At 62.5% G+C, this 54,730-nt stretch carries 59 protein-coding genes (1 of these 59 only partly in view); 12 read left to right on the forward strand and 47 right to left on the reverse strand.

Annotated elements, in window-relative coordinates:
* From ACSBPU_RS16350 to pilL2, 10 genes are all read right to left on the reverse strand, one after another.
* Nucleotides 1–127: the beginning of a TIGR03745 family integrating conjugative element membrane protein gene (locus ACSBPU_RS16350; RefSeq protein WP_012112333.1), read on the reverse strand. It extends 233 nt beyond the left edge of the window; only the first 127 of its 360 coding nucleotides appear in the window; its start codon is at nt 125–127; its stop codon lies beyond the left edge, outside the window.
* A gap of 16 nt (nt 128–143) precedes the next feature.
* Nucleotides 144–377, reverse strand: a complete 234-nt coding sequence (locus ACSBPU_RS16355) for a TIGR03758 family integrating conjugative element protein (protein WP_012112332.1) — start codon at nt 375–377, stop codon at nt 144–146.
* Nucleotides 374–754 (reverse strand): integrative conjugative element protein, RAQPRD family, encoded by a 381-nt coding sequence (locus tag ACSBPU_RS16360; protein WP_442592996.1) that lies wholly within the window; start codon nt 752–754, stop codon nt 374–376. Before ACSBPU_RS16360 ends, ACSBPU_RS16355 begins: the two co-directional genes overlap by 4 nt.
* Nucleotides 755–855: 101 nt before the next feature.
* On the reverse strand, nt 856–1,605 hold the full coding sequence (locus tag ACSBPU_RS16365; protein WP_012112330.1) for a TIGR03747 family integrating conjugative element membrane protein: 750 nt from the start codon (nt 1,603–1,605) through the stop codon (nt 856–858).
* On the reverse strand, nt 1,602–3,803 hold the full coding sequence (traD, locus tag ACSBPU_RS16370) for a type IV conjugative transfer system coupling protein TraD (RefSeq protein WP_012112329.1): 2,202 nt from the start codon (nt 3,801–3,803) through the stop codon (nt 1,602–1,604). Before traD ends, ACSBPU_RS16365 begins: the two co-directional genes overlap by 4 nt.
* Before the next feature lie 4 nt (nt 3,804–3,807).
* A complete protein-coding gene (locus ACSBPU_RS16375) occupies nt 3,808–4,356 on the reverse strand; it encodes an integrating conjugative element protein (protein WP_012112328.1) in 549 nt (182 codons plus the stop codon).
* Nucleotides 4,353–4,943 carry a transglycosylase SLT domain-containing protein gene (locus ACSBPU_RS16380; protein ID WP_012112327.1) on the reverse strand — a complete coding sequence of 197 codons (591 nt, stop codon included), beginning with the start codon at nt 4,941–4,943 and terminating at the stop codon, nt 4,353–4,355. The genes ACSBPU_RS16375 and ACSBPU_RS16380 overlap by 4 nt, the downstream gene beginning before the upstream one ends.
* Entirely contained in the window at nt 4,925–5,650 is a 726-nt protein-coding gene (locus ACSBPU_RS16385) for a TIGR03759 family integrating conjugative element protein (protein WP_012112326.1), read from the reverse strand. Before ACSBPU_RS16385 ends, ACSBPU_RS16380 begins: the two co-directional genes overlap by 19 nt.
* Nucleotides 5,651–5,664: 14 nt before the next feature.
* A complete protein-coding gene (locus tag ACSBPU_RS16390) occupies nt 5,665–6,315 on the reverse strand; it encodes a hypothetical protein (RefSeq protein WP_012112325.1) in 651 nt (216 codons plus the stop codon).
* Nucleotides 6,312–6,911 (reverse strand): PFGI-1 class ICE element type IV pilus protein PilL2, encoded by a 600-nt coding sequence (gene pilL2, locus ACSBPU_RS16395; protein ID WP_041536874.1) that lies wholly within the window; start codon nt 6,909–6,911, stop codon nt 6,312–6,314. The genes ACSBPU_RS16390 and pilL2 overlap by 4 nt, the downstream gene beginning before the upstream one ends.
* A 224-nt stretch (nt 6,912–7,135) precedes the next feature.
* On the opposite strand from pilL2, the gene ACSBPU_RS16400 reads away from it, so the two are divergent.
* A complete protein-coding gene (locus ACSBPU_RS16400; protein ID WP_012112323.1) occupies nt 7,136–8,920 on the forward strand; it encodes an ATP-dependent nuclease in 1,785 nt (594 codons plus the stop codon).
* Nucleotides 8,907–10,721 carry an ATP-dependent helicase gene (locus tag ACSBPU_RS16405; protein WP_012112322.1) on the forward strand — a complete coding sequence of 605 codons (1,815 nt, stop codon included), beginning with the start codon at nt 8,907–8,909 and terminating at the stop codon, nt 10,719–10,721. Before ACSBPU_RS16400 ends, ACSBPU_RS16405 begins: the two co-directional genes overlap by 14 nt.
* Before the next feature lie 68 nt (nt 10,722–10,789).
* Here ACSBPU_RS16405 and ACSBPU_RS16410 read toward each other — a convergent pair whose 3' ends face one another.
* The 17 genes from ACSBPU_RS16410 to ACSBPU_RS16490 form a co-directional block, all read right to left on the reverse strand.
* The gene (locus ACSBPU_RS16410; RefSeq protein WP_012112321.1) at nt 10,790–11,569 is read right to left on the reverse strand and encodes a competence protein CoiA; all 780 of its coding nucleotides are present in this window, start codon (nt 11,567–11,569) and stop codon (nt 10,790–10,792) included.
* Nucleotides 11,570–11,709: 140 nt separating this feature from the next.
* Nucleotides 11,710–13,989, reverse strand: coding sequence for a helicase-related protein (locus tag ACSBPU_RS16415; RefSeq protein ID WP_012112320.1), 2,280 nt, complete (start codon nt 13,987–13,989; stop codon nt 11,710–11,712).
* A 103-nt stretch (nt 13,990–14,092) separates the two neighbouring features.
* Nucleotides 14,093–15,202 (reverse strand): DUF6094 domain-containing protein, encoded by a 1,110-nt coding sequence (locus tag ACSBPU_RS16420; RefSeq protein WP_012112319.1) that lies wholly within the window; start codon nt 15,200–15,202, stop codon nt 14,093–14,095.
* Between the two features lie 64 nt (nt 15,203–15,266).
* On the reverse strand, nt 15,267–15,917 hold the full coding sequence (locus ACSBPU_RS16425; protein WP_012112318.1) for a hypothetical protein: 651 nt from the start codon (nt 15,915–15,917) through the stop codon (nt 15,267–15,269).
* Between the two features lie 104 nt (nt 15,918–16,021).
* On the reverse strand, nt 16,022–16,363 hold the full coding sequence (locus ACSBPU_RS16430; protein WP_006226014.1) for a hypothetical protein: 342 nt from the start codon (nt 16,361–16,363) through the stop codon (nt 16,022–16,024).
* A gap of 102 nt (nt 16,364–16,465) precedes the next feature.
* On the reverse strand, nt 16,466–16,792 hold the full coding sequence (locus tag ACSBPU_RS16435; RefSeq protein ID WP_006226013.1) for a hypothetical protein: 327 nt from the start codon (nt 16,790–16,792) through the stop codon (nt 16,466–16,468).
* A gap of 94 nt (nt 16,793–16,886) precedes the next feature.
* Complete coding sequence (locus ACSBPU_RS16440; protein ID WP_006226012.1) at nt 16,887–17,576, reverse strand: DUF3275 family protein; 690 nt, start codon at nt 17,574–17,576, stop codon at nt 16,887–16,889.
* 58 nt (nt 17,577–17,634) lie between these two features.
* Nucleotides 17,635–18,564, reverse strand: coding sequence for a DUF3577 domain-containing protein (locus tag ACSBPU_RS16445; protein WP_006226011.1), 930 nt, complete (start codon nt 18,562–18,564; stop codon nt 17,635–17,637).
* A gap of 366 nt (nt 18,565–18,930) precedes the next feature.
* Nucleotides 18,931–19,284, reverse strand: a complete 354-nt coding sequence (locus ACSBPU_RS16450) for a DUF3085 domain-containing protein (RefSeq protein WP_006226010.1) — start codon at nt 19,282–19,284, stop codon at nt 18,931–18,933.
* Nucleotides 19,285–19,425: 141 nt separating this feature from the next.
* Nucleotides 19,426–20,238: a hypothetical protein gene (locus ACSBPU_RS16455; protein WP_006226009.1), complete on the reverse strand. Its 813-nt coding sequence runs from the start codon at nt 20,236–20,238 to the stop codon at nt 19,426–19,428.
* Between the two features lie 287 nt (nt 20,239–20,525).
* Nucleotides 20,526–20,804 (reverse strand): hypothetical protein, encoded by a 279-nt coding sequence (locus tag ACSBPU_RS16460; RefSeq protein WP_003108989.1) that lies wholly within the window; start codon nt 20,802–20,804, stop codon nt 20,526–20,528.
* A gap of 96 nt (nt 20,805–20,900) precedes the next feature.
* On the reverse strand, nt 20,901–21,638 hold the full coding sequence (locus ACSBPU_RS16465) for a DUF5983 family protein (RefSeq protein ID WP_003098947.1): 738 nt from the start codon (nt 21,636–21,638) through the stop codon (nt 20,901–20,903).
* Nucleotides 21,639–21,851: 213 nt separating this feature from the next.
* A complete protein-coding gene (locus ACSBPU_RS16470; protein WP_003098949.1) occupies nt 21,852–22,244 on the reverse strand; it encodes a hypothetical protein in 393 nt (130 codons plus the stop codon).
* 21 nt (nt 22,245–22,265) lie between these two features.
* On the reverse strand, nt 22,266–22,478 hold the full coding sequence (locus ACSBPU_RS16475) for a hypothetical protein (protein WP_003116833.1): 213 nt from the start codon (nt 22,476–22,478) through the stop codon (nt 22,266–22,268).
* Nucleotides 22,479–22,815: 337 nt separating this feature from the next.
* Complete coding sequence (locus tag ACSBPU_RS16480) at nt 22,816–23,127, reverse strand: hypothetical protein (RefSeq protein WP_003108988.1); 312 nt, start codon at nt 23,125–23,127, stop codon at nt 22,816–22,818.
* Nucleotides 23,128–23,463: 336 nt separating this feature from the next.
* Nucleotides 23,464–23,964, reverse strand: coding sequence for a signal peptidase II (gene lspA / locus ACSBPU_RS16485; protein WP_003098955.1), 501 nt, complete (start codon nt 23,962–23,964; stop codon nt 23,464–23,466).
* Nucleotides 23,965–23,967: 3 nt separating this feature from the next.
* On the reverse strand, nt 23,968–26,880 hold the full coding sequence (locus tag ACSBPU_RS16490) for a heavy metal translocating P-type ATPase (protein WP_003098961.1): 2,913 nt from the start codon (nt 26,878–26,880) through the stop codon (nt 23,968–23,970).
* A gap of 91 nt (nt 26,881–26,971) precedes the next feature.
* On the opposite strand from ACSBPU_RS16490, the gene cadR reads away from it, so the two are divergent.
* Nucleotides 26,972–27,370: a Cd(II)/Pb(II)-responsive transcriptional regulator gene (gene cadR, locus ACSBPU_RS16495; protein ID WP_003098965.1), complete on the forward strand. Its 399-nt coding sequence runs from the start codon at nt 26,972–26,974 to the stop codon at nt 27,368–27,370.
* 67 nt (nt 27,371–27,437) lie between these two features.
* Here the strand turns inward: cadR and ACSBPU_RS16500 are convergent, their stop codons facing one another.
* Together ACSBPU_RS16500 and ACSBPU_RS16505 are read right to left on the reverse strand one after the other, a co-directional pair.
* Nucleotides 27,438–27,818 carry a DUF3703 domain-containing protein gene (locus tag ACSBPU_RS16500; RefSeq protein ID WP_080761415.1) on the reverse strand — a complete coding sequence of 127 codons (381 nt, stop codon included), beginning with the start codon at nt 27,816–27,818 and terminating at the stop codon, nt 27,438–27,440.
* A gap of 12 nt (nt 27,819–27,830) precedes the next feature.
* On the reverse strand, nt 27,831–28,067 hold the full coding sequence (locus ACSBPU_RS16505; RefSeq protein ID WP_003098970.1) for a hypothetical protein: 237 nt from the start codon (nt 28,065–28,067) through the stop codon (nt 27,831–27,833).
* Between the two features lie 384 nt (nt 28,068–28,451).
* Between ACSBPU_RS16505 and ACSBPU_RS16510 the strand changes: the two genes are divergently transcribed.
* A complete protein-coding gene (locus tag ACSBPU_RS16510; protein WP_003098972.1) occupies nt 28,452–29,087 on the forward strand; it encodes a cation transporter in 636 nt (211 codons plus the stop codon).
* A 723-nt stretch (nt 29,088–29,810) separates the two neighbouring features.
* Here ACSBPU_RS16510 and ACSBPU_RS16515 read toward each other — a convergent pair.
* From ACSBPU_RS16515 to ACSBPU_RS16565, 11 genes are all read right to left on the reverse strand, one after another.
* A complete protein-coding gene (locus ACSBPU_RS16515) occupies nt 29,811–31,841 on the reverse strand; it encodes a DNA topoisomerase III (protein ID WP_003116834.1) in 2,031 nt (676 codons plus the stop codon).
* A 283-nt stretch (nt 31,842–32,124) separates the two neighbouring features.
* Nucleotides 32,125–32,565, reverse strand: coding sequence for a single-stranded DNA-binding protein (locus tag ACSBPU_RS16520; RefSeq protein ID WP_003098976.1), 441 nt, complete (start codon nt 32,563–32,565; stop codon nt 32,125–32,127).
* Nucleotides 32,566–32,638: 73 nt separating this feature from the next.
* Nucleotides 32,639–33,166 (reverse strand): DUF3158 family protein, encoded by a 528-nt coding sequence (locus ACSBPU_RS16525; protein ID WP_003098978.1) that lies wholly within the window; start codon nt 33,164–33,166, stop codon nt 32,639–32,641.
* Complete coding sequence (locus ACSBPU_RS16530) at nt 33,163–33,951, reverse strand: PFL_4669 family integrating conjugative element protein (protein ID WP_012112316.1); 789 nt, start codon at nt 33,949–33,951, stop codon at nt 33,163–33,165. Before ACSBPU_RS16530 ends, ACSBPU_RS16525 begins: the two co-directional genes overlap by 4 nt.
* A gap of 331 nt (nt 33,952–34,282) precedes the next feature.
* A complete protein-coding gene (locus ACSBPU_RS16535; protein ID WP_012112315.1) occupies nt 34,283–35,533 on the reverse strand; it encodes an STY4528 family pathogenicity island replication protein in 1,251 nt (416 codons plus the stop codon).
* A 3-nt stretch (nt 35,534–35,536) separates the two neighbouring features.
* Nucleotides 35,537–36,097, reverse strand: coding sequence for a DUF2857 domain-containing protein (locus tag ACSBPU_RS16540; protein WP_012112314.1), 561 nt, complete (start codon nt 36,095–36,097; stop codon nt 35,537–35,539).
* Nucleotides 36,098–36,112: 15 nt separating this feature from the next.
* A complete protein-coding gene (locus ACSBPU_RS16545; RefSeq protein ID WP_442592997.1) occupies nt 36,113–37,777 on the reverse strand; it encodes a ParB family protein in 1,665 nt (554 codons plus the stop codon).
* Complete coding sequence (locus ACSBPU_RS16550) at nt 37,770–38,030, reverse strand: hypothetical protein (protein WP_012112312.1); 261 nt, start codon at nt 38,028–38,030, stop codon at nt 37,770–37,772. Before ACSBPU_RS16550 ends, ACSBPU_RS16545 begins: the two co-directional genes overlap by 8 nt.
* Entirely contained in the window at nt 38,014–38,889 is an 876-nt protein-coding gene (locus tag ACSBPU_RS16555; protein WP_012112311.1) for a ParA family protein, read from the reverse strand. Before ACSBPU_RS16555 ends, ACSBPU_RS16550 begins: the two co-directional genes overlap by 17 nt.
* A 42-nt stretch (nt 38,890–38,931) precedes the next feature.
* Nucleotides 38,932–39,144: an AlpA family transcriptional regulator gene (locus ACSBPU_RS16560; RefSeq protein ID WP_012112310.1), complete on the reverse strand. Its 213-nt coding sequence runs from the start codon at nt 39,142–39,144 to the stop codon at nt 38,932–38,934.
* A gap of 118 nt (nt 39,145–39,262) precedes the next feature.
* On the reverse strand, nt 39,263–40,009 hold the full coding sequence (locus tag ACSBPU_RS16565; RefSeq protein ID WP_012112309.1) for a hypothetical protein: 747 nt from the start codon (nt 40,007–40,009) through the stop codon (nt 39,263–39,265).
* Between the two features lie 1,007 nt (nt 40,010–41,016).
* On the opposite strand from ACSBPU_RS16565, the gene ACSBPU_RS16570 reads away from it, so the two are divergent.
* Nucleotides 41,017–41,505 carry a GlcG/HbpS family heme-binding protein gene (locus ACSBPU_RS16570; protein WP_442592998.1) on the forward strand — a complete coding sequence of 163 codons (489 nt, stop codon included), beginning with the start codon at nt 41,017–41,019 and terminating at the stop codon, nt 41,503–41,505.
* Between the two features lie 44 nt (nt 41,506–41,549).
* Nucleotides 41,550–42,179 carry an ankyrin repeat domain-containing protein gene (locus ACSBPU_RS16575; protein ID WP_442592999.1) on the forward strand — a complete coding sequence of 210 codons (630 nt, stop codon included), beginning with the start codon at nt 41,550–41,552 and terminating at the stop codon, nt 42,177–42,179.
* Between the two features lie 48 nt (nt 42,180–42,227).
* Here ACSBPU_RS16575 and ACSBPU_RS16580 read toward each other — a convergent pair whose 3' ends face one another.
* The 4 genes from ACSBPU_RS16580 to ACSBPU_RS16595 all read right to left on the reverse strand — a co-directional run bounded on the left by ACSBPU_RS16580 (nt 42,228) and on the right by ACSBPU_RS16595 (nt 45,789).
* Nucleotides 42,228–43,034 carry an AadA family aminoglycoside 3''-O-nucleotidyltransferase gene (locus ACSBPU_RS16580; protein ID WP_442593000.1) on the reverse strand — a complete coding sequence of 269 codons (807 nt, stop codon included), beginning with the start codon at nt 43,032–43,034 and terminating at the stop codon, nt 42,228–42,230.
* Nucleotides 43,035–43,036: 2 nt separating this feature from the next.
* Complete coding sequence (locus tag ACSBPU_RS16585; protein ID WP_442593001.1) at nt 43,037–43,624, reverse strand: DUF3313 domain-containing protein; 588 nt, start codon at nt 43,622–43,624, stop codon at nt 43,037–43,039.
* 268 nt (nt 43,625–43,892) lie between these two features.
* On the reverse strand, nt 43,893–44,858 hold the full coding sequence (locus ACSBPU_RS16590) for a Bug family tripartite tricarboxylate transporter substrate binding protein (protein WP_442593002.1): 966 nt from the start codon (nt 44,856–44,858) through the stop codon (nt 43,893–43,895).
* 58 nt (nt 44,859–44,916) lie between these two features.
* Nucleotides 44,917–45,789: an HpcH/HpaI aldolase/citrate lyase family protein gene (locus ACSBPU_RS16595; RefSeq protein ID WP_442593003.1), complete on the reverse strand. Its 873-nt coding sequence runs from the start codon at nt 45,787–45,789 to the stop codon at nt 44,917–44,919.
* Between the two features lie 268 nt (nt 45,790–46,057).
* Between ACSBPU_RS16595 and ACSBPU_RS16600 the strand changes: the two genes are divergently transcribed.
* The 3 genes from ACSBPU_RS16600 (at nt 46,058) to ACSBPU_RS16610 (ending at nt 48,134) form a co-directional block, all read left to right on the forward strand.
* Complete coding sequence (locus tag ACSBPU_RS16600; protein ID WP_442593004.1) at nt 46,058–47,068, forward strand: LacI family DNA-binding transcriptional regulator; 1,011 nt, start codon at nt 46,058–46,060, stop codon at nt 47,066–47,068.
* 30 nt (nt 47,069–47,098) lie between these two features.
* Nucleotides 47,099–47,767: a hypothetical protein gene (locus ACSBPU_RS16605; protein WP_442593005.1), complete on the forward strand. Its 669-nt coding sequence runs from the start codon at nt 47,099–47,101 to the stop codon at nt 47,765–47,767.
* A gap of 106 nt (nt 47,768–47,873) precedes the next feature.
* Entirely contained in the window at nt 47,874–48,134 is a 261-nt protein-coding gene (locus ACSBPU_RS16610) for a DUF2789 family protein (protein ID WP_180066323.1), read from the forward strand.
* Nucleotides 48,135–48,178: 44 nt separating this feature from the next.
* Here ACSBPU_RS16610 and ACSBPU_RS16615 read toward each other — a convergent pair whose 3' ends face one another.
* The 3 genes from ACSBPU_RS16615 to ACSBPU_RS16625 all read right to left on the reverse strand — a co-directional run bounded on the left by ACSBPU_RS16615 (nt 48,179) and on the right by ACSBPU_RS16625 (nt 52,289).
* A complete protein-coding gene (locus ACSBPU_RS16615; protein WP_442593006.1) occupies nt 48,179–50,170 on the reverse strand; it encodes a TonB-dependent receptor domain-containing protein in 1,992 nt (663 codons plus the stop codon).
* A gap of 107 nt (nt 50,171–50,277) precedes the next feature.
* Nucleotides 50,278–51,618: a sensor histidine kinase gene (locus tag ACSBPU_RS16620; RefSeq protein ID WP_442593007.1), complete on the reverse strand. Its 1,341-nt coding sequence runs from the start codon at nt 51,616–51,618 to the stop codon at nt 50,278–50,280.
* Nucleotides 51,615–52,289 (reverse strand): response regulator transcription factor, encoded by a 675-nt coding sequence (locus ACSBPU_RS16625; protein WP_442593008.1) that lies wholly within the window; start codon nt 52,287–52,289, stop codon nt 51,615–51,617. Before ACSBPU_RS16625 ends, ACSBPU_RS16620 begins: the two co-directional genes overlap by 4 nt.
* 149 nt (nt 52,290–52,438) lie before the next feature.
* Here ACSBPU_RS16625 and ACSBPU_RS16630 point away from each other — a divergent pair, with 149 nt between their 5' ends.
* From ACSBPU_RS16630 to ACSBPU_RS16640, 3 genes are read left to right on the forward strand one after another with little or no spacing between them, the layout of a single operon-like run.
* Nucleotides 52,439–52,738 carry an iron transporter gene (locus tag ACSBPU_RS16630; protein ID WP_442593009.1) on the forward strand — a complete coding sequence of 100 codons (300 nt, stop codon included), beginning with the start codon at nt 52,439–52,441 and terminating at the stop codon, nt 52,736–52,738.
* Nucleotides 52,735–54,354 carry a PepSY-associated TM helix domain-containing protein gene (locus ACSBPU_RS16635; RefSeq protein ID WP_442593010.1) on the forward strand — a complete coding sequence of 540 codons (1,620 nt, stop codon included), beginning with the start codon at nt 52,735–52,737 and terminating at the stop codon, nt 54,352–54,354. The genes ACSBPU_RS16630 and ACSBPU_RS16635 overlap by 4 nt, the downstream gene beginning before the upstream one ends.
* Nucleotides 54,351–54,674 (forward strand): DUF3325 domain-containing protein, encoded by a 324-nt coding sequence (locus tag ACSBPU_RS16640; RefSeq protein ID WP_442593011.1) that lies wholly within the window; start codon nt 54,351–54,353, stop codon nt 54,672–54,674. Before ACSBPU_RS16635 ends, ACSBPU_RS16640 begins: the two co-directional genes overlap by 4 nt.
* Nucleotides 54,675–54,730: the final 56 nt, after the last annotated feature.

Consider the following 54,730-nt stretch of genomic DNA (forward strand, 5'->3'; position numbering starts at 1 on the left):
CCGTGCCGCGAGTCGGGTTCTCCAACTGCGGCAGACCCTGCGCGTACGACAGCGCAGGCAGCGCGGCTGCACCCAGGGCCACGGCGGCGCGCTGGGCAAAACGGGAAGTGAGGATGCGGTTATGCATGGTCAGGCCTTTCAGGTCAGGAGAGGAGGAAGAAAGTCAGGACGAGGTACATCGCGACGAAGCGGATGCAGACGCCGAGGAACTGGCGTTGGTTGAGGCGGCTCTCGGACCACCCCACGTAGGCCGTTCGGATGGCCCAGACGCCCCAGACGAGCAGGACCGCGAGCACGACACCGACCAGGACGGTCGCCATCGCGGAAGGCGCGATGCCGCTATTGGCTTGAAAAGCCGAGACCTGGGCGCCGTTCATGGCTTGCCCTCCGCAGTCGTAGCCGGCAGCGGCTCAGCCGGCCGCTCGGTGCGATAGTCGCCGGCCAGTTCGGAGGGGTCGCGCGGCTGGGCGCGCGACGGTGTGAGATGGGCCTGGATGCCAGCGCGCACGCGGGCCAGGTCGGCCAGCAGCCGCGGGTAGTCGAAGTGGTAGCGCTCGCCCGGAATGACGGCGGTGTGCGCGGCGCTGTCGGTCACGGTGCGCTCCAGCGCGTCGAGCTGGCGCAGCGCGCCGGCCAGTTCCTGGCGCTGTGCCGGGGACTCGGCCACCGCCATCGGGGACTGACCCATCAGGAGGGCCGTCACGAGAAAAGTGGGCACGCCGCGATGCGCGGCGCGCAGCCAGGTTGAAGCCACCTTCGCGCCATTCCTGTGTGATCAGCAATGGCTCGATCGTGGAGATCAGGGCGACTTCAGGCCGCAAACAATAGGAACTCGCGGGCGACCGGATTGATGGTCTAGAGATACTTTTTGAAGCTGCCGGCGGTCAGGCTCACGGCCAAGCCCAGCAAGGCGGCACTCGGCAGGAGGATCAGCAGCGGATGCACCGAGATCGGCAGTGCCAGGTAGGTGATCCACGGCAGCACGGCCAGCGGCATCAGGCTGGCTTTCGCACGATGGTAGATGAAGCCCGATTCACGCCCGGCGCCAAATCGACGCACGTCACGCCGAACCAAGCCGTCGATCAGCCCGACGAATGCCGCCGTGAAGATCAAGGGCAGCGTGAGCGCCAGAACCAACAGCCGCACAAGAAAGGTCAACGTCGTGAACGCGGCGGCAATCAGGTAGCTCTCGGCCCAGACATAGACCTGGCTGATGAAGTACCGAAAGTTCCGCGTCTGTCCCTGGCTGGGCGTGCGGGCGCGCTCAGCGGTCTGACTCATGCGTTCCAGCAGCCCCGAGCGCACGAACACCCATTCGTAGCCGGTATCCACCAGCTCGTGCGCCGTGCGCCCCGGCTCCTGCACGACCACGCTGCGCGTGAAGTGATTGGACAGGTGCCCCAGTTCGTACTGCAACATCTGCTGAGAATGGCGCCAGCCCTGTTCCTTCCAGAACAGGTGCATGCCGACGCACTCCACCACGATGGAGAACAGCAGCGAGCCGATCAGCACCCCGAGCAGCCGGAACGGCAAGGTGATGGTGCCGACGATCAGACCTTGGCGCTGGTTCTGCTCCCGCTGCGCGGTCGAGGCGGCATCTTTCATGGCGAGGCCTCGTTTTCGGCGCTGTCGTCGGCGCCGGTGGCCGCCGCGGCAGACTCGACCGGCTTGGCCAGCTCGGCGTCATCGAGCAGATCGTCGGGCAAGGCCGCATCCTGTAAGGCTGGGGAACTGGTGAACTCCCACCATTGGGTGGCATCGGTGTAGCTCTGGCGCATGTAGCCCGCCAGTTGTTGCAGATCCTGCGGCATGGCCTCATCGGGGTCCGGCGCCGGCAGTGGCATCCTGATTTTCCAGAGTTGGCCGCCCTGCAGCAGCGCGAAGCACTGCCCCTTGGGCAGGCCGACGATGTGGGAGGGCTCGATCATTGGCACGCTGGACATGCTGATACGGTCCTGCGTGTTGCTGGTGAAATCCGTCGCGCCGCGGATGTCCGAACTGTCGGTCGCACCGGAGACGATGGTGGTCGTATAGACCTCGACCTTCGGCAATTGCCGGGTCAGCAGTTCGGCGGTGGCCGTCTCCCGGACCCTGAGCATGAACAGGTTGTTGAAGTTGCCGATCACCTGGCCGGCTTTCGCGCGGTTGCCAATGCGGGCTTCAATGTCCGAGAGCGTCTGCGTGTACGCAGTAACTTGCAGGCCGGCGCCGCCACCCTTGTTGATGAGCGGTATGAACTCGTCGCCCATCAACTCATTGAATTCGTCCGCGTGCACGTTGATCGGCACGCGTGTGCCTGCCGATGCACCGGGTAAGCCATCATCGATCCCGTGCTTGTAGATGTGCCCTGCGACGGATACTAGATCCGAGAACATGGAATTGCCGACCGCTGCGGCGACTTCAGCGTCCGAGAGCGCATCCAGGCCCACATAGACCACGGCGCGCTTTCTGATGACTTGCATCCAATCGAAGATCGGGCGCGGATCGGCCAGGTCGGAGTAGTTCGGGGCCAGGAGCTGGGCGATCTTGCCGCTGGTGAGCTTCTCCAGCAGCGGCAGCAACGATGCGACGATCTTGTCGAAGTACGTCTTGTCGTAGCGGACTGCAGAGCGCAGGCCGTCGAGTACCGGGTCGTAGTTGCGCGCCTGGGAAAGGTACTGCTCCAGCGCCACCACGCGCTTCTCGCGCCCGATCATGTTGCGCGGGATGTTCTTCTCATTGAGCTTGGCCTCGATCTGGACGATCACCTCCCAGGCCTTGGGCTCGGTCTTGGCGAAGAAGTGCTGGGCGTACTCGATGAACAGCGCGTCGATGTTGATGACGTGCCGCTGGATCAGCATGTAGTCCGGGCGCTGCCCCAGTTCCACCAAGGCGCGGGCGATGATGTTGACGAAGCGCCATGCGAACTCGCGGAATGCCGCGCTGTTGCCTTCGCCGGAGAGCTGTCCCGCGATGCGTGTCGCCACTTCCGAGATCCGACCGAAGCGACCCACCGCGTTGTAGCGGGCGCTGATTTCCGGCCAGCCCAAATGGAAGATGTAGAACTCACCCTCGCGGCCCACGCGCTTGGCCTCGACGTACATGCGCTTCAGGAGGTCGGCATCGCCCTTGGGGTCGATGACGATGACGACCTCATGCTCGCCGGATGCGTTCTTGCGCCGGATGTCCTGCGTCACGAACAACTCGGCCAGCCGGGTCTTGCCCACGCGGGTGGTGCCCAAGACCAGCGAATGCCCGACGCGCTCGCCCAGCGGCAGGCTGACGTCCACCTCCTCCGGCTCGATGCCGTGCAATCGCGGCAGGCCCCCCACGGGCGGCAACGGCCGAACGGGGTTGAAAGGCACATCCCAGCCTGTGAGCCTCGGCAGGCGTGAAAGCGGAAACGGCGCGAACTCCAACCGTTCTTCCAGACGCCGCGCCAGCCGATAAGCGGGTGTCGGCTCAACGTAGCGGCGAAACTCCGGCCGGTACGTCTGCATCAGCCGATGGGTGTGCTTCTGCTCCCAGAGAAAGCCCCGACCGATGAAGAGCCGCTGCTGGCTGACCGGCACGTCGCGGCTGGTCATCACGTACCGCGGCAGGCGGCGGATGTTGCGCCGATAGCACAGGATCACGCGGGCATCGCGGTAGCGGATGGCACCGTAGGCGCCGAACGCCAGCGCGCTGCCGACGCCCATGCCGGGGCTCAGTGCGAGCGACCACGGGGCCACCAGGGACAGAAACGCGGCACCTGCACACGCTGCGACGGTATATAGCTCCACCGCAGGGCGAAGCAGAACCTCAACCGGCTGTTTGCCCGACATGGCTTCATTGCTCGATGCCGGTGGCCGTGATCAGCGCCGGGTAGTGCCTCAAGCCCAGACGCTCAGCCAGGTCATCGCCCGCCACGGGTGCCAGTGGCACGCCGGGCGCCAGTGCGCGCAGCCGCGCCAAGGTTTGTGCGGTCTCGACATTGACCACCAGGCCGACCGCGCCGCGCTCGTGCAAGGAGCCCGCATGGCGCTGCAGCCAGTCCCGGGAAGCCTTGTCGTCGCCAATGACCACGAACGGCCGCAGGCCCGGTGCCTCGATCACCCGTCGCGCGACGGTGCCGGGCGTGAGCTTGGCGCTGCGCACCGGCAGCATCGCAGCCTCATCCGCGGGTGTCGCGGGAACCTGCGGCATCGGGATGGGCGACCGCGCTGCACCGTTGTCCCGCGGCTGGAGGTTGAGTGCTTCGTAGTACGGCAGCGCCGATGCACCGCCACGGTCCTCGACCACGATCAGCGGCACGCCGGCACGCGAGGCCAGCGGCAGGATCGTCAGCAGCATGAGCAGGCCCTTGAACGTGAGATGGGCCAGATGGGATTTCGTCATGGGGAGGTCTCCTGGCGCGCGGCGGACGCCGCAGTGGTTGAGCGCGCACCCTGCACGCGGGCGAGGTGGCGGGATACGCTGCGCCGGTAGCGGGCGGCCGGCTCACCACCCGCGGGGCGGTGGTAACGGCCGACCGCCACCAGCCAGTCCTCACCGGGGGTGTGCTGTTCTTTCAGAATCTCGGCGGCGATGGCGAGGTTGCGGTACGGGTCAAGCAGGTCGCACGCGGTGCTGTAGCGCTGCTGGTGGTAGCCGAGGTTGATCTGCCCAAGGCCCGCGTCGATGCGCGTATGAGGCGTCGAGCGCATCGCCCGCTGCAAACCCGCGCAGGCGTCGGCTCGGGTCGTGTAGCGGCGCGACTGGCCGGCGACGTTGAGGGACCAAGGCCACGGGACGATGCGCCCGTTGCGTCGGATACCGCTCTCTTGCAGGGCCACGGCGTAGAGCACCGTCGAAGGGATGCCCGCGCGCTGGGCGGCAAGCTGGTAGGCCGGCGGCGGAACCTCCTGGGCATAGACGGTGCTGACGTACAGGCCAGCAGCGACCACCAGTGCGCGCAGCGGCGCCGTCAGGGTTGGCGCTGCCATTGGCCGTTCACCTCGCGTACGACCGCTGGTAAGTCGCCGGGCAGGCCCAGCGACAGCCAGCGGCCGCCGTCGTGGTTGAGCGTGATGCTGCCGCTGCGCACGCGGGCCGGATCGATTTGCGCGCGCTTGGCCCAATCACGGATGCGTGCATCGTCCTGGCGGCTGCCGACCATGTACAGGTCGAACTCGGTACCCGAGGATTGCAGGCGCTGCACGAGCTGTCCGCAGGCCGCGCAGCCGTCCTTGACGAACACCGCCATGCGGCCGCTGCCGCGCACTGCGCCGGCGCTGGGCTTATCGTCAGGCAGGTTCACCCGTTGCATGCCGGGGTTTAAGCGCTGCCAGGCTTCGTCGTAGGCACGTTGATAGGCAAGCAGCTTCTCGACGCGGCGCGCTTCGATTTGCACCTGCAGTTCTGCGTAGCGCCGCCGTTCCTCGTCGGTGCGGGCCTCAATACCCAAGGCGGACAGCGGGTCCAGGTTGGGCGAGTAGATGCCTAGCGGCCCGTCCATCAACTCGCGATAGCGCGTCCATTCCTGCGGTTGCAGGCCCCAGTCGCTTGCTACCTTGTCATCTGGGGTTCGGGCGACCAGCGGACGCTCCTGGCTCTGCGCATTGCGGGCCGGGGCGGTGGCCGGCTGCTGCGCCCAGGCGGGCAACTGGGCGGATGCCAGCAGGAGCGCGAAAAGGATGATCGACGGCTGCATGTCGTGTGCTCCGGTCAGGGAATCGCCACGCGACGGGTCCGATCGCCGGCCAGGAACACGGCGGTGTTGCCCTCGACAGCCCGCAAGCGCCACGGGCCGAGCGCATCACCTGGCAGCAGCACCTGAAGCTGGTCGGGCGTGGAGTCCGCGCTGCTCGGCGCGACGGACACGCTGCGCTGGCCAGCGCGCAATTCGGCGCCGACGACACGGAACGGCAGCGACGGCGGTTCGGGCTTGGCAACGGCCTTGCCCGATGTGCGCCGCCGGGCGGGTGCTGCGGCGCGCGGAACAGGCGCAGCGGTCTGGCGCGCCTTGATCTGCTCGACCTCCGCGCGCAGCGCCTGGAGGTCGTCGGCAGCGGCATAGCCGCTCAGCGTTTTCTCAACTTGGGCAGCGCGTGCTTCCAGGACTTGGCGGGTGTCTTTGAGGTCTGCCGCCGTTGCGACGGCCGGACGCTGCTGGATGGCCTCGATGGTCTCGGCCAGGCCCGTCGCCTGCGCTTCCAGGCGTTGCAGGCGGGAATCGAGCCGCTCCTGGTCGGCTTGGTCGTTCATGGTCTGGTAGCCCAAAGCTACGAAGACGCTGAGGCCGATCAGCCACAGCCACAGAAGGCTCTGCACCACCACGGCGGCGGCCGAGCGCCGGGCAGACCGCGGGGCGTTCATAGCTGGCCTCCCGAAACCGAAGGCTCCACCGGGAACGTCTGCACCGCGTCGGCGGCGGATGGCTCGGATGCAGGTTCGATAGCCGCGCTGTCGGCGGGCCGTTCGAAGCAAATCTGTCGTGCGCGATCATCCGCGTGCAGTTCCCAAGCCGGGCCAGCCAGTGTGAGCAGCGCATCGCGTAAGGTCATGGGGCCGAGGTGCAGGTGCGCCGCCGGCAGCGGCAGGGCATACAGCTCGGTCACCGCGTGCGCCGTCTGGCACAGGCCGTAACCACTGCGCTTGAGCACATGCCGCAGCCCATCGCCGACGGTGGCGCGGGCATCTTCGGGCATGGACACGTCGATGGTCTGCAACAGCAGGTCCCGCTGTGCAGCCGGGGGTGCTAGCTCGACTAGCGTGTAGCGACCGTAACGCACAACGGGGATGTACTCGGGCGTCTCGGGTTCGGGTGCGGCCGAGACTTCCTCGATGACATCAGGCGCGGGTGGCGCAGTCGTCGTCGCGCAACCGCCAGCCAGCACCGACCAGAGCAGGCCGAGGACTCCCGCCAGCAGGCGGCGTTCGGGATGGTGAAACCAAGGTGGAGTTGGGCACATAAGCTCGGCGTCCTGAAACATCGAGCCCTCACCATCGCCGCTTAGGCCGGGAGCAGCAGCAAACAATGCGGACCACGCTGCGTCCGATTTACCGGCAGCGGTCTAGTCGAACAAAATCGGCCTCGAGGGGGGGCTGTAACGGAAAAGCTCGGTCGTGGTCGGCGGATGGAGGCCGGCCGCATGACTGCTACAATTTGTTAAAACACCAATGGATGGGGACGTAAATGAGGGTTTCTCGGGTCAGGTTGATCAATTTCGCCAATTTCTCGGATGTTGATGTCGAGACGGGGGAAAGCATCGTCATCGTTGGAGAGAACAAGGTTGGCAAGAGCAATTTCATTCGCGGCCTGCAGTTGATCCTTGATCCAGGTTTGTCTGAACGCGATCGACAACTGGGGCTTGAGTATTTCTGGGACGGACTTGGCGAAGACAAGGTTGGTGCGACCATTGAGGTCTCTGTGGATCTAACGGACTTCACAAACGATCCCCGGTTGATGGCCCACCTCAACGACTGCGTGATTAATCCTGGCCCTCCTATGGTGGCCCGACTCACCTATCGCTTCCAGCCTAAAGCGGGACTGGGGCGCGCCCCAGAATCGTTGAAAGACTATGAGTACATAATCTTCGGTGGTAACGATCCCGATATGCTCATTGGTGGCGCACTTCGCCGAATGTTGCCAATAGATGTTCAGGTAGCGCTGCGCGACGCTGAAAAGGACCTTGCGAGCTGGCGTAATTCGCCATTGAGACCGCTCATTGAGGATCTCGCAGCATCCCTGGATGATGACGCCCGCGAGGAGATCCAGAATCAGGTCGATGAAGCACAGCGAGAGCTGGCCGGTCATGAGGAAGTGGTCGCGACAGCGGAACGAATCAGCGAACGGTTGATCGCCATCGCCGGTGGGCAGCATGCCGTCCCGGTATCGCTCGGACTTGCACCTACGCGAGTCGATGCGTTGCTGCGTAGCCTTCGGCTGCTCATCGACAACGGTGTTCGCGGTGTCGGCGATGCCAGCCTAGGAACGGCAAATCTGATCTTCCTGGCCTTGAAGAGCCTCGAACTCGACCGCTTCGTCTCCGAGGGGGAGCGCGACCACACATTCTTCGTCGTCGAGGAGCCCGAAGCGCACCTGCATCCGCATGTCCAGCGTCTTGTCTATCGCTACTTCCTCGGCACAAGAGCTGAAGATGAGGACGAAGCCCCTCCGCTGACGACAATTCTCACTACTCACTCACCGCATATCGCAAGCGTTGCACCGATTAGGTCCATCGTTCTCCTGCGCCATAACGCAGCGGACGGAAAAACCATCGCGGTTTCAACCGCAAACGCACCTTTCACACAGAGGGATGAAGACGACCTCCAGCGCTACATCGACGTCACTCGCGGAGAAATATTCTTTTCCCGGGGAGTGATTCTGGTTGAAGGGGACGCTGAGCGCTTCATCATCCCCGCGTTCGCCGAGGCCCTCGGGATTCCTTTCGACATACTTGGAATCACTGTGTGCTCGGTCGGGGGGACGAACTTCACTCCTTATGTGAAGCTTTTGGGCCCTAAAGGGCTAAATATTCCACATGTAATTTTGACAGATCGCGACCCGGTCAATGGCAAACCTCCACTGGCCCACAGGCGATTAATTAATCTCTTGAACGAGGTCGATGAAGAATATGGCTACGATGACCTGGATATAGATGATGTGCTCAAGTACGCCGCGGAGTTTGGATACTTCGTCAACGAGAGCACGCTGGAATCCGACCTATTCGCTGCCGGAATGGCCGAGGCGATGAAGGCGGTAATCGAGCAGGAGTTGCCGCTGAGGCAAGTCACCCGGGACGCATTACAAGAGTGGGTGGCTGATCCGGATCAGGTCGATGAAGACCGGCTGCTGAAGTTGATTGAACGGATTGGCAAGGGGAGATTTGCACAGGCACTTGCGCCGTCGGTGTCTGAGGGCGTTTGCCCGGCCTACATTCGCTCTGCGCTGGAGCATATCCGCGATGCCGTCGCGTAACGTCGGTACAGCCTACCTGGCTCAGGCTGCCGAGTTGGCTGGAAATCCAGGGCAGTTGGCAGCTTACAACTCTCAAGGACATTGTGTGGTACTCGCCGGTCCCGGGAGCGGTAAGACCAAGACGCTCGTCCTAAAGCTCGCCCGAATCCTGGCCGAAGACGTCGAGTCCCCTCGTGGCGTTGCGTGCATCACGTACAGTCAGGAGTGCGCTCGCGAACTCGTTCGCCGAATTGAAAGCTTGGGACTTCAGCAGGCACCTAATCTTTTCATTGGTACAGTCCATGGGTTCTGTCTGCGTCATCTCTTGATGCCGTATGGACGCTTGGCCGGCCTGCCCATATCCTTCCCGCTTTCGGTGGCCACTCAACGAGTCAGTGATCGGTTGTTGAAGCAAACTGGAGACGCAATTTTCGGGCAGAACCATCCGTACAAGGTCATTGACCTCGGGCGGCATCGCCGTTCCGTGCTCAATCGAAATAGCGTCGCTTGGCGTAGCGAGGAGGAGCTCGCTGCGTGGGCCGAGGCCTACGAGGCCGCTCTGCGCGACGAGGGGCTGATTGACTACGATGACATGGTCGTCTTCGGCCAGCGTTTGATCGCCGAGCACGACTGGGTACTACCTCTGGTTCAGGCAAAATTCCCCGTGCTCGCGGTGGATGAGTACCAGGATTTAGGCGTGGCACTGCATCGCATCGTCAAACGCCTTGCCTTCGACGGGGGTGTCCGACTTTTCGCGGTCGGTGATGCGGATCAGTCGATCTATGGATTCACGGGCGCTGACGGCGCGTTGCTCATGGAGCTGGCCGCACGCGGAGACATCGAGCCTGTTAGGCTCCAACTGAATTATCGCTCTGGCACAGGGATCGTGACGGCGTCGGAGATGGCGCTCGGAGAAGTCCGGGGCTATCAAGCGAGCGATCCAGCTCGACAAGCGACCATTGAATTCGTCCTGCGGCCAGGTGGTATGGCCGATCAAGCCGCGCACGTTGTCGCGCAAATTATTCCGGCAGCATTGGCTTCTAAGCCGGGACGAACACTGGGTGATATCGCAATCTTGTACAAAGACTACCGCGCAGGCGATATCGTCTCCGAAGCTGTGACCGCCGGCGGTTTAGATTACATCCGCGTGGACACTGCGGCGCCTTACCGCAAGGTTTCCCTGACGAGCTGGGTGGAAGATTGTGCGGCGTGGTGCGCGGGCGGCTGGCGTGTCGGACGCCCACAATTGCGCGGACTGATCGACCGCTATCTCGCATTTCATCGAGCGAGCTTGGACGATGCACAAGCTAGGCGCGAGGGACAAGAGCTAACCGCTTTGCTATGGGCGTTACGCTCCGACCAGCAACCTGCGCGTGATTTTGTCGCTTCGCTGCGTAGCGGCATCGTTGACCGTCTGTTGGCTGCTGAATTGGCGCTTGCCGATCAGAAGGAACAACTCGATCGCATGACGGCAGCGCTCGCCGAAGGCGGCGCACTGGCTACGCTGGACATGACGAGTTTGGGCGGTAGGGACGGTTCGCCTGATCATCTAAATCTGCTGACACTCCACTCCGCAAAAGGGTGCGAGTACGATGTGGTCATCATGGTCGGTCTCGACCTCGGAAATCTACCGTGGCGCAACGAGAGTCCAGAGAAGTTGCGAGAAAGCCGCCGGCTGTTCTACGTGGGTCTCACACGTGCGCGTGACGAGGTCCACATGTTGTATTCGGGGTTCGTTGAGGGGCGCTATGGCCCGATGCGCCTTGGGCGCTCGCCATTCTTAGATGAGCTAGAGGCTCGAATGCGTGCCACCGGCATTTGAGTACTGGCCATAGGAACTGAGGAGCCCGGGCGTTTCTTCGGCACATGACAAGGAGCACCACAGCCGAACTACGTGTTTGCCGCCACGCGCTTGGCTGCGGCGAGCTCGTGTGAGCGTTTGGCGGCGCTACTCATCGAGTCCAGGTTATTAATACACCAAAGACCGTCAATGCAGAGAAAGCGATTGCTTAGCACTGCCTCAAGCAGGTCTGGAAGGGTCGCAGTAAAGAATCCGGCACCTTTGATCGTGGGCACTGGCTCTAGCTCAAGCATCGCGACGGGTAGATCAGGAAGGCACGGGCCGAAGTGTCCGCCTGGCGGGAACTTACCCCCAAATTCGGTGCGCAAGCGCTCCTTGCCCATGCTCTTTGCGAGAGTGCTGTATCGCTCCTGCCCCAACAACCAAAGCGACTTGACGCCCTCGTCGCTGTACCGCCCTTGGCGTTTACGGTAGTCGCGGAGCGACTGATACGACCTTTGGATCTCGACGGCCAACCTAACACCATTGCGCTCACCCCAAACGTCAGCCTGCCAGCGGCCTGCGTCACCCGAACCCGGCATTTCAACCGAAGCGCGGCAACCCAAGTCTTCGAGCACGCTGCGCACAAGTATCTTGGCCGCCAGATGCCATTGGCTTTCTTCGGAAGTAGTGCACGCACCTCCTAGATGTGCGAAGAATGGGTAGCCATTAGCACTGACCTTGGGGACCGCTGGAGCGCTGCAGCAAGGCATCTGCAGATCACCAACGCGGTAATTCCGTTGCAACTCGTGCCACTGCACCTGAGACATACGCAGTGCATTGGCTACACCAGTGCCGTCTGCATATGCGGCTTCGATCACCATAGCCATAGTGCCTCCTTAGATTTCGATATTGTCCGATCAGTTTAGCCTTCCCGGCGTTGGAAACGGGGGCGGCGATCAAATCCTCCGAGCAGCAATTTCCTAGAAAAACCGCCGGCACCCCAAAAGGGATGCCGGCAGACAGAGGATCAGGCGGTTACCAGTTGCCGGGCCAGTGCAACCTCGACGGAATCACCATCCTGGTTCAGGACATCGAGCCCGGATTCGGGCACATCGCCCGAGGTGGACTGCGAGACCATGATCTTCTTGGCCATCAACTCAAGGCAGGTCATCTGCGAGGAGCCGGCGTAGCCGAGGTAGATCACGCGCACAGGCTGTTTCTGCCCGATGCGCCAGGAGCGGCGTGCCGCCTGTTGGAGCGAGTACACGTTGTAGCCCGACTGCATGAACACGATCGTCGGAAACTCCAACAGGTCCAATCCCGTCTTGACGAGTTCGGGGTTGGTGATGAGCACGTCGATGCCACGGTCCAACTGCTCGGCGATCCAGTCCTCGCGGCGGCTGGCATCCACGCTTGCGCGCAGTACCGCCACTTTGAAGCCTTCCTGCTCCAGCAGCACCTTCAGGCGCGACGTGGTGTCGCGCGTGCCGGTATAGACCGTATAGGCCAGAACCTTGCGGCCCTGCGCCTTCTCCTCTTTGCAGACGTCGATCAGCTCGCGCTCTTTCGGCGTCAGCTCGAACTCAGAGAACTGAGCCGGGACGAACGCCAAGGTGTTGCGCGTGCGCGGATGCACCACGGTCTCCGACCGGAAGCAGCAATCCGGCCAGGCCAGCAGCACGTTGAGGACCACGCCCAGCAAGGTCGTATCGCGTCGCGCCAGAGCCTGTTTCAGCTCCGCGGTGAGCCGACCCGCCAGATCGCGGTAGGCCGCGGCTTGCGCCGTGTCCATCGCGACTTCACGGAACTCCTCGTCATACGGCGGCAGGACGTTGCCGCCGATGTCCTTGAGCTTGAGAAAGATCGTGAACGGCAGGATGCAACGCAACACGCCCTTGGGGCCGAAGCCCGGAGCCTTGACCGTTCTGACACTGACTTTCGTGCCTTTCGCGGTCTTGTGCGCCGTGCCAGTGCTCTCGGAATAGATGTCCTTGAGGACACCGTGATCGCGCATGAACGCCATCGAGGCCGAGGTCATGCTGCCGCTCGTGGTCGGGCGGTAGCCGTCTTCGATCATTCGCCCGGGTAGGGCTCGGAACAGCAGGTAGAACAGGTCGTCGCCGTAGCCGCCCATCAGCGTGCCGGTCAGCAGCAAGGTCTTGCGAGCCTTCGCCGCCAACACGCCCATGGCCTGGCCCTGGGCGCTTCCGCCGTTCTTGTACTCGTGTGCCTCGTCGGCGATGAGCAGGTCGAACGTGCCTTGCGGTAGGTAGCGCTTGATGAACTCGGACGGCTGGTAGCCGCCCTCGCCGAAGCCGAACTCCATGTTGGCCATCGCACGTTCCATGCGCGTGGCCTGACGGTCGGAAAACACCAGCTCGCCGCTGCCATCCATGAGGTTGATGAACTCATGGATGTTGTCGCCCAGCATCGAGGCCAGGAAGCCATCACCGAACTTCTGCATCAGCCTCTGCGCGGTGACTTCCCCGATGGTCGGGATGCGCTTCAAGGCTTTGAGGACAGCCGAGGACTGGTCACTGCCGGACAGGCTTCTCGGACGGATCAGCGTCCACAAGGGCGCGGCGCAATGGCTGCACTTCCTGCGGTACTCCTCGGCTTCGAGTGCGATCGGGTTGACCGGCTCGCCGTCAAGGTCGGTGATGACAGTGCCGCAGTCCGGGCAGGCCGCCACGTCTCCGTGGCGGGTGCGCCGCCGGGTGAAGACAGGCTTCCAATGGAACCCCATCCGCATCCTGACGCGCCCCAGGACATAGAACTCCTGGCCCGTGGGCTGCACACCCAACTGCTCGCGCAGCCTGATAAGTTTGACGAGGGTATCCGGACCATTGAGGACCCAGACCTTGGCGCCCGTCACCGTCTCCTGGATCTCGCGTCGCCACTTGTAAACCAGGTGTGGCGGCGAAAGCACCAGGGTGCGGCGGTAGCCTTCGGCGTTGAGGACGGCGGCCGTGGCGATGCCGACGGTCGTCTTGCCGCACCCCATCTCGCCATTAACGATCGCGGCGCGTTCGCCACGATCGACCAGCAGCTCGGCGGCGGCATAGACGACTTCGGCCTGGGCCTCAAACAGCTTGCGTTTGAGGCTGGCGACGATGAGCTGGCGGTGCGCCTGTGGCTGGCCGGTATAGACCGGCGGGTTAGCCCGATTGAGAGAGTCCAGCAATTCGTCGCCGAACTCACCGACGAAATCCTGAAGGCTCAGGGTCAGAGGAGAAGGTGCCGCGTCGAGCAGTTCACCCTGCACGGGAGTGGCTTCTGCGGCAGTAGATTCAAGATCGAGGGACATAGTGATGCTCCGAAGAAAAATGGGGCATGCACCACCCCCACAGGGGCAATGGCATGCCCCGTGGTGGGAGAAGAAACGCCGAACCGTCGGCGGTGGAAAGAGGTCAGCGAATGGTCAACACCTCGCCCCGAGTTGGGGAGCCAGGCGTCATGTCCCACGCGCGGATGACGGGAACGAACTTGTCGGTGAAGATGCGGGTCTCGGCGATGGAGCCATCGTCGCGTTCGGTGAATTCCCGCTGGAGCGTCTTGTCCTTGTGGGTGTCCCCCTTGACGACAAGCACACGCCCGGTCTTGGAGCGCACCACGCCGGAGATCGCACCCGCGGCCAACGCCAGGGCAAGATGCCAGTGGGAAAGAGCACGCGCCGGTGGACGCAGCGACTGCTGCGCGGCCCCCAGGTGCGTGTCCAGCGACGGCCAGAGGCCTTGCAACCGGCCAACTTCGTCGGCGAACTGCTCGGGCTCCATCGTCACGCGAAAGAAATGCTCCGGCTCGGCCGGAGTGGCGGGGACGATGTACGGCAGGAACGGCCAATCGCTCGGCAGTTCCTCGGCTTCGACTTCGCCAAGCCCCACCTGCAGCAGCAGATTGCGCATGGCCTTGACGCCATCGAGGGCCTGCTCGCGCTGGCGTGCCCTGCGGCCGAAGATCACCACCTGCTTGAACTGCGTCTCCACCGCTCGGTAGATCCGCAAATCGGTGTAGTGGCGTGTCAGCCAGCCGACCAGCTCCGCGTCGAGCACGTAGCCGGGGACGATGAAGACCAGCACGCCGCCGTACTGCAGCAGCGACAGGGTGCGTTGGTAGAACAGCTTTTCGAGGCGGGCACGGCCCTGGCCTTGATAGCCGATGTTGCCATTGACATCCTTGGATAGGTCGCCATACGGCGGGTTGAGCCAGAGCAGTCCGAACGACTGCTTGGAGACCATTGTGTCCATCAGGTCCGCGTGCAGGCAATGATCGACGAGGCCGCGGGCATGGCGTGCCCGCTCCGCGTCGAACTCGACGGCGAACGCCTTGGTCTGCTCGCGCCCGAGGGCATGGGCGGCTTCGGCGACAGCCACGCCTTCGCCGGCGCAGGGATCGAGGATGCACATCGTCCCGTCGCTGGGCATCAGTGCGTTGAGGGCTCTTTCGAGCGTGGGTTCGTCGGTCGGGTAGTAACCGTTCTTGGCGAAATTGCGGGCGAGCCGCGGGAACATGCGGGCCATGGAAGTCTCCTGGTTGGCGGGAAGGAATGGCGGAAGCACGCCAAGGCGTGCCTCCGCGGGTGGATCAAGCCGCTACCGCTTTCGGCGTCCAAATCTTGGCCGGATAGGGATAGGCGGTGAGTGCGTCACTGCGGATCAGAGAGCCCAGCGCCAGGGTCAGCGCCGGCACGTCGATGGCGAGCCGATGGCCTTCCAACGGCCCAAGGGCGAACGGAAGGCGGGCCAGCATCTCGCGGGTCTGCAGCAGCTCCAGCACGGTTTCGCGCCAGTGGTCGAGTAGCGGCAACGGGCAGGTGTCGCGCACCAGCGTCCACAGGCGGTCAAGCCGGTGGGCGCTGTCGCGTGGCAGCAATGCCAGTGCGCTGGCGTTGGCCTTGTCGGGCTTGACGCAGCGCCGGTCGAACAGCCACACGTTGGAGAGGGAGCCGAACAGCGTGCGCCGGTAGGCCCGCGTGATGCGCTTCTCCAGATGATCGACGTTGCCGATGAACACCGGGACGCTGCCGCCCTGGTCGGTGAGGATGTGGAACTGGTCCAGTCCCTGCTCGTCGCGCCCGAGGGTCAGGCGGGCGAGGAACTGCTGGACGGCGGTGTCGCGCGCCCAGATGGACAGGAAGATCAGGCTGCCCTGGTCGTCGCCGACGCAGGCGTCGGCCATCAGGTCCGGGCATTCGTCGATGTGGAACAGCGTGGTGGATGAAGTGTGTGCGTGCATGGTGGTGTCCTCGATGAAATGAGGGGCAGCACCGCCCGCAGGGGCAGCGAATGCCCCGTTAGGGATGAAGGAATGCGGATAAGGTGTTCGATCCGCTTGGGCGTTCAGAACGTCTGTTCGGTGAACGAGCCGTCGGCCTGATGCTTGACTACACGGTTGCCAACGTTGCCCTCGCAGTCCTGTTGGACTTCGGTGAACATGCTTTCGGGCACGTCGATGTGGAAATGGCGCAGGACCACTCGGTAGTAGTCCAGGTAGTGGTTGAACGGGTCGCTCTCGTGCAGGTTGCTGTACAAGAAGTCGTCGCTCTCGACCTTCGCGGTATCGTCGATCAGCTCGGCCGGCTTTTCGATGAATAGGAAGAAGTAATTTGCCGGCCGGTCCCAGCCCAGTACGACGGTGATGGGAAAGCCCTTGTGAACGGTGTCGAAGTAGTGCCGACTCATGGTGATGTCCTCGGTGAATCGGAAACAGCACCGCCCCTGAGGCAGGTGCTGCCCCAAGGGGTGGAGAAAAGCCGCGCAAGCGGCGATGACGTGTGCCGGACCTCAATAGTCCGAATCGCAACCGGACGGGCAATAACCCAGTTCGATTCCGTGCGAGCAGTAGCCGTTTTCGGCGTTCCAGTCCTGGGTTTCCTGCCTTTCGGCCGGTGTGGCGTAGCCCCATTCCTGTGCGATCTGCAGCGCCTGTGCGCGTTGCTCTTCCGGCAATCGACTGGCTTGCGCGTCGATCTCCGAACTGAAAAGCGTGACCCAGTGGTCCCAGGACAGGCCACAACCACGCTGGGCGTGCTCGGCGGCTGTCTTGCAAACAGCTCGCCACGCGGGTTCACCCAGCGAAGAACGGGGTGTATCGCAATCGATGGTGGACATGATGGAGACCTCCAGAAGAAAGCCGGGGGCCTCCCCGCATAGGGAAAGAGCCCCGGCGGGTGGATGAAGAACACCGCGCATGCGGTGTCTGCGATCACGCAGGTTGCAGTTCGGCCTGGCGGCTCCACTCCTGCGTTTTGAAGTCCAGCGCGTAGCCCAGATCGCCCAGGCGGGCGATCTGCGCGCGCAGGGCGCGGCGGTCGATGGTCGAATCCAATTTCACGGAATCGCCCAGCGGCCAGAGCAAGCCGAACAAAGCAACGTCGCCCTCTTCGGTGCTGCCAGGGGCAGCCGCCGCAGCGGGCGTCGGTGCATCCACACCGAAGGGCGTGGTATCGACCAGCGGGTCCGCCGAGGCCTGCACGGGTGCGGGCTTGGCGGGTCTGGAGGCCTTGGCGGGCTTGGCCGGCGTTTCCGCAGGCTGCGTCCCCAGCTCTTCATCGAGTGGATCGACTTCCTGGGTGGCGAAGCTGCGGGCCTCATCACGACTCAGTTTGTCGATGCCGTTGAGCGTCATGCCGTCGAGGTTTGCGCGCACTTCAAACCGCGCGCCGCCCGCGACCGGATAGGACTTCGCGAAGATGTAGCGAATGACGAAATCCCCGTCGTACTTTCCTTCGGGGTACTGCTCCAACTCCGCGTCTTTAACCGCGAACTCGCCGATGGGGGTAGAAAGGCGCCCAACCGTGAACGGGCCGTTCTTGCCCCGGATGGTCCGCAACGTGAGCTGGCCCGGGACGACGATGGGTAGGGCTGATCTCGTAGGTGCCGATGTGGCTGCCATGATGGTTCTCCTTGGACGAATAGGAAAAAGGCAAGGCCCCGTGAGGGGCCGTGCCGGATCAGAACGAAGCAGCCAATGCCGGCTCCTGCTCCTCGACTGCACATTCGGGCTCGCGCTCGGCGGGCTCGGCAGATTGGTAGGAAACGGCGTCGGCGGCAGTGTCGATGGCGTTGGCGGCTTCGGACGCGGGTGCGTCCTCCGCTGGCGCTGCCTCGGCATGCGCCTGGCTCGTCGGATAGACCTGGGTGCCGTCGATCTTGATCAGACCGATGTGGACCAGCGTCGATTCCAGGCTTGCGGCCGGTTCCCCAGCGTGCTCGCCCTTGGTGCGGATGTACGGATCGATCTTCATGTCGTTCAGACGAAAGGCGATCAGCACCTTGCGATCCCCTTCGATGGCCTGCACGCATCGGCGAACCAGATGCTCGGCTTCAGGGGTGGCGACGATCGTGTCGAAGTACCGATATTCCGGTTCATCGACAGGTCCGGCCAGCGCGGCGATGGAGCACGACAGGAACGGGTCACCATCCTTGGGGGTGACGTCCTTCGGACGGTTGAGGTAGCCGATGCCACGGGTGATCAACTCGTGCTGCTCGATCGAAGCCAGTTCGGCCCGCTCGATCAGCTCGGCCTTGAGCAGTCGCGCCTTGAGGGATGCGGCGGCCTGGCCTTTCTGTTCGCCCTTGTCGCGGATGTAGGCATCGCCCCAGAGGTCGCCGAGGCGAAAGCGCACCAGCGGTCGCTGCTTGGAATCGTCAACGCCGATGTAGCGCTGAACGAGCTTCTTGGCCTCGGCACCCGAGACCTTGACGTCGAAGTAGCGGTAGCTCGGGTCCCTGGCGGGGCCGACCAGCGCGGCGATGGTGCAGGCCAGGAAGGGCTGCGCACGGCGGCCGCCCCTGACGGGCACCTCACGGACACGCTGGAGGTAGCCGATGCCCGAGGTGTGGAGGTCGAAATACGATTTCTCGTTGGAAGTGGTGTTCATGGTGAATCTCCATAGGGAAAAGCGGAGACACACCGAGCCCACGCATGCGGGGAAAGGTGCGTAACCCCGCGGTGGGTTGATAAGGCGAAAGCATCCGCCACCAGGGACTGGTGGCCGCTCGCGGATGGATGCGGTGCGAGCTGGCTCGGTCACGCAGTGGAAACTGCGCCGCAACCTCGAAGACCGATGGTTGCCTGGCATGTCGCTGACAGCGTCAGCAGGCATGGGGTCAGCATGGCCGGGCCTCGCGCGCGCGACAGCAATCAATTGGCATCCGCGCGTTTCCCTTTGTCCACGCAGCCCGGCTCAGCGCAAAAGAAAGCCCCCGGTGTGGGGGGCTGCGAGAGTCGAGTGGCGGTTGCCGCGCTATGCGGGAGGCACCACCTCCAGCGACAGATGTGTGGCGGTGGCCGACAGCATCAGGTCGTCTTCGGTGTGCAGGATGCGCGTGAATACGCCGTCCTTCGGGTCGAAGTACTCCCCGAAGTCGTCGCCGCCCAGTTCGGCGCGCGCCAGTTCCCACCAGTCGTCGAACGGGTCGGTATCCGGGTTGCAGCCGACGGCATAGGCCAGCAGCTTCACACGCCCATCCGGGCGGCGCTCTCCCTGCTCGGCGAGGAAGTACACGCCCTGGTCCTTGACCAGGATGACGCGGCATTGGCTGGCGATGGCCTCGGTCAGCACGGGGCGCAGGTCGGAGCCTTTGAATCGCAGTGACATGGTTGAAATCTCCTATGTGGAATAGAGAAAAGGCCCTCCATCCGCATGGATGGAGGGCCTGTGGGCACATGGCCCATGGGCGAAACTTCGTGGCGGGACCCACGGGTCAGCCGTAGAACCGGCAGGATTCAGTTTCCGGCGTCATGCCGGCACCGCCTGGCGCTGCCGGGTAGCCTTGGCGTCGATCACGCTCACATCGATCAGGCGCCAACGTCCGTCGTCGATGAGTCGCTCCAGCACTTCGCCGAGCATGTCGAAATACACCTCGTCATGCCGATCGACCAATTCGCCGTCGCGATGCAGCTCCACCACGTAGGTGTCGCCGCCTCGGTCGTACAGCACCGTCACCCGGCCCTCGAACTTCGCGGTCGAGACCGTGAAGCTGATCGCCGGAGGCGTCTCGATGATCTTGGACGGCGTCGGATCGACCCAGGTGAAATCCCGGGCACCCGCATCGACCAGCATGTGGGTGATGCGCCGGAAGCCATCGGGCGCCGGCATTTCCTCCAACTGCTGGATGAGCTGACCCAGCTCCATGCACTGCGGCTCGGGAATGGGCAGCTTGGCCGGCGCGGAGCCGAGGATGTGCGTCTTGACGGTGTAGGGAATGCCGTCGGACGTCATCTCGGTGCGCTCTTCCGGCGTGTCCGCCCGCAGCCCATCGAAACGGCGCCGTGCGTAGGGTTGGACATGCACCTTGGCGCCTTCGTCGGGGACGGTGGTCACCAGCTTGGAATCGAGCACAGCGAACTCGCTCGGCTTGAGCTTGACGACGATGGCATCGTCGGTGATGGCGACTACCTTCCCGTCGAAGGGCTGGGGGTCGACGGCGAAGCCCAATGTCGAAGATTGCGGCTGATCGTCGAACACGCGGTACTTGAACGACCGCACGTTGCGGGGCACGTGGCCTGCGACTAGCGAAGGCATCATGGATTTGATGAGGGAACGGTCCATGGGAATCTCCTTGAGGAAGAAACAAGGGATTCCCCGCCCGCAAGGGAGAGGTCCCTTGTGGGTGGTGTGGATGGACGCGGTACGTCCGTGGAAAACATCGACCAGCACGGCTTCCCGTGCTTGCAGCCTTGAAGGTCTTGGCTGCCTGGGCATGTGTCGGCAACGCCGACGAACATGGGGCAAGAATGGCCCGGGAGTAAGCGGCCCGCTTGCAGGAAACGGCACCCCATCGCACCCGCTTTCCAGCGCTGCGGGCGAGAAAAAGCCCCTCGAAAGGGGCTTGGGGGTCAGGCTTCGTACACGAAGTAGTGTTCTCGCTGACGCGGGAAGAACACGTGCTTCCACGTGTCGCCGCTTGTGTTGCCACCGTCGAATACGACCATTTCGTAGTCGTCAATGTCGGTGTCCACCAGATCGGCGCTGTCGATATGGCGCATGTGCAGCGTACCGCTCATGCGCTCGAACACCAGGATCTGGCCGATGGCGTCGTCCTGGCTCATGGCGTTGACGCAGGCTCCAAGCTGATTCTCGAAGTCGGGCGTGGGCAAGATGAGATCGGGGAACATGAGATTGCTCCTATGGAATTGAACCAGCCCGGCTCCTGGTGGGAGGCGGGCTGGCATATGGGGGATAAAGGGGAAGGCTTGCGCGTCGCGTGTCTGCTAGGTCTCGGCCAGTGGCAAGCCCAGTAGCGCGGGTGCGTCGGCATCGAGGATGAGGATGCGCACATCTGCCTGGCCGGCCAGTTCAAGGATGTTCGCCAGGTCGTCAGGCATGCCCTTGTCGCGGTGCTCCTGTCGAAGCTGCTCAGCACTGATGCCCTCGGCATATTCCAGGTTCTTGTCTGTCCAGGGCGTGGAGATCAGCTTGACGCCAATCGCCGGGCTGTACGGAACCCGAAAGGCGATGAACAGAAAAGCCTCCGGCGTGGCGAGGTCTGCCAGGTTGGCGAGGTACTGGCCGGTTTCCTGGCAGATGTGCGCGCTGCTGACTTCCCAGCACCGGCTGTAATAGCCGGTCTCGAAACTCAACCGCTGCACCACGTCTCGCGCGGCTTCGGCCGAATAGGTATCACCGACATGGACCGGGCGGCCGTCGAGGTCGTCGCCATGGATGGCATAGACCACGGCGCCCACCACGCCTTCGCCGTTGATGCCTTCAACAGCATCACATTCAGCAATCAGCTCGTCGCTGATGGCGTCAGTGCCGCTTTTGATCAACGCGAAGTCGCTGGTGACGATGCAAGGCGATGAGATCAGGTCGTTGTCGGAAAGATGCGCTTGGCTCGTGTGGATGGATCGCCAGACATGCGGGCTTCCGTCCCCGTAGCAGATGCACAGCGTTCGGACGACTCTCAGATTCCAGTAGCCGCGTACAAAGGGATTGGGATTCTGGGTCATGGAATTTCTCCAGATTGAATAATGGAGCCAATTCCCGCCACCGGGAATTGAACCCCGGTGGGTTGAAAGTGGAAAAAGCGTCAGGCGGCACTGATCGAGGGCTTTGGGCCAATCGGCGCAGGCTGACGGAAGAAAAATCGAGGGACATGGCCGCGTGGACGCATGTCCCTCATGGGCAGTGAACAAAAAGACGGTGGTATGCCGCAGACCGGCTCACCAACCGCTGTAGTTCACCAACAGATCGGCGATGACCTTGCGGCGTTGCAGATCGAGACCATCGAAGTCCGACAGTCCTTGGAAGTGGCAGCGCTTGAGCATGGCACCGCCCTCGCGCGCGTTGTAGAAGCTGAACATGGCGGACAGGAACATGCGTTCCCCGCTGCTCAGGACGCCGAGTGCGTCGTTGGCACGCAGCATGTCGGGACGCAGATCCCACTTGCTCTTTGCCTGGTTCAGGCCTTCGCGCGTGCCGTCGCCAAACCATTGCGGGCCTGCGATCTCGACGCCGCGCTTCCAGACCTCGAAGAAGGCTTGGGGCGCGGCGGCGAAATGCTGCTCTTCCCGCATGATCTGATCGACGACTTCCTGGGGCAAAAGCTGGTTCATGACGTGGTTCCTCCAGTTGGATCAGGGTGTGGCGAGCTGGGACCAGCCGCCTCTTTCGAGGGCACGTTGAGCCGCGGCATAGCTGCGGAAGTACTGGCAGGATTCCCGCGAAACGGGACCTTCTGTATCGCGCGTGCCGATGTAGTGGCCGGCGGCGCTATGCAGGATTTCGAGCGGCAGGAACTTGCCGCAATGGATCAAGGCCAACTGGCCGAAAGAGGCTTGCTGGGACATGGACGGGCTCCTTGGAAAAAGCGGGGCCTCGTCCCTCACGGGATGGCAGCTCCCGCACGCGGTTGAGAAAAAAGCATCGGCGTCACGGGTGACGCGCGTCCGCAGACTCGATGCGATGGCGGACTGGCGGGTAGCGCGGAAAGAATCCGCGGCAGCCTGGAAACTCTGGCTGCTGGCATGGTGCTGACGAATCAGCGACACATGCGGGCAGCTTCATGCGCGAGGCGAGCCGCGTCAGCCGGAAATCGGCATTTGCAACAGCCCCGATTGGCGAACGCGGAAAAAAGAAAGCCCCGCAATAAGTGCGGGGCTGTCAGGAGGATGAGGCGAAACTGGGTCAGCGAGGCCTGTCGCCCAGTACATGCTGCTTCCACAGGGCGAATGCCTCGTCCGGTCCCAGCTCTGCGAGGATGACGATGGGCTGGCCCCGACGGGCACGCAGCGATGCGAAATACGCTGGCCGGTCGGCGATGGCGTTGAGCTTGATGCCCTTTAGGAACAGCAACTGGCGGGGGCGAACTTTGGTGGTAACGCAGGCATGATTGCGCTTGTTTGGGGCAAAAGGGCCAGCGAAGCGGGCGGACACGGCCAGAAAACCGCGACGAACTACTTGTACTTGCCAGGCGAGGCGAACGGGTGACATCAGCATATCGCTATGCGGTAAAGAAGACCGTCCTAAAGCTTGCAGGATCCCGGCATAGCTTCATCATCACCTCTCCGTGACGGCTCATTGGAACGAAAAAGGCCAGCATCGCCGTGATGGACTTTCATAATTGCCAGGTCAACTGGCTTGCGTGCTGTTTATTCACAGCAAGGCATTGCGACGTCGTTGCAGCAATCGCCGCCATCGCAACAGGGCGTTGCAGCAAAAGCGGCGGTGGGCGCTAGCATGAGGGCCAAGCCGCGGCCGCTCATGCTGGGGGCCGTTCTCTTCAGATTGGTGTCCTGCACCGTGTGCATTGCGAATTTCCGGATCGTCCCAATGTCACTGGGACTCCTTTGTGGCGGCCGGGTTCTCCACGCTCATGAACGACTGGGCCACCAGCGCGATCGCCCCGCCCACGATGGCCATGTCAGCGATGTTGAAGGCGGGCCAGTGCCAGCCGTGCAGGTGAAAGTCGATGTAGTCGATAACGTGCCCGCGCGTGGCGCGGTCGAACGCGTTGCCCAATGCGCCGCCCAGAATGAGGCTGTACGAAAGGCCTTCCGTTTTGCGCAGCGGCCGGGAGAGCAGCCATGCGAGCCATGCCGATATTGCGAACGCGATCGCCAGAAAAAACCACCGCTGCCAGCCGCCCGCGCCAGCAAGGAAGCTGAACGCCGCGCCGGGATTGAGAGCGTGAACTAGGTTGAAGAATGACGCCACCTCGTGCGACCAACCCAAGGGAGTTGTCGCGTCAATGTAGCTCTTAGCTGCCTGATCGCCGGCGAATATAACGATCGCGAGTGAGTACCACTGCGTCTTGCGAAGAGATGGTTCATCCATTGTTCATGCCGCCTTGAACTTCAGGAGGCGCAGCCCATTGACGACAACCAAAAGACTTGCCCCCATGTCAGCGAACACAGCCATCCACATGGTGGCATGCCCTGTGAACGTCAACGCAAGGAACACCGCCTTGATGCCAAGGGCCAGAACGATGTTCTGCGTGAGGATCGCCGCAGTGCTACGCGACAGCCGGATGAAGGCGGGGATCTTGCGCAGGTCGTCGTCCATCAGGGCGACGTCGGCTGTTTCGATCGCGGTGTCGGTGCCGGCCGCGCCCATGGCGAAGCCGATGTCGGCACGGGCGAGCGCGGGCGAATCGTTGATGCCGTCGCCCACCATGCCCACCTGGCCCTCGCCGCCGACCAGGCTTTCGATGGTCTTGAGCTTGTCTTCGGGCAGTTGGTCACCACGGGCTTCAGAGATTCCGACCTGGGCAGCGATGGCCGCGGCCGTGTGCTGGTTGTCCCCCGTCAGCATCAGCGTGCGCACACCCAGCGCCTGCAGGTCGGCCACCGCCTCACGGCTGGTTTCCTTCACGGTGTCGGCCACTGCAAAAATGCCGAGCACGGTCGCATCGTCCATCAGCAGGATCGCTGTCTTGCCTTGGCGCTCCAGGGTCTCCAGCCGAGCCTGGAGCGTCGCTTCGCTCAGGCCCAGCTCCTGGGCGAGCCTGTGGTTGCCCATGTGCAACATGCGCCCGGCGACGCGGCCGCGCACGCCGCGGCCAGGCAGCGCCGCGAAGTCGTCGACCTCGTGCAGCGCGATGCCGTCACGGTTCGCCTTGCGGGCGATGGCCTGAGACACAGGATGGTCCGAGCGTGCCGCGAGGCTTGCGGCCCAGGCGGCAACTTCCTGCGCCTCGCCGATCAGCGGCACGAAGTCGGTCTGCTCGGGCTTGCCATGTGTGAGTGTGCCGGTCTTGTCCAGGGCCAACGCCTTGAGCTTGCGCCCGCCCTCCAGGTAGACGCCACCCTTGATCAGGATGCCGCGTCGGGCGGCAGCGGCCAAGCCGCTGACGATGGTGACCGGCGTGGAGATGACCAGAGCGCAGGGGCAGGCGATCACCAGCAGTACCAGGGCCTTGTAGACCCAGTCAAACCATGCGCCGCCGAAGGCGAGCGGCGGCACGACGGCAACCAGCACGGACACCGCGAACACCGCCGGCGTGTAGACGCGGGCGAACTGGTCGACGAAGCGCTGCGTGGGCGCACGGCTGCCCTGCGCGGACTCCACGGCATGGATGATGCGCGCGAGCGTCGAGTCGCTGGCGCCTGCGGTCACCTTGTATTCGAAAGAGCCGGTCTCATTGATGGTTCCGGCGAAGACCTGGTCACCTTCGGCCTTCTCGACGGGCAGGCTCTCGCCGGTGATGGGCGCCTGGTTGATGGCCGATCGACCCGAGGTGATCAGGCCGTCCAGTGCGATGCGCTCGCCAGGACGCACGCGGACCACCGCGCCCTTTGCGACCTCCTTGGCCGGCAGCTCTGTCCATGAGCCATCGGCCTGCCGCACGGTCGCGGTCTCGGGCGCCAAGTCCATCAGCCCCCGAATGGCGTTGCGGGCGCGGTCCAGCGACTTCGCCTCGATCACTTCCGCCAACGCGAACAGGAACATGACCATGGCGGCCTCCGGCCAGTGGCCGATCGCCATGCCGCCGGTGACCGCGATGGCCATCAGGGCGTTCATGTTCAGGTTGAGGTTCTTCAGCGCGATCCAGCCCTTCTTGTAGGTGCTGAGGCCGCCGGTGAAGATCGAAACCAGTGCCAGCACGATCACGGCCCAATGATTGCCGTCGTTGACCCAGTACACGCCTTCGGCGGCCACCGCCGCAACGCCCGAAACCGCCATCGGCCACCAATTGGTCTTGTGCGCGGCCACCGGGGCATCGCGCGGCTCATCAGTCCTCTGGACCTCGGCTTCCATGCCCAGCGATTCGATGGCTTCGACTGCCGGCTTGATCGCGTCGGGTGTGTGCCGAACCGTGAGCGTGCGCTGCATCAGGTTGAAATCCATTCCCTGCACGCCCGGCATGCCTTGCAGCTTGCCGCGGATCAGACTTTCCTCGGTCGGACAGTCCATCTTCGCGATGCGAAGTACCGTGGTGGCTGTCTGCATGTCCTGCCGCGCAGCCTGCATTCCAATGGAAGCAAGCGCCTTCTCGATCGGCGCTGAGGTCGCCAGCGTGTGCTGGACTCCCAGCACACGCTGCATCAGATTGAAGTCGAGCGCGGTCACACCCGGCAGCTTGCCCAGCCGGTCGCGGATCAGCGCTTCTTCCGTCGGGCAATCCATGTTCTCGATCCGGTACGTCACCCGCTCGCCGATCGGCGGCGCGGAAACGGCAGCGGTTGGTTGCTGCTGCAGGGCCGAGGATGGGATCACAGCCGCGGCTTCGATCGGCCCCGTGTGGCCGAAGGTCTGCTCCTTGGCGCGCATGCCGATCGAGGCCAGGACCTGCTCCATCTGCGCGCGTGCCTGAGCGAGGTGTTTCACCGACAGGGTGCGCTCAGCGAGGTCGAAGTCGAGGTCCTGAATTCCCTCGACTGCCCCGAGGTGCGAGCGGATGAGTTTCTCCTCGCTCGGGCAGTCCATGTTCTCGATGCGGTAGGTGGTCGACACGGCGGCGTCTCGGACAGCCTGAGCCTTCATGCCCACCGAATTCAGCGCTTGCTCCAAGGCATCGGCCGAGACTTCGCGGTGCGAAATGGTCAACAAACGCTGCGGAAGATCGAACAGGAGCCGCTCGACACCGGGCATGCCCTCCAGCGTTCGCCGCACCAGTGCTTCCTCATTGCGGCAATCCATGTTGCTCACGTGGAAAACGGTGGTTTCAGTGCTGGCCTGCTCACTGGCGCACGCCGTCTGTTGGCCATTGCCGCCGGAGCAGGCGCATGGGCTGGAAGGTTCTTTGTTCATAGATCGCTCTTCATTGACAAGGTTTTCCCCGGATGCCATCATTAGAAAACCTCTAGTAGATATAGAGTCAAGTTTTTTATAGGAAGCAACCATGATGCGGATCGGTGAACTGGGCAAGAAGGCAGATTGCTTGGTGCAGACCGTGCGCTTTTACGAGTCAGAAGGCTTGCTGCCCGAGCCTGCACGTAGCGAGGGCAACTTCAGGCTCTATGACGAAGTCCATTTGCAGCGCTTGCTGTTCATCCGCCGCTGCCGGGCGAAGGACATGACGCTGGATGAGATCCGTCAACTGCTGAACTTACGGGATCGGCCAGAGTTGGGCTGCGGCGAGGTGAACGCGCTGGTCGACGCTCATATCGCGCAAGTGCGGACCAAGATGAAGGAATTGCGCGCCTTGGAGCGCGAGTTAATGGATCTGCGACGCTCCTGCGATAGCGCCCGAACCTCGCGCGAGTGCGGCATTCTCAACAGCTTGGCCGAGCCCGCCTGAAGCTCGAGCGTGTCATCGGTGCTGGAAGTGATCGGGTCCAGTTCTGAGAGCCACGTGCCGCGCTCCATCATGCGAAAGCGCGCGGTTCTGACGTTTTGAGACGGCGTGCGACCGAGGGCGTGGCCCACAGGAGCCAGCGCGAGCCGGACGACCTGCGCGCCGCAATCTCCGCCACCTTACGGGTTCTCCAGGCCAGACCGAGCATCGCGGCGTGGCTGCGCAGGTGCAGGTGCAGGTGCAGGCCAAGGTAGCAGTGCGCCACGACGCGGCCCGACTCATGGGCACGCCACGCAACTCGCGATCGCTTCGCAAGAAGCCGCAAGGCCCGACTCGCGCAAGAATGCGACGTGGGCAAGATCGTATAGCCAGCAGCGCAAGCGTTTGCCGCTGCTGGCCGGCTCCGGAAGGGATAGACAAGCTGCGGGCCGTAGTCCATTGGAAAGTCCATCTTTCTTGAGTGTCACTCTTTGGCGCCCAGCGTGTGCTTTTGCGACCGGAAAGCGCTGAACAAGTGGCCCCCGGGCATCCAGAAATCGCCGTAGTTGACTTGGGCGTCTTCGTGCTCACGCTTGTGATGCCAGCGATGGGCTTCAGCCACCCCGATCAACAATCCCAACGGCCCGACCCGGTATCCCAGATTGGAGTGCTGGAAGGCCAGATGCACGACCAAGAAGCCGAGCCATGCGCCGACGGCCAACCACAGCTTGGAACGCCGCTACTGGCTCAACGGGGAGTGGAAAGGCCGCCCGCCCTCTAGCAAGGCGGCACAAGCGAGCGCGACGATCACTGTGAGTAGCTCCGTCGGCAAAGACGGCCGGCCGGTCGCGAGCTCGCCGAAGAGCACAACCGCAGTGGCGCCACGGATCAGTGGATAGCAGCCATACCGGATGACAGTCGCAATGAAGGGGGCGCATTGGTGCTCATCTGTTCTGTCCTAAAGCTCTGACTGGATTGGAAAACCTTCTAGCTACGGTAGAGTCAAGGGCGTCCGGGAAGACCCTGTGGCAAGTTCGTTGCATCTGCGCCTTGACTCTCCAGCCGCTACAGGCTTCAGCATCCATCGATTTGGAAGGAACAATGCATGGCTGAAAACCACAGAAATCACGAAAACGACGAGTTGGGCCGCCTAGATGCGAGCGATGCGAAGGACCGAAAGATTCTTCTGACTGTGTTGCTGATCAACCTGACGCAGTCCGCCGCCGGCATTGCCCTTGGCATCTGGGCTGGCTCTACGGCGCTGATGGGCGCCGGGTTGGACAACCTCGCCGATGCGTCGGTCTATGCGGTTAGCCTGTATGCCGTCGGTCGTGCGGCAACGGTCAAGGTGGGCGCGGCCCGCTTGTCGGGTTTCTTGCTAATCGGCCTGGCCGCGCTGCTGCTGTTGGAAGTCCTACGCCGCTTCGCTGGAGGGGAAGAGCCTGTCGGCCCAGCCATGATGGCCATGGCCGCGCTGAACGCGGCTTTGAACCTAGTGTGCCTCAGACTACTGCGCCGCCATCGCGGGGAAGATGTGAACTTCAAGGCGTCAGCGATCTTTACCAGCAACGACTCCATCGTCAATGGTGCGATTGTGCTGTCCGGGGTGCTGGTGATGGGGTTCGGGTCGAACATCCCGGATCTGGTGCTGGGCGTCATCGTGGCCGCAATCGCAGCGAATGGGGGGCGGGAAATCCTGCGCGAAGCATCGGAAACAGCTCGCCGTAAGGCGGGCACATAAGGCATGTTTTCGCCCAGTTCATCCCGAGGTTTACCTCTGCAAAAGAGGTAGTCCAGCCTTTGGGCTACGGCCTCGGCTGCAGCCGAGCGTACCATTGGCGATGGCCGCGCGATAGGCGGGCATGCCGTTCTCGACCTCCGTCTGCCGTACAGCAGCGGTGCGCAAGGTTGAGGGTGCATGTCGTCTCTCCTGTTCGTGTGGCCCAGGCCAATGGCCGGGCCGGGACGTTGATGGGCAGGAGAATGGCGCCGAAGGCCCAACGGCCTTCGGCTCGGGAGAAAAGAGGAACCACCCGTGGGCTGATTGGCAGGCCCGGTCGTCGCTAGAACCGTCTGCTCATCAAGCAATCACACCCGGCCCATGTCGTGGCTGGGGCCGGCATCGTCTGGCGCACATCCGCGCACAAAGGGAGCCCGTTTTTGCACCGGCGGGCACCGGCACCGATTACCGCTGACCACGAAGGGTCTCCCGGTGGCTCGTGCAGCCTGGCAAGCCACCGGGAGACCCTTCGCAGAGGGCGGAAGAAACGCAGATCAACAGAACGCGCGTGGTGCGGCTCGCAGAGAAGCTACCTTCAGGTCCCGCGGCCGGGGACGGCTGGGCGGGACGCGCACACGGATCAAGAAGGCGTTGCGCGCTGGGCGTCCCGCAGGGCATGCGGCGGAGTGCGGGACAGGGGCCACGCCGCCGAAGGCGGGCACGGCTCACGGGGAACGGGGGCGGTCAGGAGCCTTTGCGGCCGCTACGGCGCGGGCGCGAGGCGCCGCGCTTGGAGCTGCCGGATTCGACTGGCAGCGTGCCTTTGCAGTCCGGGTAGCGGCTGCACGACCAGAACGGGCCGCTCTTGCCGCTGCGCTGGCGCGTGGGTGCGCCGCACTGCGGGCATGCCGGCCCTTGGGGAACCTTGATGGACAGGGAGGCGCTGCCGTACTGCGCAATCAACTGCGAAATCCACGCGGCCTGCTTGCCGATGAACACGTCCAGGGTGAGCTGTCCGGCCTCGATCATGTCGAGCGCCTGTTCCCAGACGGCGGTGGTGCCAGGGTCGGCAATCGCCGCAGGCACGGCATCGATCAAAGTGAAAGCCGCATCCGAGGCGCGGATGGCGCGCCCCTTCTTCACGAGGTAGCCGCGAGCGATCAGGCCGCCGATGATGTTGGCCCGCGTCGCTTCGGTGCCGATGCCAACCGTATCCTTGAGCTTCTGCTTCAGGCGGGGATCGGACACCAGCTTGGCGACGCCTTTCATGGACTTGACCAACTCGCCTTGCGTGTACGGTTTGGGCGGCAGCGTCTTGAGTGCCTTGAGATCGACGTCGGCCACCTGGCATGCCAGGCCCTCATACAGTTTCGGCAGCGCGGGCAGCACCTGGGCGCGGACCGCAGTATCGCCCTCGCCATCACCGTCTTCGGCCTGCGGCTCGGCGAGCACCTGGCGCCAACCCGGGATGACAACCTGCTTGCCCGTGGCCGCCAGGTTCTGCCCCCCGCACGAAAACTTGGCCACAGTGCGGTCGAACTCGTGGTGAGGGAGGAACTGCGCCAGGTAATGCGACCGGATGAGCCTGTACACGGCCAGTTCCTTCTCGCTCATGGCGGAGAGCTTCGCCGGTTCGAGCGTCGGGATGATGCCGTGGTGCGCCGTGACCTTGCCATCGTTCCAGGCGCGCGAGCGCTGCGAGCGGTCGAGCTGGCCCATGATCGAGCGCAGCGAGGGATCGGTCTTGAGCAGGCTGTCGAGAACGGTGGGCACTTCGGCAAACATGCTCTCGGGCAGGTAGCCGGAGTCCGAGCGGGGGTACGTCGTGGCCTTGTGCGTCTCGTACAGGGCTTGGGCAATCTCCAAGGTTTCCTGCACGTCCAGCCCAAGCTGCTTGGAACACACTTCCTGCAAGGTGCCCAGGTCGAACGGCAGCGGCGGGCCTTCGCGGACACGCTCAGTCTCCACCGACACGACGTGGGCACTGCCCGCAGCGCGGATCTGCTGCATGGTCTGCTGTGCGACCGGCTGCCGCAGGCAGCGGCCTGCGTCGTCGGTGCACGCATCGGGTGGAACCCATTGCGCGGCGAAAGTCGAACCGCCTGCGAACAGGGACACGGCGATGGCCCAGTATGGTACGGACACGAAGCGCGCGATCTCGCGGTCGCGGTCCACAACGAGCTTGAGCGTCGGGGTCTGTACGCGGCCGACCGACAGCACGCCGTCGTAACCCGCCTGTCGCCCCAGCACCGTGAACAGCCGGCTCAGGTTCATGCCCACGAGCCAATCCGCACGGGAGCGCGCCAGCGCCGAGTGGTACATCGAAAGCGTCTCGGCCGAAGGCCGCAGCTTGCCCAGTGCCGCCCGAATGGACGCATCGTTGAGCGCCGACAGCCACAGGCGTTCGATGGGGCCGCGGTAGCCGCAAAGCTCCACGATCTCGCGGGCGATCAATTCGCCCTCGCGGTCGGCATCGGTGGCGATAACCAGGTGAGTCGCCTTCGCCAAGAGCGCCTTGACGACCTTGAATTGCGTGGCGGTCTTCGGTTTGACCTCGACCCGCCAGTGCTGGGGAATGATGGGCAACTGCTCAACGGACCATCGTTTGAGCTGCTCGTCGTAGGCCTCGGGCGGCGCCGCCTCCACGAGATGGCCGATGCACCAGGTGACCGTGACGCCGGAACCGTTGAGGCAGCCTTCACCGCGCTGCGTGGCGCCGAGAATCCGGCCAATGTCTTTGCCCTGGGAGGGCTTCTCGCACAAGAACAGCCGCATATCCGTCCATCCCGATTCCTGTTGTTCATGGAGTTGCTGGGATCGAGGATGCCGAGCGCAGCCCCTGGCAGCAGCAAACAAGCCGCATGCGGCAGCGACCGCTTTCACGCCGATGAAATGGCGAGTGCGGGGAAGGTGCGTGGCCGGAAGTGTGCGGGCCGAGAGCCGCGATTTCCGGGAGCGCGCGTGGAACTCGGTGGACGTTGGTGGAGCTATCCCCTGGGGATAATTCGCAGCGCATGGAGGGCGGCGAAGCACTGCGGCAGCCGCCCTCCATGCCCGATCACTTCCTGCGCTTGGTCTCTTTCGGCGCCGTCGATTCCTGGGTGGCCTGGGGCTTCGGCTCTGCCTCCTGTGGCTTCGGGCTGAGGGCCACAGACTCGATGCGGTACGGCAGGATGCCGACACTGCGCGCGTTGACCTGCCAAGTCTCACGCGGCTGATCTTCGTTGTCCGTCCAGGGGTCGCGCTCCATGCGGCCGACGACCAGCACCCGCATGCCCTTCTGGTAGAGCTGCTGCCAGCGGTCGGCGTCGTGGTGCCAGAGTTCCACCGGCGCCCAGAAGCCGCCGCGGTCCTCGAACTCGCCGCCCTTGGTGGGGACGGGGTTGTCGAAGTACACGTTCAGCCGGAGCAACCGGCGAGGATCGTCGTTGCCATTGGGGAATTCGCGGTACTCGGGAGGCGATCCGATGTTGCCCTCGCCGATGAATTGTGTGCTCATGTTGGAATCTCCGTGGTGGTTGAAATACCCGTGCCTCGTTGGGCTCGGGCGCGTGCTCGGATGGCAGGCGCAATCACCGATCGCGCACTGCGGCAGGAACGGACGCGAGCCGGCGCAGGTAGGTGTTGTCCGCCTGCGCGGCCTTGCTGGCGCATTCCTGTGCTTGCCTGCCCAGGGTGTGCAGCAGGCTGATCTGCATGTTCAGCATGACGCGCTGCAGTTCGATCTCGTGCAGGTCGTGCAGCAGGTTGACCGGCGTGCTGGGGCTCGCCATCAGCTCCTGCCACAACGCCACGCCCATGGCCGATCGATCGTGCTTGCGCCAGCGAAGAAAGGTCGTGCCTGCGCCAGTGGTCTGCTGGGCCAGCTCGACGGGAAGCAGGTGGAAGGGATGCCCGCACGCCTGTGGCAGCACCTGTCGCTGCGCCAGGGCAATCAACTCGTCGCGCATGGCGAAGCACTGGCTGGCCCAGGCCTCGAAGTCCCCTTTACCTTTAAAAGGCTTTAAAAGGCCTTTTAGAGAGGCCGCGTGTTCCAGCCGCATGAAGGCTGGCTGTTCCAGACGACGGAAGTAGCGCGGTTCGCGGTTCGGGTCGCTCATGCCGGTTCGTCCTCGCCGGCGGCTGTGGACTTGGCCTCGGCCGAATCGGCGGCAGCGCCTTCGTCGGTGGGAGATGCGGCTGCGGCAGCGCTATCACCACGCTGTTGCAGACCACGGCGCACGACGGGCGGCGCAAACTTCGAGCGGCGCATGCCTTCGAGCACGTCCTGCGGCAGTTCGCCGAACTTCTCCAATGCTGCCCGAGCTGCGGCGTTCTTGGCCGCGAAGTCGTCGCGGGTGCAGCCCGAGTAGCGGTATTGCTGGGCCAGGCTGAACAGGCTGCGCAGCGCGTGGGCACCTTCGTTGAGCCAGCGCTCCAACGTCGAGCGATCGATCAGCGCGGTGTGGTGGGCGAGGATCAGCTTGCGGGCGATGTCGTCGTAGTCGGCCAGCAGATAGACGGCGGCAAAGCCGAGCTGCGCGTTCACGAACAAGGGGAGCTTCACCGGCTGCACGTTGAGGTTCTCACCCAGGCTCAACGCCGCAGGCACGCCGGCCAGTGCCTGGTCAACCTGCTCGCGCAGCGATTGCAACGTGGTCCTGGTCTGGTCGAGCTTTTCCTCGATGCGCAACATCCACCAGTCGCTGTACGGGTCGTCCTGCTCCGAGCCGCGCTTCATCTTGTTCATCACGGCGATGTAGCCGTTCAGGCCGACGATGCCGGGTCGCCCCTCGGCGGCGGCGCGGCCATGCCAGATGCGCGAGGCGTGGTGGGTGTGAAGCGTCAGCGACATCGCGCTGCGCAAAGAGCCGAGATTGAGTTGCAGAGGTTCGTTGGTTGCCATGGCGTCCGCTCGCTTGGGAAAAGGAGCGGTCAGGATCGGCACGCAACGGAAGGCAGTCAGTCAACAAACCGAAATGAACCGGGACCCGGTTGTCGTGGCAGCGGTGGCCTGTGACACGAGCTATCCCCAGGGGATAGCTCCATCGAAAGCCATGGAGCGCTGCTCGCGCAAATGGTGCGTGCGCTCATGCAACCGACGCCATTACGGCCCCCCTGGACCGAAGTGCCATGCCGTGCCTGTCGGCGTTACAGCTTGTAGTACATCTATCCCCTGGGGATAGCTCTACTGACGGCCATCGACGTCTGCTTCACGCCCTTGTCGCTCGTCGCGCTCAGCTACTGCGCAGAAGGTCGCGCAGCCGGTCAATGTGCTGCCGGGCCACCTCGGGTGGAACCACATTGCGCGGTGGTTCAGGCGGTGCATCTCGTGCAGGGGCAGGTGGCGGTGCTGACCCGGCTTGCTTGGCCCAGGCGTTGAACTCGCCACGGATGGCGCGCTGGATGATGCCGAACAGGTAGCCTGCCGGGTTGCGGATGGTGCTGCCGCGACAGCGATCCGCCCATTCGTCCAGCACGGCCTGGCGTAGCGGAGCATCGACCTGCTGCAATGCCACGATGGCGGCGGCCTGCTGCTCTTCCTTCAAGCCGAGAAAGCGATCAGGCAGGCGAACTCCTGGCATCGCACGCGCCTGCCCACGCTCACGCGCGGTAGTACGTACTTCATTCATACGACTACTACGTACAGTACGGTCCTGCTTCGGATTCCGAAGAGCGCCGTCTGACGCGGGTTTCGGCCCTGCTTCGGAATCCGAAGAGGGGTCATCAGAATTCCGAAGAAGGCTCGGCGCCCCTTCTTCGGAATCGTGAACCCTATCCTTCTGTGGATAACTCTCCTGCGACCCAATGCCCTGGCTCGCGAGGCGTTCGGCAAGGACCTGCAGCCGCGAGGGCAACGTGCGGCCAGACAACAACGGGTCTTCGGCGATTTCCTTGAGGGTGTGCAAGCCCACGACCTGGACGGCCTTGGCCGAATGGCCCAGGGCTTGGCTGACGAGCTCCAAGTAGTCCGGGTCGAGCTGCATCGCCTCGAAAGGCGTCAGGGGCTCATCGTGCAGGACGTAGAGGTTGCCGAGGATGCGCCCGGTCTTGGGGTCACGCCTGCGGCGCACGAGACTCAACCAGCGAGTCAGGCGCAACAGCGTCAGCGCCCGTGCCACGGTCTCGTGAGAGGCCTGTCCGGCGCAGGGCATTGACGCGAGCCACGGGCGAAGTTGCTCATACGTCGGAAACGCCGTGACCCCATCCTCGTTGAGCATCATCCGAAAGACTTGCCAGGCATTGCGTTCCAGCGGCGTCAGGCGTCGGTCCAGGAACAGCCGTCGCGGCACGCTCTCGTGCCGATTGCCGCTGAACAGAAAACCGTCGCCGGTTGCGGAGACAGGAGATGTTGCGGATGCGGGAGCTGGCGCGGACGCGGGCGGGCGAGGTTTCGGTGCAAGGTCTTTCAGCGCGCTGTCGAACAGATCAGCGAGGGCGACCGGGCCTTGGCGTGGTGCTCGTGGTGCAGCGTCGTCCACGGCCATGACTCAACCCAATCCCTGATCGATCCAGTTCTTGATCGCAGCCCAGACCACCGACAGCGGCAGTTCCATGCCTTCGGCGAGGTCCATTGCCGCATCAAGAACCGAGGTCTCATCCTCCAGCTCGACATTCCTGCTGCTGGTCACGGCCTTCCAGCGTCGCCACAGCTCGGTGTCCTGCTCCTCGTCCAGAACCGGATGGCGCCCCTTGCGTTTGGGCAGGCCGAGAACTTCACGCCGTAGCGCGACTTCCTGGTGCGTCAGCCCATAAAAACGGCTCGCCATTTCCGTACTGGCCCCCAGGCGCAACATGCGATCGACGGTGGCGATCTCCTTCTCCACGTCCTGCGCCTGTTTGAGCAATCGCCGGAGCACTTCCCGGTTCACCGAGACAGAGCACCACGAGACGCTGGCATTGGCCAGTACGCTGATCAGCGCCGGATGCTTGAGCGCATCCAATTCTTCCTCACCGAATCCCATCGCCTTGCAGCGGCGCAGTTGCCCGTTGCGCAGATCGTAGAGCGCCTGCGCGATGACGGCCTGGTTGAGTGGGTTAGGTGCGGACATGCGGGCCTCCCTCGCTCAGGTCCCAGGACCGAGAGCGCCGGCTTCCAGATCCAGCAGGCGCCGGGCCAGCCGCAGCAGACGAAACAGCTTGACCAGCGCGGTGTCGCTCAATCGCCGGGCCCCGTCGGCATGACGTTGGCCTTGGCCGTGCAACAGCGCTGGCAGGTCGGTGACGAAGTGCCCGCCGTCCAAGCCCACGTCGGCCGACTGCTGACCGGCCAGGGAAACCAGCAGCGCGAGCACGGCACGTGCGAGCGGCGACGAAACCTGGGTCGGGGCACGACACGCGAACCCGATGCCATCTGAACGATCCTCGACACACGCGTCCAGGTCGACCTCGCCCGCGATCTCGCGCGCGAACTGCGCGATGTGGACGCGCAGGCGGCCGGGTGCGTCGAGACCTGGGTCGATATGCCAGATGTCCGAGATGGGATAGAGGCCACCGGCCTGCACGGGAATCGACTGCAGCACGTTGGCCGAGAAGTCGGGCGGAAGCGCATCGCCCAACTGGTCGGCGACCATGCGCTGGATGGACTGGAGCCGCTGCGTCGTGGGTGCCGGAGAGACGATGTGCTCGTCAAGTAGATCGCCAGCCGCTGCCGCAGGGGTGGCTGCGGATGCCTCACGCGGGGCCGCATCGTCCTGGGGCCTTGTCGGCGCGGCGGCAGAGTGGCCTGCAGAATGTGCTGCTGTGGCGGGGGACGGTGCCGGTTCAATCGGCGGCCGTGCGATGGCCCCAGGCTCAGGCAATGCCGGCGGCGCCGATGGCGGGGTTGGGTCGCTGACCAGGGCGCGGTGGCGGCTCTCGGATTCGGTCAGGTCCAGGGCAAGCACGTCGTAGTCGATGCCCAGCAGCTCGGACATCTGACCGATCAACTCGTCCTGCACACGCTGCGGCGAGAACTCGTCGGCCTGGGTATCGAACTGCGACAGCACTTCTTGGAAGAAACTGTCGAAGTCGAGCGGCAGGGAGCGGCCCTTGGCATAGTGCTCCCACGTGCGCTCACTGGCCTTGCGCATGACCGACAGCCGCTCGACCTGGTGGCGACCGAGGCCACCATACAGCACGGTCGGGATCGCAGGCAGCAGGTAGCGCACCGCATCGGCCATGCGGCTGATGTGTGACTGCTGCACGGGGAAGCCCTCGGCGCCCAAGCGACGGGCCAGCTCGGACTGGCTCAAGGTCGTGCTGCTTTCCGCTTCATAGAACTCGCGCGCCTTCTCGACGCCGAGGGCGCGCTCGATGAACGTCAAGCCGCCACGCAGTTCGTTCTCGGCGAGGTGCCCGGTCAGCGCGACGATCTCCCCGCGCGCAGGCCACGGCCGGAACAGGCACGATATGCGGAAGAAGCGCTCGTCCTTCGTTTCTGTCCAGAGTTCGCGCAGGATCGCCAGCCTGGTGTTGCCGCCGTTGCGGATGATGTAGTGCGCCTCGCCAGGACGGCGTGTGATGGCTGGCGCCGCATCCAGGCCGCGCTCGCGGATGGAGGCCTTGATTTCATCGTAGGCCGAGTTGCGCTTTTTGCGGGGATCGTGGTCGTAGGGCCGCAACTGGTCCAGCGTCACGACCATCGGCGTGTCGGCGATGGGGTCACTCAAAGCCGTGGCCGATGGCCCACTGCGCTCGAACCCGGCGGCAAGCAGCTTGCCGGCCATGTCCTGGGAGGTCATCTCAGCCATGGCCGCATCCCTCGGCGTTGGCGGGCCGGGCCATGCGGGCCTCGCGCTCGGCTCGGCGGATCTGCGCACGGGCATTGAGGTCTGCCCGGTAATCGCTCGCTGTCGAGCTGGTGTAGATGGCGGCGCAGCCGGTCTTGGTGAATTTGAGGTGTCCACCCCGAGTACGTTTGACGTGCCAGCCTTCGCTCACCGCAAACTCGATCAGGGCGCGCAGTCGCTTGTGGCCACGGGACAGTTCATGTGCGCTCGCCACGGGACCTCCCGGTTTCAATAGAACGTGGAGGACGGCCGGACACGCGGGCGAATCTGTCTTGCCACTGCGGGAACAGTTCGCCGGCGAGCGTGCGCATGGTGTCGAGCGCAGCGGGCGCAACTCTGCCTGGTGGCTGTCGATACTCGACGCGATGCACCGGCATGCCGCGGGTTGCAGCGCGCGGATAGGCTTCGATGGCCGGCACGTCGGTGCCCAGCACGCGGATGCCCGTGTGATCCTGAAATAGGTCGTGCAGCGCCTGCTGGATCATGCGTGCGTTGGCGGACACGGGGTGGACACGATTGATGAGTAGGTGCAGCGGTGGCGGTTCGATGCCAAGGTGCCGATACGGCGCGATGTCCTCCAGCAACTGCATGGTGCCGCGCCGCAGTTCGCGGGCCGCAAGGATTTCCGGGGTCACGGGTGACAGCGCCAGGCCGGAGGCGAGCACCGCCATCTCCAACAGCACCGAGCGCGCGCCTTGGGTGTCGATTAGCACCAGGTCATAGAGCGGCGCCAGCGCCGGCAGCAGGTGGCGCAACCGCAGGCGCCCGTCTGGCGCGTGCAGCAGCAAGGTGTTCAGTTCACCCCGGTGGTCGTTCGAGAGCACCAGGTCCAGGCCCGCGATGATGGTGCGGGACACGAGCTGGTCGAGACCGCGCTCGTTGAACGCCAGCAGCTCATAGATGCCGCCGGGCGCGCGGTGAGCCAGATCGTAGTAGGAGGACAAGGTGGGCTGCACGTCGAGATCGAGCAGCAGCACGCGCAGCCCCGCGTCCGCGGCGAGCCCGCCGAGGTTGGCGGCCGTGGTCGTCTTGCCGACGCCACCTTTCGTTGAAATGATGGATACGACCTGCATGGCGCTCTCCGTTTGGCGATGGGAAGTCCGAGGGGGAGCGAGTCAGGTGCGGTTGTTAAGGCGTTCGGCGATCCACTGATCGATCTCGACCGAATCCCAGCCCACCGCGCGCACGCCAAGGCGCAACGCCTGTGGAAACTGGCGCTTCTTCATCAGGTTGTAGATGTGGGCGCGTTTGAAGCCGGACTTCGCTTCAACTTCATCGAGCCGCAGGATGCGGCGCTCGTGCGGTGGCAGTACAGGTACTTGCGACATGGCGGTCACTCCTGAACGCTCAGTGGCGTTTGTTGGCGTGACCTCTATTCAATAGACATGGCTGCAAAAAGACATTGCAAATGCAATCTCCGAGACTGCACATACAAGATGGAAGAATTCACGCGGCTGCGCTACGCACATTCTTCCTGGCGTTGGCGAACTTGCCGTTCAAGGTTCGCTCCGTGATGCCCATGGTGCCGCCATAGTGGGCGAGCAATGCGGTGACGATTGCCTCCTGCGTCTTGAAGCTGGAGTACGGCACACCCGATGGGGATTGACCCAGCATCAGCGTCAGCATGCCACCGATGATGTTCAGGTACGTGGTCTCCGCTCGATCACTGATCGCGCACTGCTTGGATGCCAACAGCACCGCGGACTGCTTGAGCAAGGCTTCGTGTTGCGCTTGAAGTTTGCGCATCTCACGCCGGCTATGGTCCAGCGCGGCCTGCAGAGCCTGCCGTTCCAGCAGGATTGCCTGTCCTGTTTCCAGGGTGATGGAGGGATGCGCCATGCGCTCGCTGCGGCTGAACAGGAATCCGGGTCGATGCTCAGGATAGTGAGTGCGCATCCAGCGTTTCAGATCGACGTGGCGGATGGTCAGATCGGGTGAACTCACCAACTCTGGGTCATTGAGCGTGATCCCGTTCTTGCCAAAGGGCAGTTCCGAGTTGAGGATGCCGTCGTAGATGCGTTCCGAGTACAGCCGACACTCGTTCCATCGCGGGCAGTCCAATGTCTGCGGCAGGCACCGCGGTGATGCGATCGAGGCGAGGATCGACGCCTTGTACCGCAACAACCCAGCCCACCGTATGGCAGCTTCGATGGGACGATAGAACACCTTTGATAATGGTGGCTCCTTGTGCATGTTTTCGTCTCCTTTCGGAAGCGCTACATCACCGGCTCCTTTCTCGCCCTGCCAAGGGCTGTTGTGTCGTTATGCCTGTGGCGGATGCCAGGGACGAATGCCCCGGAACGTGGGCGGACGAGATCATGGCATCCGCCACAGGTGGCCCTCTCTTGCTCAATGTGCAAGAATCGACCAGTTGCCGGCCCGTCGAGTAACAAGGAAGAAGCACGCTCGACAATGGCGCTCACGGTGCCAGCGTCATGGGGTGCGTCAGGCGTATCAAGACCGATTCGCTATGGTCTGATATCCCTACGGTTTCACAAGTCGCGCTGGGGCGCAGTCGTTGCTCAACGTCCAGAGGGACGCAGAGAAAACCGCGCGTGTGATGCTTGTTCTGGCATCCTGATATATCGACATAGCATCCAGCGATCCTGGGCTGTGGCCAGTTTGAGGCTGTTGCGCGCCGCTCCCACACGGTCGCCAGCTGACCAGGTGATGTGAACATGCGCCCCATCTTTCCTTGCTCGCCGCTTGGCCTTCATCACGAACAGCCTTGGGCTGTGGTGCGCACGGCATCAAACCAAGCGCGGTCTCAACGTTCGATGCTGATGCCATTCCTGACGCAAGGAGACCTGAGTGTCGAGCGGCGTTGCAGGGGCGGGCCTCTGGTAGCCGTGTATTCTGCGTCGGTTGTCAGGGGATGAAATGGCAGTCCTTGGACGCTGATGGAAGTTGTTGGATGAGTTTTGTTGCCGAGGGCGAAGAACAAGGCTATAATTCAGGCCTTCGCTGCTCACGGCGGCGAAGAATGTGATTGGGAAACAAGGATTTAGCGCCCTAGTGCCTGTCTCGTTTCCCGCTCCAGATTCTAAAAAGGCCCAAGCTTCGGTTTGGGCCTTTTTGCTCATGGGGCATTCATCAACGTCCGTGGATACAACTACGTAGCGCATCGCGAAGCCTACGAATATCCACCCGATGGCCGGAGCAGTAATCTTTCCCTTGTTCTCAACTGGAAAGAAAACAACATGATCCGCACACTCTCTATAGCCACCCTCTTGTTCGCACCCATCGTGGCATCGGCCGCCACGCAGTTGCCCAGCGCCCCCTATCTGCCGCTGGAACTGGCCACCAAGGCCGCGCAAACCGCCCTGAAGACCTGCACCGAACAAGGCTACAACGTCAGCGTCGCCATCGTGGCGCGCGACGGCGCAACCAAAGTACTGCTCAAAGCTGACAATTCCGGCCCCCACACGACAAGCAGCGCGCAAGGCAAAGCCTTCACTTCGGCGGCCATGGGGCGCGATACCGCCGGGCTGGCCGATTTCATCGCCGGCAAGCCCGCCAATGACGGCCTGCGCGACATGGACTCGCGCATGGTCATCCAGGGCGGCGGCCTGCCCATCAAGTTCGACAAAGCACTGGTGGCGGGCATAGGCGTGGGCGGCGCGCCTTCGGGCGACATCGACGCCGGTTGCGCGGCAGCCGGCCTCAAAGCCATCGGCGCGGTCAACTAAACTGCCGGTTTTCCAGGGTGGCCGCGCTTGTCTGCGCGGCAGCCATGCTTGCAAGCACACACGCCCTTTCAGGAGCAGCCGTGAATCAATATCCATTGCATGCCGCGGCGGAAAACAATGATGCTCAAGCCGTCAAGCGGCTCCTTTCGGAAGGAGCCAGGATCGAAGCGCAGGACGCATCGGGATCAACCGCCCTACTGGTCGCAACCCGGGCGAACGCTGCGGATGCCGCCCGGACACTGATCAATGCCGGCGCGGATGTCAACGCGAAAGACCGTATCAACGACAGCGCCTATCTCTATGCCGGCGCGCGGGGCCATCTGGATATTCTGAAAATGACCCTGTCGCACAATGCCGACCTGCAAAGCACCAACCGCTACGGAGGCACCGCGCTGATTCCGGCGGCCGAGCGCGGCCATGTCGAAACGGTGAAAACCCTCATTGACGCGGGTGTAGCGGTTGACCACGTCAACAATCTGGGCTGGACTGCGTTGCTCGAAGCCATCATTCTAGGCAACGGCGGCCAGCGGCACCAGCAGATCGTCGACTTGCTGCTCAAGGCGGGCGCCAATCCCGATCTCGCCGACCGGGAAGGCGTCACACCACTGCAGCATGCGCGTTCACGCGGCTATCGCGAGATCGAAAGCGCATTGCTGGCTGCCGGCAAACGCTGAAACCTTGAAAAGGATAAGGCATGGAACAGGACACGGAGTTGACGGCCATCAGGGCCGCAAGCAAGCAGCTGGGCGCAACTTTGCCGTCACGCCAGACCGGACGTATTCCAGAAGTGCAGCACGTTCTTGCGGATAGTCAGCCAGGTCTGGCGCTTCCAGCCCAAGGTAGGCATCTCTTGCGGCAATGACGATTTTCTTATGCTCGATAGGCAAGCGCTGAAGGGCCCAGTCTGCCGCGGCGTCCTTGGATGCGATTTCTCCTGTCATGGCTGTGTACCAAATACGCGCCAGCGCAAGAACGACGTTTCTTTCGTCCCCCTTCCAGTCCGCCTCCGTCCTCCAGAGGGACAGCGTTTCCAGCAGCGACTGCCGAACGTCAGCAGCAGGAACTTCGTCGAAAAGCTCATGGGCTTTCGGACCGTACAAAGCAATGCTATTGCGCCGCAACTTTGTCAACAGAATCGCCAGGTCGTGGTCCGCCGTTATCGGCTCGAAAATCCCTGCGTTGATGTCGTCACGCAACCATTCGCCGAACTGCATTTGCCTTGTTGCCGGATATCGCCACGGCACCACGTCTTCCAACGCGATCACAGTCACTTCGAGCGCCCGGCGCGTTGCATCGGTGCCAGGCCAAGCCGACACCGATAGCAGGCCGGACATCAATGCTGCCCTGGTCGACGCATCGATAGGCGCATCCACGGTGATCAACAGGTCGATATCGCTAAACGGCTTCAGGCCGCCATCGACCGCAGACCCAAACAAGTGGATGGCCAGAATTGCTTCACCGAGATGGTTCTCTAAAACCGAAAGCGTATCGGACACCTGGGCTGCGACCGGCTCCGGACACAACTGCATGCCTACTTCTCTTTGATGTGCTTCTGAGCGGCGTTGGCTGCAGCGGTGCTCCACTCGCCGATCAAAGGCTGCAGGCTGGTCAATTGCACACCGCCCCGCCCTTGCGCTGCGTCGACCACGCGCTCTCCAGTTCCTCCGCGCACGGCGGCGTACAACAATTCGCCCGACACACTGTCTGTGACCTGCGATTCGATCGCTATGGTGGCATCGCGCGGCAAGCCGCCTTGCGCCACGGCCTTGGCCCCTGTCAGAGCCAGGGCGACAGGTACGAATTGATAGGCCTTCAATGTCCGTGTTTCAACCCCAACTGCAGTGATGGCGACGCGCACATGAGCCACGCCTGGACCGGCGCGATCGACCAGCCTGACCTTTGCTCCCAGCTTCTCGCGCAAAGCCTTGTCCATCTCTTTACGGATCTGCGTCAATGCCTCCATGGAAATGTCGGCGGTAGGCTGGGGAGCAGGGTAATAAACGACGGGATCAAGCTTTATCGCGTTATAGTGCGCCGGCGTAAATTTTGGGTTCACATAGGCCAATCGGTTTCCGCCGGCTACGGCCGAGCTTTTCTGCAAGCGCGAGTAATCCGGCAAGAAACCAGACTCCTTCGGAGCAGATGTTGTGGCGCAACCCGCCACAAGAATTGCGGTAGAGAGGAAAAGGGATATATGTCGCAGTCGATTTGTGTTGCCCATGGCTTGCTCCTATCATTTTTGTATGACTTGCTTTGAAATTCGTGGCCGCAGCACTTGAAGAGCCTACCACTAAAGTGATCGCCATGCTGATATCGCAAGACCGCCGGCCTTAACACACTATGCGTTAAGGCCGGCGTCGGCAGAGAAGCTGGGGACTTACTAAAACCTATCCGGCCGTGGCACCGGACTCTTCCACGATTTTCTTCCAACGCACACGCTCCGCCCTCATGAATTCGGTGAATTCCTTGATGGTGCCGCCCACGAGTTGAGTACCTTGAGGCGCAAATTGCTTTTGGACGGCTTCGCTAACCACCGCATCGTTAACAGCCGTATTGAGCTTTTCCACAATCCGCGGGTCAACGCCGCGAGGGACGACAAGCGCCTGCCAGCCACCCATCACGAAGTTGTCGGTTCCAACCGCCTCCTTCATTGTCGGCACATCCGGATAACCCGGCACACGCTCGGTGGTGGTCATGGCAAGGGCACGGATGCGACCTGCTTCGAGCATGGCGCGCGCTTCGCTTAAAGCTGAAATCATGAATTGCGCATTGCCATTGGCCAAGTCGACCATGGCGGGCGAGGCGCCCCGGTAAGGCACATGGGTAGCTTTGATATCAAATTCGGCAATGAAAGCAGCCGCGGGCAGGTGCGTCATGGTACCGGCGCCGGTCGAAGCGAAGTTCAGGTTATCTTGGGTCTTTGCCCAGTCGACAAACTCAGCAAGCGTTTTCGCCGGGACATCTTTATTGACCACAAAAACGAGAGGATTGCTTGCTGTGACAGCCACCGGCGAGAAGTCGGTTACAGCATCGTAGTTAGCTGCCGGATTGACCAGCGGCCCGAGGATAATGCCCGAAGTGGCATAGAGCACAGTATAGCCATCGGGCTTGGTCCGGATCACTTCTGCGGCAGCGACGTTGCCCCCGGCTCCCGCCTTGTTCTCGACGACCACGGGCTGGCCCAGACTTTTCGACATAGACTCTGCGAATACGCGCGCTGCGATATCGGAGGAACCGCCCGGAGGGAAACCCACGATCATGCGCACCGGGCCATTGGGATAGGTCTCGGCGGCGGCGACGGAAGGCAAGCACATCGACGCGGCGATCATTGCCATGGAAAGAATCTTGAACATCGTTTATGTCCCTTTTTTAAGTTGTAAATGAAACGGTATGTGCGATGGCAGGCATGGCCTACGATCCGTACTGCGACTGTTTGAAGTCCTGGACACGCTTGAGCAGTAGCTCCGCCCCCTTGACAAAAGGTTCGTCGACGATCCGTCCGTCGATTTCAAAAAGGCCAACGCCCCGTTGAAACTGAGCGGCCGCGGCATCGACGATGCGCTGCGCCTTCCGGACTTCTTCTTCGGTAGGAGCAAAGACACGATTCACAATAGCGACCTGGGCTGCGTTGAAGCAGCTTTTACCTGCAAAATTCAAGCGGCGCGCAGCCATGCATTCCTGGGCGAAAAATTCTTCGTCGGTAAGGCCGGCGAAGACACCGTCGTATGCGGCGATTCCGGCCTCCGCAGTTGCGAGCCGAACGGTTGCTTGCACGTGCCCGATGAAGTCCGGATTATTGCGTGCGAGACCATAGGGCTCTAACAGGTCCGCATAGCCAATTTGCAAACCAATCGCCCTAGTCGATGCGCTGGCTACCGCATAGGCATTACGCAAGCCTTTTGGCGTTTCAATATTCAGGAGCAGGCGCGCAGGGCTTTGCACGCCTATATCCTTCTCGATGCCTGCCAGCAATCCGTCAAGCTCGCGCACCTCTTCAGCCGATTCGAGCATGGGCACGTTGATCAGCACATCGCCGGCGCTTAGCGCGATCCGCAGATCGGCATCGATCATGCCGGAGGCAAGACCATTGACGCGCACGATGATCCGGCTTCTTCTGAAGGAGTCCATATCCGCAAGCAGCGTCTGGACCGAAAGCCGTGCCGCAATCTTATTGGCCGGTGTAACCGTATCTTCTAGATCCAGGCAGATCCAGTGTGCGCCCGAGGCCATCATTTGCTCCAAGAGCTCGGGTTTGTCTCCGGGCATGAATATTTTGCTGAACATTCCGATGTTCTCTCCTGCTAGAAAGCTTTCTCAAGCATTAATTGTTAACGTTGCAATTTAAATATTGTTTATTTACATGCAACTATAGCTATGTAAATTTAATACTATCATTATTTCTGTAAACGTGTACAGTTTAAATTGAAATACGACACAAGCATTCGTGCTTCAATGTGTCGGCATCAGCGGCCTCATCGCATGGCAGCGCCCAGCAAATACGCGGAACGAGCGGTCCAGTCGGCGCTAATGAAGATATGAATGGAGTAACGTGATGAAGAAAGCAACCGTCCGCGACGTTGCAAGCAAAGCACAGGTGAGCACCGCCACGGTCTCGCGAGTTGTGCATGGCCAGAGGGTTCGTCCTGGCGTCAAGGAAAGGGTGGAGGCAGCGATGGCAGCATTGCAGTATCGGCCCAATCTTGCTGCCCGAAACTTGCGCACCAATGCATCCGGGATCATTGCCTGCGTGATCCGGGGGCTTCTCATGCCCGAACTATCACCTTTTATCCGCGCTGCTGAAAGCGAGTTGCGCGCCGCCGGCTACACGCTGCTGCTCGCCAGCAGTAACGAAGAAGCTGAAACGCAAAAGGAGCTCATCGAGCGCATTATGCGTCAGGGCGTCGACGGGCTGCTTTTTACCGCCACATCCGATGAAGGCAACGTTCTTAAGAATACGATGGAAAACATCGGTCTACCTACGGTATTGCTTGATCGCGAAGCGGACTTTCTAGCCGACTCGTCTGTCGTGGATCACCAAAACGGGATACGGCTGGCCGTGGACTATTTGGCATCTCTGGGTCATAGGCGTATCTGCCTGCTGACGGTACCGCAAAGCATGCGGCCGGGGCGCGAAAGAGTGCTGGCATTCAATCATGCACTCGCCGCGAACGGCATCGCCGCCGACGAAACAATTATTCAAGACCACTTCCTTGATGGCGCTCAGGCGGCTCTTGGCGTGGCCCAGTTGCTTGAAAGCGCAAATCCACCAACGGCAATTATCTCTGGCGGAATGACGCTATTGAGCAGCGTCTTGCGTGCGACAAATATGCTAGGACGCAAAATTCCCCAGGACCTGTCCATTGTTGCCGGCTGTGACTCCGAGTTGGCCGAGATTTTTACCCCCAGTATCACGACCATCCGTTGGGATGTATGGCAGTGGGGCACAATCTCCGCCAGGCTGCTGTTGGAGCGTATTGGCGCCAAAGCACCGCTTGAAAAACGGCAGTGGATCATGCCGACCGAGTTGGTGGTGCGAAACTCCTGCATGCGCATTCACCGATGAGCACACACCGCTGTCGCGGAAATGTGTATCATGCCGGCCAATGGTCCAAGGCTGGCTCACGACTCTTTTGACTTAAAGACAATGGACATTACATTAACGCTGTCGGTAATTGCCGTGACGTGGCTGGTGCTGCGTACGCGTTATCAGCGCACGCATATTGCTTTGCTTGGGCGCCACCTGGCCAACTTGCAGCTCGAACGCCACATGGAAACGCTGACACAGGGATACGTCCGCGCCATTCATGAAGAGGCCGAATCACGTCAGCTCCACGTGCTGGAAACTCTCTCTCAAACCGAACGTGTGGCCGCTTCACAAGCGCAGTCGCTGGCCAGCTCCATGCAAAAGGAAGGCGCCCAAGCGACCAGGATGGGTGTGCTCTCGTTTTTTGTTCCTTACGCCGAACGCCTTCTACCCGCGGCGGGACGGGATTTTCGCGAGCTGCTGAACATCCATGCAGCCGGCCTGCGTCATGTGGTGGATAACGAAAGCGGCTGGGATGCAAAGAGCCGTGCCTACCACCTCTCGGCAGAGTTGTATCTGTTGCAGCACAGTTGCCACTGGTTTTGCAAATCGCGCGCCATCGCCGACGCGCGATTGAAGCTGCGACATCAGGTCAGCCATCAGAAGGTTCTGGACTCGGTGTCTGCCGCGACACGCTCCGCGTATCTTCAATGGCTGCGCGGAGACGCAGAGCGGTAAGCGCTGCGCCTCACGGCATGCCAGGTAGGCAATGACGGGGTGTGGTATACAGTGCTCAAGAGGCTCATTGCTCAGCCCTTCCAATAACTCGCCCAGGAGAACCGACATGAACGTGCCAACCCCGCGCATGACCAATCTATTCCTTCAGCTCGGACTCGATGCCGACGAGGCGGCGATTGCGCAGTTCATCAAGACCCATCAGCTGCCGGCCGACGTCAGGCTGTCAGAGGCGCCCTACTGGAACGACGCTCAGCGCCAATTTCTCAGTGAACAGATCAAGGAAGACGCGGCTTGGGCGATCGTGGTGGACCAGCTCAACGAATCCCTGCATGAAGACGCCGTAAAAGCCAGCACCGGCCAGGGATAGCCAGGCAGCGGCCACAGGCGTGGCGCCGCCCGCCGCCCGCGTCGTCAGTACTCGATGGTCAGGCCGGCATAATAGCGCCGGCCGTCCAGATGCTTGCCGTATTCGCTGGAGTCGATTTCCTTGTTCAGCGCATTATAGACACCGGCAAAGCCCAAGACGCGCTTGCTGAAACGATAGGTCGCACCCAGATCGACGATGGCGTAGGCAGGAATCTCTTCAGTGCCGCCGTCTATGCTCCTGCTCTTGTATTTTGCCTTGGTCCAAAGCTTGAGATCGTTATTGAGCTGGTAGTCCAGCCCCAGGTTGAACATATGGCGCGGCGTGTTGTTCAGCGCCTTGCCCGCGTCCGTGCCCGATTTGATTTCACTGTCCGACAAGGTGTAGCTGGTGCTCAGCAACAGCTTGTCGGTCACGGGCATACCGAACGCCGCTTCGACGCCTCGCAGCGTAGCGGAATCCAGATTCACGTATTGCTGAATGCTCTCGCGCGGCGGATTGTTGCCATAGATGCAAGCGGGCGGCGCACCGACTGGCGTGTTGCACACGTATTCCTTGCCGATCTTGTCCTTGAACCGGGTGTAGTAGGCCATTACGCTGAAACTCAGCTTTTCCGGCGTCGCGTAGGCAAAGCCAAACTCGAAGTTGGTGCTCTTCTCCGGCTGCAGGTTGGAATTGCCCTTGTCCCACGAGCGGCCACGGGCGGCGGGTTCGACGATGTTGTCGTCGGCCTGCTTCAGCGAGGGCGTCTTGTAGCCGCCGCTGATGCCACCTTTCAGGTTCAAGTTGTCGGTCAGGCGATACACACCGTAGACCCGAGGCGTGAAGTGCGTACCGAAGTGCTCGTTCTTGTCCAGTCTCGCGCCGCCGGTCAGCGTCAGCCTATCGGTGACCGACCATTCGTTCTCGGCGAACAGCGCGGCCTGCCAGCGCTCCAGATTGGTGGCGATGGATCCCTGGAACCGTGCTTCATCATGGATGGTCTTCTCTTGCTTGTATTCGGCGCCCACCGTCAGCATGTGCGCATCGAAGGGCACGACCGTCTTGGTGTTGAGAGTCGTGGCGCGATAGCCGGATTCAATATCGCCGTTGATGATGTCGACGGACTCGTGCAGCATCCACGATTTGGTTTCCGCGCCCCGCCCCCAGCGCCAGTCGTGCGTCAGGCCATAGACGGTGCGCTCGTTATGCATCATGGATTCGTCCGTCGCGCTTTTTTCGCTGCGGTCGTTCTTGTTGCGTGCGTGACCTCCCTCCAGTTCCAGGCTGTGCTGCTCGTTCAGCTTCCAAGCGAACTTGGCTGTGTTGTCGATGCGGTCCTTGGCCGCGTAGCCGCCTTGGATGCTGTCTTCCATGCGCCGATACTTGGAGCCGTACAGTGTCATGGCAAGGCGGTCGTCGACCAATGGGCCGCTCAGGTAATAGCGTCCCTGATACGCATTGCCTGCGTCGGAATCGCCCTGGAATACGCCGTCCACCGTCAGGCTGCCCCGCCACTCTTTGGGGACTTTCTTGGTGATGACGTTGATCACTCCACCCAACGCGCTGGAGCCGTACAGCGACGACATCGGGCCGCGGATCACCTCGATGCGCTCGATGGCTGACAGCGGCGGCAGCCAACTGGTCTGGGCGCCGCCGCCGAAGCCGTTGTAGTAGGCCTCGCTTGATGCGCCCAGCGGCTTGCCGTCGATCAGAAAAAGCACATAGCTCTCACCCATGCCGCGGATATTGACCGAGGTCGATTCGATCTTGCCGCCCGCGCCGCCTTCGATACTGACGCCGGGAATGTCCTGCAGTGCATCGGTGACGTCGCGATAGAACTTCCCCTCCAGATCCTCGCTGGTAATGACCGAGATCGAAGCGGGCGCATCAGCGATCGCCTGTTCGAACCCCGTCGCAGTGATGACGACGTTCGGCAACTGCGTAACGGACGCGCCGGCGGACTGCGCCACGGCGCTGGTAAGGGGGAGTAGCCCGGCGAGCGCGCAGCCCACCGCTACACTGCTCGCTTTCAGAGGAAAGTGGAGTGTGGATGACATCGAACTGATCCTATCGGAAACGGAGGTTCTGACACCTCCTGGGCTATATGAAATAGCCTAGTTAATGAGAATGAAAACTACTTTCATTCTGTATATTTTGACAGGGCTTACTGACCATTTTCTGACGCGAGCGGAAATCGCATGCGCACGGTGCAGGATGCAGCGTCGATGAAATGAATATCCGCTTCGGCATTGCGTAGCGCTTGGCGCGCAATAGCGAGGCCCAGGCCCGAGCCTGCGCTATCCTGACTGCCTTTATGGAATCGTTGGAAGACCGTTTCGCGCAGATGCGCGGGCACGCCTGACCCCTCGTCCGATATATCGAGCAACGCAGCGCCGTCTTGCGCACGGTAAAGGCGGACTGCAACGGTGCCCTGGCCGTGCGCCAGGGCATTTTCGACAATGTTGAGGATGGCATCACACAGCGCGTCGGCATCGCCGCCGACAAAGACCTGGTCCTGTATGTCAGCCTCTACTTCACGCTCTTGCTGCTCGAACAGCGGGATCAGCGATGCGACGACCTCTCGGGTCAGACGCGACAGGAAGACCACGTCGTCCGTCGCGCTGGAGTGCAGTGCGTGATCCCGACGGGCCAGCGTCAGCAACTGTCCGACCAAGCGGCGCAGGCGCTGCATTTCCTGTTCGATGGCGGGCCAGTCGGCCTTGCCTTCATGCTGCATTTTCTGCAGGCGCAGATCCAGCACCGTCAATGGTGTGCGCAGCTCGTGAGCCGCATCGGCCACCAGCTGTTTTTGAGCGGCCAGCGCTTGGCCGAGCCGATCCAGTGCCTGGTTGGCGGCCTGCGCCAGCGGCAGGACTTCCCGGGGCAGATGCTTCAGTGGAATGCGGCGTTCAGGATCATGAGGACTGATCTCGGCGGCCAGCGCGGCGGCTTGGCGCACCGGGCGCAAGGTCCAGCGCATCAAGCCCCACATGATCAGCACGGTGACCAGCAGAAATAGCGGCAGCACGAGCAAGCCATGCAGCAGCCGCGTCTGCAGCAGTGCGTCGATCAAGTTTCGTTCCAGCGTGTCCAGCTTCGAGACTATGAGCGTGGTGCCATCGGCCAGCGGCACCGGAACGCCTATGACCTTGCCAAAGCCTCGATAAGACTTGAGCCTCATGGGCTTGAGGGCTTCATCCAGCGTGCCCGGCCGCATGCGTAGTGGGCGGGGCAGATTAGCCGAATGCCACAAGGCTACGCCGCTGGCATCGTACAGCGTGTAGTACAGCTCGCCGCCCGCATACTCCCGCGGAAGAAGGCTCAGGTCGCTGGCGGAAGTCAGGTCTTGCGCAATCTCTTGTGCCTGCAGCAGCAATGTGCTGTAGCGGAGTTCGTCACGTGTGTTGTACAGATGCCAGAGCAAGCTGCCCAATCCCAGCATGCCGACCAGCAGCAAGGCCGCGAAAATTCGCCAGGCCAGACTACGCCGGACCATCTGCGTCATCCATTCTGCATCAAGCGGTAGCCTATGCCGCGTACGGTCTGGATGCTTGCCTGCGCCTCGCCCTCGGCCAGCTTGCGCCTCAGCCGCGACACCAGCGCCTCGATGGCGTTTAGCGTGACGCTTTCACCGTCGGCATAAAGATGTTCCTCCAGGTACTCCTTGACGACGATACGAGGCGATGCTCGCAGCATTTCTTCCAGAAGCATGGTTTCGCGCCGGGAAAGCGCCAATACCCTGCCATCCACGCTGGCATGACGCGCCTGGGGTTCAAATACGAGATTGCCGCAGTTCAGCACCGCAAACGATCGTGAAGCGCGGCGCAAAACGGCACGTATGCGGGCCTCCAGCTCGCGCACGTCGAAAGGCTTGAGTATGTAGTCGTCAGCTCCCGCATCAAGGCTGGAGACCCGGCTTTCAACGGTATCGCGCGCGGTCAACACGATGCAGGGAATGGGGCCATCGCGGCCGGCGGCCCGCTGCGCGAGCACGCGTTGGCCGTCCATGTCGGGCAGACCCAGATCAAGAATCATTGCGTCATAACGCGTAACGCACTGGGCGGCAAGCGCGCCTCGGCCGGTTTCCACAGCGTCTACGGCAAAGCCGCGGTGCCGCAGGTGGTCCACAAGCAGAGTACGCAGCTTGGGCTGGTCTTCCACGACGAGCAGTTTCATTGGATTTCAACAGCAGGATTGTCAGCTTGGGATCAGGTTGATGTGGCAGACTTGCAGCCTGATCGATGCAATGAATAATTCTTATTGCGTCTTATTCTCATTATAGATTCTATTTCTTTTAACTGTCTACCAGTAAGCAGGGCTGAAAAATGGAAATGCTCAAGCAGGTCCGGTGGCTGGATAAGCAACGCCTGGATATCGCCGTGCGCACGTTGCTGGGAGTGGGAGCGGGCTATGCGCTGTCTGCGCTGATGACCGCATCCTTGAGCCTGGCGCTGCCGATGGCTCGCGCCGAAGCGGTAATGACCGCGACCATGCTCGCCTTTTTGGCGTATGTCGCGCTCATCATCTGGGCTTACGCAGCGAACAGCGTATGGCGGCTGACCGGCGTCTGGGCTGTCTTGGCGGCGGCTTTATGGCTCGCAATGGCTTGGGGGGAGCGAGCATGAAGGCACTGGGATTTCGACAAATCAATTCCTGGTTGCATACATGGTCGGGCTTGTTGCTGGGCTGGCTGCTGTTTGCCGTATTCCTGACGGGGACACTGAGTTATTTCCGTCAGGAAATCACCTACTGGATGCAGCCCGAGCTGCATGCTTCGCAAGCTCGGGCACAGACAGCCATTCAGGCCATGGAGGCCATGGGGCGCCTGGCACCAGACGCCGCGTCCTGGCAGATCACGCTGCCCAGCGAGCGCAATCCCACCGTCCGCGCCCGCTGGTACGAGCAAGGCGAGCGTGTCGCCAAGGGTGGAGGAAAGAGCGTCACGCTGGATGCCACGACGATGGAACCCTTGCTTGGCCGCCCCACCGCCGGCGGTGAATTCCTGTACCGCTTTCATTTCGAACTATATGGCATGGATCGCACCTGGGGACGCTGGATAATCGGCGTGGCTACGATGTTCATGCTGGTGGCCATCGTCAGCGGCGTCATCATCCATAAGAAAATCTTTGTCGACCTCTTCACCTTTCGCCGGCGCAAAGGCCAGCGCTCCTGGATGGACGCGCACAACGCTCTGGCCGTGTTGTCGCTGCCCTTCCACTTCATGATCACCTACAGCGGCTTGCTTTTGCTGATGTTCCTGCTGATGCCCTGGGGCATCGATGCCGCCTACAACGGCGATACGCGGGCCTTTTTTGCCGATCGCGGGCGCGCCGCTGCGCCCGCCCCCTCAGCAGGCATGAAAAATCACGAATCACCCACGCCACTGGCCATGGCACCCGTCGGCCCGATGCTGGAGACCGCCAGCGGTCAATGGCCGGAAGGCGTCGCCAGCATTTCGGTTTCCCAGCCGGGACGCGCAGGTTCCACGATAGAGCTGCGCCAGAAAGGCGCGGAAACCCTGCTGAACCATGCCGCCGGCGAACGGATGGTGTTCGATGCCGGCTCGGGCGAATTGAAGGACACCATACGTTCCGACGTGCCAGGTGCCGGTGTCTCCACGTACAACGTGTTCTCGGCTTTGCATCGACTGCGTTTCGCCGATGTCTGGATGCGCTGGCTGTTCTTCATCGCCGGCGTAATGGGCACGGCCATGGTCGGCACCGGCATGATTCTTTGGGTGGTCAAGCGACTGCCGCAAAAACGCAAGGGCCGTTATCACGCCGGCCATCGCCTGGCGGAACGCATGAACGTCGCGGCCATTGCCGGCTTGTTCATTGCCGTGGGTGCATACTTCTGGCTCAACAGGCTGCTTCCCGCATCGCTGGCTGGGCGGGCCGGATGGGAGGTCAATGGTTTCTTCATTGCCTGGGCCCTGACGTTGCTGCACGCCTGCCTGCGCGAACATGGACAAGCCTGGAAAGAGCAGTTGTACGCTATCGTCCTGCTGTTTGCGGGCCTGCCCATCGTAAATTTCTGGTATCCCGACAGCCATCTGGCGGCATCCATCGCGAACGGACGCTGGACACTGGCCTCCATGGATCTCGTACTGCTGGCGACCGCCGCACTGGCGGCGTGGGCCGAGTGGCATCTGCGTCCGACGCGCAAGCCGGCGCGCGCAGCCAAGCAGGAAGCCCACGAGGCCTCTCCAGTTCAATCTACCGTGCAGGAAGCGGCATCATGATCATGGCTGCCACGATATTCCTGGGCATGACCGGCATGGCGTCGCTCAGCATGGCAATGGAAAAGCATCATGAACAGATTTGGGGCAACACCCGGCTGACGGTCCAGCGAGCCTGGGCGATGCGTGCTGCGGGGTGGCTGCTGCTGTTCGCATCGGCGGCGCTGGCGGTGCGCATGCAAGGAGCAACCATGGGCCTGACGCTATGGGTCATGGAGGTCAGCTTCGCGTCGGTTTGTGTGGGCCTGTTGCTGAGCTATGCGCCCCGCTTGCTGCCTTGGCTGGCGGCGAGCGGGCTTCTGGCGGCCTGGCTCGCCGCGTGATGATGCGTAGGCCGCAAGCGTTACGATACCGTGCGGAAGCCCTTGCCTTAGCCGTC

Source organism: Parapusillimonas sp. JC17, from assembly GCF_052180245.1.
Taxonomy (GTDB): domain Bacteria; phylum Pseudomonadota; class Gammaproteobacteria; order Burkholderiales; family Burkholderiaceae_B; genus Parapusillimonas.

Bases quoted from the DNA above. Each gene is read 5' to 3' on its own strand.
- ACSBPU_RS16420 (WP_012112319.1), bottom strand. From the start codon at position 15,202: ATGGCCCGCATGTTCCCGCGGCTCGCCCGCAATTTCGCCAAGAACGGT.
- ACSBPU_RS16640 (WP_442593011.1), top strand. From the start codon at position 54,351: ATGATCATGGCTGCCACGATATTCCTGGGCATGACCGGCATGGCGTCG.
- ACSBPU_RS16630 (WP_442593009.1), top strand. From the start codon at position 52,439: ATGGAAATGCTCAAGCAGGTCCGGTGGCTGGATAAGCAACGCCTGGAT.
- ACSBPU_RS16455 (WP_006226009.1), bottom strand. From the start codon at position 20,238: ATGGACCGTTCCCTCATCAAATCCATGATGCCTTCGCTAGTCGCAGGC.
- ACSBPU_RS16460 (WP_003108989.1), bottom strand. From the start codon at position 20,804: ATGTTCCCCGATCTCATCTTGCCCACGCCCGACTTCGAGAATCAGCTT.
- ACSBPU_RS16565 (WP_012112309.1), bottom strand. From the start codon at position 40,009: ATGCACAAGGAGCCACCATTATCAAAGGTGTTCTATCGTCCCATCGAA.
- ACSBPU_RS16375 (WP_012112328.1), bottom strand. From the start codon at position 4,356: ATGACGAAATCCCATCTGGCCCATCTCACGTTCAAGGGCCTGCTCATG.
- ACSBPU_RS16435 (WP_006226013.1), bottom strand. From the start codon at position 16,792: ATGTCCACCATCGATTGCGATACACCCCGTTCTTCGCTGGGTGAACCC.
- ACSBPU_RS16385 (WP_012112326.1), bottom strand. From the start codon at position 5,650: ATGCAGCCGTCGATCATCCTTTTCGCGCTCCTGCTGGCATCCGCCCAG.
- ACSBPU_RS16540 (WP_012112314.1), bottom strand. From the start codon at position 36,097: ATGTCCGCACCTAACCCACTCAACCAGGCCGTCATCGCGCAGGCGCTC.
- ACSBPU_RS16535 (WP_012112315.1), bottom strand. From the start codon at position 35,533: ATGGCCGTGGACGACGCTGCACCACGAGCACCACGCCAAGGCCCGGTC.
- ACSBPU_RS16605 (WP_442593005.1), top strand. From the start codon at position 47,099: ATGCCGGCCAATGGTCCAAGGCTGGCTCACGACTCTTTTGACTTAAAG.
- ACSBPU_RS16595 (WP_442593003.1), bottom strand. From the start codon at position 45,789: ATGTTCAGCAAAATATTCATGCCCGGAGACAAACCCGAGCTCTTGGAG.
- ACSBPU_RS16405 (WP_012112322.1), top strand. From the start codon at position 8,907: ATGCCGTCGCGTAACGTCGGTACAGCCTACCTGGCTCAGGCTGCCGAG.
- ACSBPU_RS16545 (WP_442592997.1), bottom strand. From the start codon at position 37,777: ATGGCTGAGATGACCTCCCAGGACATGGCCGGCAAGCTGCTTGCCGCC.
- ACSBPU_RS16520 (WP_003098976.1), bottom strand. From the start codon at position 32,565: ATGAGCACACAATTCATCGGCGAGGGCAACATCGGATCGCCTCCCGAG.
- ACSBPU_RS16500 (WP_080761415.1), bottom strand. From the start codon at position 27,818: ATGGACTTTCCAATGGACTACGGCCCGCAGCTTGTCTATCCCTTCCGG.
- ACSBPU_RS16470 (WP_003098949.1), bottom strand. From the start codon at position 22,244: ATGAACCAGCTTTTGCCCCAGGAAGTCGTCGATCAGATCATGCGGGAA.
- ACSBPU_RS16555 (WP_012112311.1), bottom strand. From the start codon at position 38,889: ATGCAGGTCGTATCCATCATTTCAACGAAAGGTGGCGTCGGCAAGACG.
- ACSBPU_RS16390 (WP_012112325.1), bottom strand. From the start codon at position 6,315: ATGAACGCCCCGCGGTCTGCCCGGCGCTCGGCCGCCGCCGTGGTGGTG.
- ACSBPU_RS16575 (WP_442592999.1), top strand. From the start codon at position 41,550: ATGCTTGCAAGCACACACGCCCTTTCAGGAGCAGCCGTGAATCAATAT.
- ACSBPU_RS16570 (WP_442592998.1), top strand. From the start codon at position 41,017: ATGATCCGCACACTCTCTATAGCCACCCTCTTGTTCGCACCCATCGTG.
- ACSBPU_RS16615 (WP_442593006.1), bottom strand. From the start codon at position 50,170: ATGTCATCCACACTCCACTTTCCTCTGAAAGCGAGCAGTGTAGCGGTG.
- traD (WP_012112329.1), bottom strand. From the start codon at position 3,803: ATGTCGGGCAAACAGCCGGTTGAGGTTCTGCTTCGCCCTGCGGTGGAG.
- ACSBPU_RS16490 (WP_003098961.1), bottom strand. From the start codon at position 26,880: ATGAACAAAGAACCTTCCAGCCCATGCGCCTGCTCCGGCGGCAATGGC.
- ACSBPU_RS16440 (WP_006226012.1), bottom strand. From the start codon at position 17,576: ATGGCAGCCACATCGGCACCTACGAGATCAGCCCTACCCATCGTCGTC.
- ACSBPU_RS16400 (WP_012112323.1), top strand. From the start codon at position 7,136: ATGAGGGTTTCTCGGGTCAGGTTGATCAATTTCGCCAATTTCTCGGAT.
- ACSBPU_RS16625 (WP_442593008.1), bottom strand. From the start codon at position 52,289: ATGAAACTGCTCGTCGTGGAAGACCAGCCCAAGCTGCGTACTCTGCTT.
- ACSBPU_RS16525 (WP_003098978.1), bottom strand. From the start codon at position 33,166: ATGAGCGACCCGAACCGCGAACCGCGCTACTTCCGTCGTCTGGAACAG.
- ACSBPU_RS16415 (WP_012112320.1), bottom strand. From the start codon at position 13,989: ATGTCCCTCGATCTTGAATCTACTGCCGCAGAAGCCACTCCCGTGCAG.
- ACSBPU_RS16580 (WP_442593000.1), bottom strand. From the start codon at position 43,034: ATGCAGTTGTGTCCGGAGCCGGTCGCAGCCCAGGTGTCCGATACGCTT.
- ACSBPU_RS16380 (WP_012112327.1), bottom strand. From the start codon at position 4,943: ATGGCAGCGCCAACCCTGACGGCGCCGCTGCGCGCACTGGTGGTCGCT.
- ACSBPU_RS16560 (WP_012112310.1), bottom strand. From the start codon at position 39,144: ATGTCGCAAGTACCTGTACTGCCACCGCACGAGCGCCGCATCCTGCGG.
- ACSBPU_RS16430 (WP_006226014.1), bottom strand. From the start codon at position 16,363: ATGAGTCGGCACTACTTCGACACCGTTCACAAGGGCTTTCCCATCACC.
- ACSBPU_RS16515 (WP_003116834.1), bottom strand. From the start codon at position 31,841: ATGCGGCTGTTCTTGTGCGAGAAGCCCTCCCAGGGCAAAGACATTGGC.
- ACSBPU_RS16425 (WP_012112318.1), bottom strand. From the start codon at position 15,917: ATGCACGCACACACTTCATCCACCACGCTGTTCCACATCGACGAATGC.
- ACSBPU_RS16635 (WP_442593010.1), top strand. From the start codon at position 52,735: ATGAAGGCACTGGGATTTCGACAAATCAATTCCTGGTTGCATACATGG.
- ACSBPU_RS16600 (WP_442593004.1), top strand. From the start codon at position 46,058: ATGAAGAAAGCAACCGTCCGCGACGTTGCAAGCAAAGCACAGGTGAGC.
- ACSBPU_RS16620 (WP_442593007.1), bottom strand. From the start codon at position 51,618: ATGACGCAGATGGTCCGGCGTAGTCTGGCCTGGCGAATTTTCGCGGCC.
- ACSBPU_RS16610 (WP_180066323.1), top strand. From the start codon at position 47,874: ATGAACGTGCCAACCCCGCGCATGACCAATCTATTCCTTCAGCTCGGA.
- ACSBPU_RS16530 (WP_012112316.1), bottom strand. From the start codon at position 33,951: ATGGCAACCAACGAACCTCTGCAACTCAATCTCGGCTCTTTGCGCAGC.
- ACSBPU_RS16450 (WP_006226010.1), bottom strand. From the start codon at position 19,284: ATGTCACTGCGATTCAAAGGCTCCGACCTGCGCCCCGTGCTGACCGAG.
- ACSBPU_RS16445 (WP_006226011.1), bottom strand. From the start codon at position 18,564: ATGAACACCACTTCCAACGAGAAATCGTATTTCGACCTCCACACCTCG.
- ACSBPU_RS16355 (WP_012112332.1), bottom strand. From the start codon at position 377: ATGAACGGCGCCCAGGTCTCGGCTTTTCAAGCCAATAGCGGCATCGCG.
- ACSBPU_RS16465 (WP_003098947.1), bottom strand. From the start codon at position 21,638: ATGACCCAGAATCCCAATCCCTTTGTACGCGGCTACTGGAATCTGAGA.
- ACSBPU_RS16510 (WP_003098972.1), top strand. From the start codon at position 28,452: ATGGCTGAAAACCACAGAAATCACGAAAACGACGAGTTGGGCCGCCTA.
- cadR (WP_003098965.1), top strand. From the start codon at position 26,972: ATGATGCGGATCGGTGAACTGGGCAAGAAGGCAGATTGCTTGGTGCAG.
- ACSBPU_RS16480 (WP_003108988.1), bottom strand. From the start codon at position 23,127: ATGCTGATGTCACCCGTTCGCCTCGCCTGGCAAGTACAAGTAGTTCGT.
- ACSBPU_RS16365 (WP_012112330.1), bottom strand. From the start codon at position 1,605: ATGAAAGATGCCGCCTCGACCGCGCAGCGGGAGCAGAACCAGCGCCAA.
- lspA (WP_003098955.1), bottom strand. From the start codon at position 23,964: ATGGATGAACCATCTCTTCGCAAGACGCAGTGGTACTCACTCGCGATC.
- pilL2 (WP_041536874.1), bottom strand. From the start codon at position 6,911: ATGTGCCCAACTCCACCTTGGTTTCACCATCCCGAACGCCGCCTGCTG.
- ACSBPU_RS16590 (WP_442593002.1), bottom strand. From the start codon at position 44,858: ATGTTCAAGATTCTTTCCATGGCAATGATCGCCGCGTCGATGTGCTTG.
- ACSBPU_RS16410 (WP_012112321.1), bottom strand. From the start codon at position 11,569: ATGGCTATGGTGATCGAAGCCGCATATGCAGACGGCACTGGTGTAGCC.
- ACSBPU_RS16475 (WP_003116833.1), bottom strand. From the start codon at position 22,478: ATGTCCCAGCAAGCCTCTTTCGGCCAGTTGGCCTTGATCCATTGCGGC.